Genomic DNA, 57671 nt, shown 5'->3' on the forward strand with positions numbered 1-57671 from the left:
ACTTTGTTCATTGAAAACTGGATACTGAATTAATAAAGCAAAACAAACCGAGAACAACGTGTTGAATGAGTTGAAAGACGAATTCAATTACTTATTTGAATACGAAACACAATCGCTTGTGCGTAGTATTAAACCGTCGACGAAAGTCGATTTGAAGGTTAAGTGAATAAGGGCGCACGGTGGATGCCTTGGCACTAGGAGCCGATGAAGGACGGGACTAACACCGATATGCTTTGGGGAGCTGTAAGTAAGCTGTGATCCAGAGATTTCCGAATGGGGAAACCCAACATTTGTCATAGAATGTTACGTTTATATGAATACATAGTATAAACGAGGTACACGCAGAGAACTGAAACATCTAAGTACCTGCAGGAAGAGAAAGAAAATTCGATTCCCTGAGTAGCGGCGAGCGAAAAGGGAAAAGCCCAAACCAAAGAGCTTGCTCTTTGGGGTTGTAGGACTCCAATATGGTAGTTTGTTAGAATAGTCGAAGGACCTGGAAAGGTCTGTCAAAGAGGGTAAAAACCCCGTAGATGAAATTTTAACAACACCTAGGAGTATCCTGAGTACGGCGGAACACGAGGAATTCCGTCGGAATCCGGGAGGACCATCTCCCAAGGCTAAATACTACCTAGTGACCGATAGTGAACCAGTACCGTGAGGGAAAGGTGAAAAGCACCCCGGAAGGGGAGTGAAATAGAACCTGAAACCGTGTGCCTACAACAAGTCAAAGCCCGTTAATGGGTGATGGCGTGCCTTTTGTAGAATGAACCGGCGAGTTACGATTGCTTGCGAGGTTAAGTTGAAGAGACGGAGCCGTAGCGAAAGCGAGTCTGAATAGGGCGCATCAGTAAGTAGTCGTAGACCCGAAACCATGTGATCTACCCATGTCCAGGTTGAAGGTGTGGTAAAACGCACTGGAGGACCGAACCCACGTACGTTGAAAAGTGCGGGGATGAGGTGTGGGTAGCGGAGAAATTCCAATCGAACTTGGAGATAGCTGGTTCTCTCCGAAATAGCTTTAGGGCTAGCCTCAGAGTAAGAGTCGTGGAGGTAGAGCACTGTTTGGACTAGGGGCCCGTCTCGGGTTACCGAATTCAGATAAACTCCGAATGCCATCGACTTATCTCTGGGAGTCAGACTGCGAGTGATAAGATCCGTAGTCGAAAGGGAAACAGCCCAGACCACCAGCTAAGGTCCCAAAATATGTGTTAAGTGGAAAAGGATGTGGGGTTGCTTAAACAACTAGGATGTTGGCTCAGAAGCAGCCACCATTTAAAGAGTGCGTAATAGCTCACTAGTCGAGTGACCCTGCGCCGAAAATGTACCGGGGCTAAACACATTACCGAAGCTGTGGATAACACGTAAGTGTTATGGTAGGAGAGCGTTCTAAGGGCGTTGAAGGTAGATCGTAAGGACTACTGGAGCGCTTAGAAGTGAGAATGCCGGTATGAGTAGCGAAAGACGGGTGAGAATCCCGTCCACCGAATGACTAAGGTTTCCTGGGGAAGGCTCGTCCGCCCAGGGTTAGTCGGGACCTAAGCTGAGGCCGAAAGGCGTAGGCGATGGATAACAGGTTGATATTCCTGTACTTGTTGTTTTTGTTTGAACAATGGAGGGACGCAGGAGGATAAGAAAAGCAGACGACTGGAAGTGTCTGCCCAAGCAATAAGTCTGAAGAGGAGTCAAATGCTTCTTTTTAAGGATGAGTTGTGATGGGGAGGGAAATTATAGTACCGAAGTTTCTGAGTCCACACTGTCAAGAAAAGCTTCTAGTTAGAAAACAACAACCCGTACCGCAAACCGACACAGGTAGTCGAGGAGAGGATCCTAAGGTGAGCGAGAGAACTCTCGTTAAGGAACTCGGCAAAATGACCCCGTAACTTCGGGAGAAGGGGTGCTGACCGCAAGGTCAGCCGCAGTGAATAGGCCCAAGCGACTGTTTATCAAAAACACAGCTCTCTGCAAAATCGAAAGATGACGTATAGGGGGTGACGCCTGCCCGGTGCTGGAAGGTTAAGAGGAGTGCTTAGCGTAAGCGAAGGTACGAATTGAAGCCCCAGTAAACGGCGGCCGTAACTATAACGGTCCTAAGGTAGCGAAATTCCTTGTCGGGTAAGTTCCGACCCGCACGAAAGGCGTAACGATTTGGGCACTGTCTCAACGAGAGACTCGGTGAAATTTTAGTACCTGTGAAGATGCAGGTTACCCGCGACAGGACGGAAAGACCCCATGGAGCTTTACTGCAATTTGATATTGAGTGTTTGTAACACACGTACAGGATAGGTAGGAGCCAAGGAAGTCGGGACGCTAGTCTCGATGGAGGCGTTGGTGGGATACTACCCTTGTGTTATGACCACTCTAACCCGCATCACTCATCGTGGTGGGAGACAGTGTCAGATGGGCAGTTTGACTGGGGCGGTCGCCTCCTAAAGTGTAACGGAGGCGCCCAAAGGTTCCCTCAGAATGGTTGGAAATCATTCGCAGAGTGTAAAGGCACAAGGGAGCTTGACTGCGAGACCTACAAGTCGAGCAGGGACGAAAGTCGGGCTTAGTGATCCGGTGGTTCCGCATGGAAGGGCCATCGCTCAACGGATAAAAGCTACCCTGGGGATAACAGGCTTATCTCCCCCAAGAGTCCACATCGACGGGGAGGTTTGGCACCTCGATGTCGGCTCGTCGCATCCTGGGGCTGTAGTCGGTCCCAAGGGTTGGGCTGTTCGCCCATTAAAGCGGCACGCGAGCTGGGTTCAGAACGTCGTGAGACAGTTCGGTCCCTATCCGTCGCGGGCGTTGGAAATTTGAGAGGAGCTGTCCTTAGTACGAGAGGACCGGGATGGACTTACCGCTGGTGTACCAGTTGTCTTGCCAAAGGCATCGCTGGGTAGCTATGTAGGGAAGGGATAAACGCTGAAAGCATCTAAGTGTGAAGCCCACCTCAAGATAAGATTTCCCATTTCTTTAAGAAAGTAAGATCCCTGAAAGATGATCAGGTAGATAGGTCAGAAGTGGAAGTATAGTGATATATGGAGCGGACTGATACTAATCGATCGAGGACTTAACCAAAAGGTTTAGGTTTGTCAGCAAGTTAATTCAGATCCAGTTTTGAATGAAGAAAGTTCATTCAAAAAAACACCAAGTGTGGTGGCGATAGCAAGAAGGATACACCTGTTCCCATGCCGAACACAGTAGTTAAGCTTCTTAGCGCCGATTGTAGTGAGGGGTTTCCCCTTGTGAGAGTAGGACGTCGCCACGCTGGATATTCCGGCATAGCTCAGTTGGTAGTAGCGCATGACTGTTAATCATGATGTCGTAGGTTCGAGTCCTACTGCCGGAGTTTTTTATGGAGAGTTGTCCGAGTGGCCGAAGGAGCATGATTGGAAATCATGTAGACGGGTAACCCTGTCTCAAGGGTTCGAATCCCTTACTCTCCGTAGACACTTTATGGCCCGTTGGTCAAGCGGTTAAGACACCGCCCTTTCACGGCGGTATCACGGGTTCGATTCCCGTACGGGTCATTATAAGTATGGGGGCTTAGCTCAGCTGGGAGAGCGTCTGCCTTACAAGCAGAATGTCAGCGGTTCGAGCCCGTTAGCCCCCATATATTTACGGTTCCGTGGTGTAGGGGTTAACATGCCTGCCTGTCACGCAGGAGATCGCGGGTTCGATTCCCGTCGGAACCGCCATTTTTAAATTAATTGAATATTTTTTTGTGGCGTGGTAGCTCAGTTGGTAGAGCAACGGATTGAAGCTCCGTGTGTCGGCAGTTCGATTCTGTCTCGCGCCACCATGGAAGAGTAGCGAAGTGGCTAAACGCGGCGGACTGTAAATCCGCTCCTTCGGGTTCAGTGGTTCGAATCCACTCTCTTCCATTTAGGGGCATAGTTTAAAGGTAGAACCGCGGTCTCCAAAACCGCTAGTGTGGGTTCAATTCCTACTGCCCCTGCCATTTTTTATTTTGTGATGGCGGTTGTGGCGAAGTGGTTAACGCACCGGATTGTGGCTCCGGCATTCGTGGGTTCGATTCCCATCAATCGCCCTTTTATTATTGGGGTATAGCCAAGCGGTAAGGCAAGGGACTTTGACTCCCTCATGCGTTGGTTCGAATCCAGCTACCCCAGTTAGATATTGATGGCGGTATAGCCAAGTGGTAAGGCAGAGGTCTGCAAAACCTTCATCACCGGTTCAAATCCGGTTACCGCCTTTTCACGAAGATATTTAAAATGAAATCATGCCGGCGTGGCGGAATTGGCAGACGCGCTGGACTCAAAATCCAGTGCCTTCACGGGCGTGCCGGTTCGACCCCGGCCGCCGGTATACTAGACATATCAACGTTTAACGACGTGTGATATGTCTTTTTTTGTTGTGAGGACAGAAACGATTGACGGTAAATAGATAAGTGTCTATATTATATATAGAAGTACTTCTATATAAAGGTGGGATGAAAAATGGACTATGAATTAACGGCAAAATTTTTTAAAGCATTGGGAGATCCAAAAAGAGTTCAGATTGTGGATATGTTGTCTTGTGGGGAACAATGTGCTTGTGAGTTATTGCAGTACTTTAATTTTACTCAACCGACGCTCTCACACCATATGAAAGTTTTGATGAACGCTGGAATTGTTGAAATAAGAAAATCTGGGACATGGCACAATTATTCCTTGAATACTGATAACATGGAATTTTTAGCCAAGTTTATTCAAAAACTCATTGAAAATACTGATGATTGCATTTGTCATACAGTCGAAAATGAAAAAAGTTCTAGCTCTGAGAGAGAACTTATAAACGTTGATGAGAAAATAAAAATGAATTAGATTACATCGTTCTAATTTGATGGAGGAAATGAAAATGGCTAAAGAGAAAACAGCAGGTATTGATTTTTTTGAGAAGTATTTAACCGTTTGGGTATTGATTTGTATGGCGCTAGGATTATTGATTGGGAAATTTATTCCAGTTATTCCTAATGTCTTAGGAAAAATGGAGATTGCCCATACATCGATTCCCATTGCGATTTTAATTTGGATTATGATTTACCCCATGATGATGAAAATTGATTTCCAGTCGATTAAAAATGTCGGAAAGCATCCAACCGGGGTCTTTTTATCGTGCGGGATTAGTTGGTTAATTAAACCGTTTTTGATGTTTGGCTTGGCATCTTTCTTCTTTTATATTGTATTTAGTCATTTTATTTCACCGGACCTTGCTAAAGATTATGTAGCAGGAGCTGTTTTGTTAGGAGCGGCACCTTGTACAGCGATGGTTTTTATTTGGAGTAATTTAACAAAAGGAGATCCAGCGTATACTTTAGTTCAAGTTTCGGTAAATGATTTATTGATTGTGGTTCTTTTTGTACCAATCGTGACTTTTTTACTAGGGGTAAATAATATTGCCGTTCCTTGGGAGGTATTAATATTTTCAATTGTGATTTTTGTAGTGGTTCCTTTAATTGCTGGGATGGCGACCAGAACTTACATGATTAAGAAAAAGGGCGGAACTTACTTTAATGAAAAGTTTGTGCCGAAATTTGATAATATTACCACTATTGGATTATTGTTAACGTTAGTCATCATCTTTTCTTTTCAAGGAGATGTTATTTTAAGTAATCCGTTTCATATTTTATTGATTGCTGTGCCATTGATTTTACAAAATTTAATTACTTTTTCATTAGCTTATTTCTCAGCTTGGGGCTTAAAATTGCCTCATAATATTGCGGCACCAGCAGGATTGATCGGTGCTTCTGACTTTTTTGAACTTTCCGTAGCCGTTGCAATTACCTTGTTTGGTGCAAATTCACCAGTTGTTTTAGTGACTGTCGTCGGTGTTTTAACCGAAGTTCCGGTGATGTTAATGCTAGTCAGATTCGTCAATAAAACGAGAAGTAAATTTCCGCGGGGGACACAAGCTATGCAAGAAAATAATGTTAGTCACAACTAAGAAATTGACCTTTGACGAAACTCTAAATTAGAAAGATAAATGAAAAAAGTAAAATACAAAGAAAGAAAAAATCATCTGGATCGTCAATGGAGTCTCGGTTCAAAATGAGTTTGAGACTCCTTATTATCGTGCTATTTCGCAAAGTAAACGACAAATAGTAGTTTATTAACTAAATGGAGCATTAAAGAAAGTGAATTGAATAGGAAGATGGCAATTGTCAAGTTATTTTCTACACAAGAAAATAACTCGACAATTTTTTTTGTAAGCACTATAATTCGCAGTGAAAGCGGATTCAAAAATTGATTTTACAGTTAGGAGTGAATAAGAAGGAAAAGTAGTATTGGTTATTGTCAGTTGGTTATCAGGTGATCGATTAGTAGCGATGGTCCGTTGTTAAATATGTAAGTGAAGAAGAATGAAGTTATGGACCAATCAATCTGTTAGAGCTTGCTGGGTTAAGTCAAAATACGCTTTATGAAACAGAGCAAGGGGCAATATACTCAGGAGAAGAATTGATGACGCTGGGATTTTATATGGATTATTATTTACCAGGAGATTATGCATCGAAAAAAATTTATTTGAAAAAGGTGGGGCGAAAATGAAATATTTAGCGATTGATGTTGGCGGGACTTTTATTAAGCATGCACTAATTACTGAAAATGGGATTCAAAAAGTTAGAAGTGAAAAAACTGTCTCTACCAATATTGAAGATTTTGAACAGCAAATTTTAAAAATAATTGACAACTATCAAAAGGAAAACATCGAAGGAATTGGTTTTTCGGTGCCAGGAAAAGTTGATCCGCAAACAGGGATTCTTTATCATGGTGGCGCGTTACCATTTTTGGATCAGTATCACTTAACAAGTCGCATTTCACAGCAAGTAAATCTACCGGTTAAAGTTGAAAATGATGCCAAAGCAGCATGTCTTGCTGAATGGCATTGGGGAAATTTAAAAAATACTACTTCAAGTCTTGCTTTAGTTTTAGGGACGGCAGTTGGCGCGGGGATTATTTCTCAAGGTCAGCTCTTAACAGGGCCACATTTGCAAGCTGGCGAAGTGAGTTATCTTATTTTAGATCGGGCACTGACTTCTTATGAATCTTTTACTGGAGCTCAAGGTTCGGCGGTTCAATTAGTCAGACGATTACGGGAAGTGTTCCCCCAAGAAAATTTAAGTAATCCTGAACTTTTTTCCTTGATTGAAGGAAATGTTGCAGCCCAGAACATCCTCCAGAGTTACTGTAGTGATATTGCTAAAATTATCTTTAATCTCCATGTTCTTTTTGATTTAGAAAAAATTGTTTTAGGCGGCGGGATTTCACAACAACCGGCTCTTTTAGATTACGTAATTAAGGAAGTTCAGCGGATATATGCTAACGCCGGACCTGTTCAACAAATTTTCGAAATTCCTACGATTGAAAATGCCTATTTTCTTTCGGACGCGAATCTTTTTGGCAGTATTTTGCCATTTTTTTCGGAAAAAGAAATTTTAGAAATGAGCTTTTAAGAGAAATGTTAAAAGGTAAAACAAAATGTGCCAAATGAGGTACAGGTTTCAAGGTTAGAAAAGGCGTTTCAAAGTTTTGAAAAGGCTTTATTTTTGAGTGTGGAGGGTGTTATAGTGCGCAAGAAGGGAGAAAAATGATTAATGAAACAGTTGACGAAAGGTAGCACGAGTTAGTTAATAAAGGAGTGGAGAAGATGAAAACATTACCTGTAGATCAGATATTGAAATTTTCAGGAAAAATCCAACAAAACACATATATTAAAGGGATTTCTAATGGCTTAGCGGCTTTAATGCCTTTGATTATTGGTGGCGCCATGTTTACAATTATTGATGCCCTTGGAATTCTGCGTATCAATCTTTTTTAGTAAATATCGGAATCAAACCTTTTTTGAAATATCCTAATCTTGTAACGAATGGTTTATTGTCTTTATATGCAAGTTTTTCAATTAGTTATGTCTTAGCAAAAGAACATAAAATTGACGGATTTTCCACGGGGATTATTTCGGTGATGGCTTTTGTCTTGCTGTTTCCTTTTGATACCAATGCGGATGGATTAGATATGATTCCATTACATTATTTAGGTGCTGAAGGGATGTTTACTGCCATCATTGTAGCCGTTTTAGTAGAGCGGATTATTTATTTTCTGAATAAACACCAACTCATTATCAAGATGCCAGATAGTGTTCCGGAAATGATTGGGAAATCTTTTGCCGCTTTAATTCCTTCATTTGTAACTATCTTTGTTTTTTTAGGTATTAAAATTCTTTTCGGTGCTACGAATATGGGAACTTTTCCAAATTTTGTCACGCTGGTCATTCAGACACCCATTAAAAGTTTGGGTGGAAGTTGGATCGCGATGATTATTGTTATGTTAATTGTTAATCTTTTGTGGTTTTTTGGGATTCATGGTCATTTAGTCGCCTTAAGTGTAATGACGCCCATTTATATGCAGATGGACTTGGAAAATTTAAGTGCGTTTCAATCAAATACACCTTTGCCAAACATTATTGGTGGTGCTTTTCTGACGATTTATGCTTCTGGAGCAACTGTTTTATTCGGATTAGTTTTTTGGATGTTGCGTGCCCGGTCAAAACGGTATAAAACGCTTGGAAAATTAGCACTCGTTCCCATGTTGCTAGGTATTGGGGAACCATTAGCTTTCGGTGTCCCTTATGTAATGAACTTTGTTTTATTTATTCCCGTTGTTTTTTGTGGCGCTTTAAATAGTTTGCTAGCCTATGTTGCGACTGCTGTAAATATTTTACCGCGTTTAAATGGGGTCAGTGCACCGTTGCCAATTGGCGGAAATGGTTTTCTAGCTGGCGGTTGGCGCGTCATGTTATTTCAAATATTTCTTTGTGCCTTAAATGTGCTGATTTGGATGCCATTTGTTAAAAAACTTGATCATATGGAAGTGGAGGAAGAAGCATGAGTTTACCAAGTAGACAGATTCATCTAGATTTTCATACGCCGCAGTTGGGAAAGCCAATTGCTGAAGAGTTCGTTGGTGAGGAATTTGCGGCCACGCTGCAAGATACATTGGTGCAATCCATTACGCTTTTTGCCAAATGTCACCACGGATTTGCTTATTATGATACGCAACTAGGAAATAAACATCCCGATTTAAAAATTAATCTTTTAAAAGAACAAATTGATGCTTGTCAAAAAGTTAATATTCAAACGCCGGTTTATTTTTCGGTAGGCTATGACGATTTTATTAGCCAACAACATCCAGAATGGTTGCAACGAGACGTCGCTGGCCGGATGCTTTACAGTCGAAATACACCCATTACTGTCCTTGAACCAGGATATAAACGCTTATGTTTAAATTCACCGTATATCACTTATTTAAAAAAACAAGTGGCAGAAGTGCTTGAGTTATTCGGCCAACAAATTCCAGGATTATTTTTTGACATTGTTCGTCAGGAACCTTGTTATTGTGAAAACTGTGTTGGAGAGATGGAAAAACAAGGGATCGATTTACAAAATGAGCAAGCAGTGAACTTGTTTTCTATTGAGGTAACGAAACGTTTTAAAAAAGAAATGAGTGAATTCATTCGCGCCAGAAAATCTGATAGTCATATTTTTTACAATGATGGAAGTATGGGGCCAACCATTCGTGAAAATATCGATGATTATTCTCATTTTGAAGTGGAAGCATTAGCTAGTAGTCAATGGGGCTACGGGTATTTTCCAATCGCGGGGCGTTATGCGAAAAATTTGGGCAAAGATTTTCTAGGAATGACTTCTAAATTTCATATTGGTTGGTCAGATTTTGGGAGCTATAAAAACGAAGCGGCCTTAACGTATGAGACGTTGCAATCCATGGCTTATGGCGGACAAGTTTCCGTGGGAGATCAACTCTATCCAAATGGGAAATTACAACCTTATACGTACCGTCGAATTAAACAAGTCTTTAAAAAATTAAAAGATGTCCAACCATACTGTGAAGAGATGACTACCGTGGCGGATTTCGCCGTGCTCTATACAAAGACCGATGAAAAAGGGCGCTTTACAGAAGAATTGGATGGCGCTTGTAGCATGTTTAGGGAAAGTCATTATCTTTTTGATATTATTGACGGTCAAATGGATTTCTCAAAATATCCTGTGCTGGTTTTGGCTGATGTGGCTGAGCTTGATGATGATTTGATTAAAAAACTTAATAAATATGTCGCTGACGGGGGCCGAATTTTGTGTTCAGGCGAAGCGCCGGTTAAAAATAAACAATTTGTTTTTGAAAATTTTCCAGCTAAATATATTTATAGTCCGCTTTTTCAAATGGACTATTTAAAATTACCGGAAGAAGAATTTGAACATATTATGTATTTAGGTGGCAATCAAATTGAAACGGCAAACGGGGCAAAGGTACTAGCGGATCAATATGGTTCTTTATTTAATCGGACGTATGAACACTATTATGGACACGTGCAAGCGCCGATTAATTGGGATCGCGCCACACCAGGTGTCGTTATGAATGAACAGTATGCTTATTTTTCTCATCGGATATTTAGCCTCTATTATGCCGTGGCGGCCAAATTTTATAAAGATTTGGTGAACACCGTCTTAGATCAATTATTGCCGGCAAAAAGTATTGAAACAAACTTGCCTAGTACAGCTGAAATACTTTTGAACTATCAAGCCCAAGATAAAAGATATATTGTTCATTTGTTCCACTATATTCCGCAACATCGGGGTCATTTTGGTAAAGGAATTGATGTTATTGAAGAAGCTACGCCGCTAGATAACATTCAAATAAAAATACAATTGCCTCAAGCGCCGAAAAAAATTTTTAGAAGTTCTGATTTAAAAGAAATTGAATTTAATTATCAAGCCGGACAAGTATCACTGACCATTGATCATATGCTAGGCCATGAGCTGCTAGTTATTGAAGAAAAGTAAAAGTCTGATACAGATTTAGGAGGGAAAATGGCGATTTTTGATCAGTTAAGTACGAGTGATTTTTCAAGTACTGATTTGGCAATCTATCATTTTTTAATGAGTAATTATGAAGATGCTTCAAAAATGCGAGTAAGAGATATTGCTAAGGCTTCTCATACTTCGGCGGCTTCCGTGATTCGCTTTGTTCGGAAGTTGGGATTTAATAGCTACCCCGAATTTATTGGGTTTTTGAAACAATCGATTCATGAAAAATCCGACACCGGAGAAATAGAATTTCGAGAAGAAGTTATTGAATCCTTGCAGGAAAATCAATTTTCATTTGATATGCAGGAAAAATTATTGGTTTTGGCCGATAAAATTATGGATGCTGATCAAATTGTCTTTATTGGTATTGGCATTTCGGGGATTTTGTGCGAATATGCCGCTAGACGTTTGGCTACATTAGGGATTAATAGTTTTGCGATTACCGATCCGTATTATCCATTAGCTTTGCGATTGCACAATACGACCGATAATTTGCTAATTACGATTTCTAATTCTGGTCAAACGCCGGATTTAATTGAGATGATGGCTTATTATCAACCATTACAAGATTTTCAAATGGTGAGCATTACCGGCAATAGTGATTCTTCACTTGCTCGGATGAGTAATTTAGTTTTTTCTCATCATTATACAAAGCCAAGGAAATACGGCTTTTTTGATAATAGCACCCAGATTCCAACGATGTTTATTATTGAAAGTATCCTAAATATTTTGGAAAAGCATCCAGAAATTACGAATCTGGATCCCGTAGATTTTTAAAACAAGAAGAACTTAAACAATAAAGGGGGAATTGATTTGAGTAAAATGCCCGAGGATTTTTTATGGGGAGCATCCACTAGTGCTTATCAAGTAGAAGGTGCTAGTCTAACGGATGGAAAGGGTCCGTCCGTTCAGGATAAAAAAAAGATACCGGAAAATACAACAGATTTCTCAGTGGCTATTGATCATTATCATCGCTTCAGAGAAGATATTGCTTTGTTTAAAGAGTTGGGTTTGAAAGCTTATCGTTTTTCGATTGCATGGAGTCGAGTTTTACCTACTGGAAAAGGAGAAGTGAATCCAGCCGGCCTAGCTTTTTATCAAGAAGTAATTGATGAATGTTTAAAAGCGGGCATCGAGCCGATTGTTACGATGTATCATTTTGATTTGCCATATGCTTTAGAGCAAACGGGTGGATGGAATAATCGTCAAACAATTGAAGCTTTTGTTGATTATGCGCAGCTTTTATTTGACACTTTTGGCACTCAGATTAAGTATTGGCTAACGATTAACGAACAAAATATGATGGTTTTAGCCAATGAAACAGTTCAATCGGGGAAAAAAAGTTTGAAACAAAGCTTTCAAGAAAATCATCATATGCTCATCGCCCAAGCGAAAGTGATTAAGAAATATCATGAAGGAAAATACGCTGGTCAAATTGGACCAGCTCCTAACATCGCTTATGGCTATCCAGCTTCTAGTGCACCAGAAGATATTTTGGCCGCCCAGTGGTTTAATAGTTTGCGCAATTGGCTTTTTCTAGATATTCCAGTTTATGGTCAATATAATCCGCAAGCGATGAATTTTTTACAGACGTTACACATTCAGCCTGAATTTGCCAAAGGCGACAGTGAAATATTGGCGGAAGGAATTTGTGACTTCATTGCCTTTAATTATTATAATTCCAATACTGTCGCTGAAAATAAGCTCAACCAACAAACTCAATCGGCAAGTCAATCTGCTTTTGAAGTACCGTATTTTTTTAAAGCAGTAGCTAATCCTCATTTGCAAAAGACGGAATTTGGTTGGGAAATTGATCCAATTAGTTTTCGAATTACCCTTCATGAATTATATAATCGTTACCGCAAACCATTATTAATTAATGAAAATGGTATCGGTGGTCGCGATGAACCGACTGAAGATGGGGCAATTCATGATAATTATCGGATTGACTATTTAGCAAAACATATTAAAGAAATGACGCAAGCCATGAATGAAGGGGTGGAAGTTATTGGTTATTGTCCTTGGAGTGCCATTGATTTAATTTCTACGCACGAAGGGATGGAAAAACGTTACGGCTTTATTTATGTGAACCGGGAGGAGTTTGATTTAAAAGATTTCAAACGTTTGAAAAAAGATAGCTTTTATTGGTATCAAAAAGTGATTCAACAAGGTGAAGTTTAGAAAAATTTGCCATTGAAAAAACCAATCAGGTTTGGGATGAGTGACACGCCTGCCATGATTGGTTTTTTTATTAAATAGTAGGAGGAAAACTAAGTGAATGAAGAAGAAATTAAAGATCAGATCTGCGATGTCTGTCATAAGATGTGGCAGCTAGGTTGGGTAGCGGCCAATGATGGTAATGTATCTGTGAAATTAGACGAGCATACATTCCTTTGCACGCCAACTGGAATTAGTAAAAGTTTTATCACCCCAGAAAAGCTAATTAAAATTAACGAGCAAGGGGAAATTTTAGAAGTAACTGGCGATTATCGGCCGTCGAGTGAAATTAAAATGCATTTGCGAGTTTATCAAGATCGGCCAGATGTGCAAGCTGTTGTTCACGCGCATCCACCAGTTGCTACGGCTTTTGCTTTGGCGCAAATGCCACTAGATAGCTATTCTTTAATTGAAAGTGCGATTGTGATTGGTTCAATTCCGATTACACCTTATGGAACACCTTCAACCAATGAAGTTCCGGATGCCATCGCCCCATTTTTACCGGAGCATGATGTTTTGTTATTAGAAAATCACGGCGCTTTAGCGGTGGGAGCTGATTTGGTCACGGCTTACTACCGGATGGAAACATTAGAATTAGTCGCTAAAACTACCTTCCATGTTCGGATGCTCTTAAATATTGGTAACAAAGAAGAAAAAGAAATTCCCCGCGAAAAATTGGAACGACTATTTAAAATGAGAAAAAATTATGGTGTAACTGGGAAACATCCAGGCTATAAAAAGTACCATTAAAAAAGGGGTGCATTATTCTTGAAAAAAAATGTCCTGGCGTTTGATTTTGGTGCTTCATCCGGTCGTGTTATTTTAGGAAAATATGCAGATGGGAAAATCGAACTTGAAGAAATTCATCGTTTCGCAAATACGCCTATCGAAAAAAACGGTACTTTATCTTGGGATTTTCCCTATCTTTTTCAGCAGATTTTAGTCGGGATTAAAAAAGCTACTGCCACTAATTCAGTGGATAGCTTAGGGATAGATACTTGGGGCGTGGATTTTGGTTTATTAGATGAAGGCGGTCAGCTGATTTTAAACCCAGTAAATTATCGCGATCTGCGCACGAAAGGAATTTTAACAGAAGCTGCGAAATATTTAGATTTAGAAACAATTTATCAAAGAACCGGCAATCAAATCATGGAGATAAATACGCTCTTCCAACTGTTAGCCGTCAAATTACAGCAGCCTGAACTTTTTAAAAAAGCGAAAACTTTCTTATTTATGCCCGACTTGATGAATTATTTTTTGACGGGGAAAATGAAAGCGGAAAGAAGTATTGCCTCCACTTCACAGCTAATCAATGCCCAGACTAAAAAATGGGATGAAGATCTAATGAAGACGTTTGGTTTTTCCAAGCTACTTTTTCCTTCTTTAGTTACAGAGGGGAATTTTCTTGGAATGACTAATAGAGAATTAGGCGTTGAACCAATCGCCGTTTTCAACGTTTGCCAACATGACACAGCTAGTGCGGTGGTGAGTGTGCCCAGTAACCAAGAATCTTTATTTGTTTCTTGCGGGACTTGGTCGCTAGTGGGAACAGAGTTAAATCGGCCAATCATCAATGAAAAAGCTTTTCAGTATAATTTGACTAATGAAAGTGGTATGAATGGCACAACTCACTTTTTAAAAAATTGCACCGGCTTGTGGATTATTCAAGAGGTGAAGCGGAATTTAGAAAAGCCCAATCGAAAATATAGTTATGATGAGATAACCGATTTGGCTTATCAAGCGCCAGCTTTTAAAACGCTGATTGATACGGATCATCCAGATTTCATTCGTCCAGGTAATATGATTGCCCGAATTAAAGAATATGCCAGAAAAACCAAGCAAGCTATTCCAGAGACAGATGGCGAAATTTTCCGCTGTATTTATGAAAGTTTGGCTATGAAATATAAATATACGTTTTTAGAAATCAGTGATGCTGTTGGTAAAAATTATCAGACAGTCAATATTGTCGGTGGCGGATCCCAATCAAAAATCCTTTGCCAAATGGTCGCTGATGCAGCGAACTTTCAAGTCAGTGCAGGACCCGTTGAAGCAACAGCCATCGGGAATTTATCTGTCCAACTTTTGGCCCAAAATGTATTTAAAGATTTACAAGAAGTGCGAGGGTGGATCAAAAAAGAATTCGAGATAAAACAATACGTTCCAAGTAAACGCCGGCTAAATTGGGATTTACAATTTGAACGTTATCAACTATTACTGGATCAGGAGGAATAATTTATGAAAAATTATCCGAAAATCGGAATTCGACCAACCATTGATGGCCGTCAAGGTGGCGTTAGAGAATCGCTAGAAGAAAAAACTATGATGATGGCCCAATCAGCAAAAGAACTCATTGAAAAAAGTTTGTTTTATGCCGATGGAACGCCTGTTCAATGCGTCGTTGCCGAAAGGACAATTGGTGGTCAAGGAGATGCTGGAATTGTCGCTAATCAATTTTTAAAAGAAAATATTATTGCTACTCTTTCTGTGACTCCAAGTTGGTGTTACGGCACAGAAACAATGGATTTGCAAAATGAAACCATCAAAGCGGTGTGGGGATTTAATGGCACGGAACGACCAGGAGCGGTATATCTTGCCGCGGCGATGTCTGGTTATGCTCAAAAAGGTTATCCGGCCTTTAAAATTTATGGTTATGATGTGCAAGACCTTGATGACAATTCTATTCCAAAAGATGTGCAATCTAAAATTCTGACTTTTGCTCGAGGCGCGATTGCGGCAGGACAAATGAAAGGAAAGTCTTATGTCAATATTGGTTCATCTTGCATGGGCATTGCCGGATCTCAAATCGATAGTAAATTTTTCACGCAATATTTAGGAATGCCCGTTGAATTTGTCGATATGACCGAAATTCTTCGCCGCATTACTTTAAATATTTATGATCCTAAAGAAGTTCAAAAAGCATTAAGCTGGATTGAGGAAAATTGCCAGGAAGGTATCGATATTAATGAAGGAAAAGATTATCCTGAAATTATTACTCAGTCAAAAATTATTCCGGCCGATCAAGATTGGCAATTTATTGCTAAACAAGCCGTGATCATCCGTGATATCTTATACGGAAATGAAAAATTAAATGAATTAGGCTGGAAGGAAGAAGCTCGGGGCAGAAATGCAATCGCCGGTGGTTTCCAAGGACAAAGACAATGGACAGATTGGCTGCCTAATGGTGATTTCACCGAAGCAATTATGGCGTCAACCTTTGACTGGAACGGTCCTCGTCCAGTGACTGCTTTTGCAACTGAAAATGATACATTAAATGCCGCATCCATGCTTTTTGGAACGTTGTTAACGAATAAAGCGCCAATTTTTTCTGATGTTCGAACTTTTTGGAGTTCAGAATCGGTTGAACGGGTAACTGGGAAAAAATTAAGTGGGAAAGCCGCTAACGGGATTTTACATTTAATTAATTCTGGCGCTTCCGCCCTTGATGGCACAGCGGGAGCTAAAGATGAATTAGACAATGGCGTCATGAAAGAATTTTGGAACATGACCCAAGCAGATATTAAAAATTGTTTGGCGAAAACGGATTGGTGTCGAGCAAATTATGAATATTTCCGTGGCGGCGGTTTTTCTTCACATTTTAGAACGAATGCCGAGATGCCAGTAACGATGATTCGTTTGAATATAGTAGATGGCGTTGGCCCCACCTTACAAATTGCAGAAGGTTATACTTGCGTGTTAGCTGACGATGTTCATAAAATTTTAGATGAACGGACGGATAAAACTTGGCCGACGACTTGGTTTGCTCCAAATTTGGGCATGCCTGGATTTGAAACGGTCTATGAAGTCATGAATCATTGGGGCTCTAATCACGGCGCCACCGTTTATGGACATGTGGGGGATGATTTAATTACTTTGGCCAGCATGTTGCGGATTCCAGTAGCCTTGCACAATATTTCAAATGAACGGATTTTTCGCCCGCATGCTTTTAGTGGATTTGGCACGAAAAACTTAGAAAGCGCAGACTTTGCCGCTTGTAAATATTTCGGACCCCTTTATAAATAAAAAAGTCTAAAACAAGAGCTATCAGCCCCTGCTAAAAGAGTTTTATTTTTATTTCAAGCAGCAAGAGCGGTCTAGTGTGTGCATAAAACAAGAACTTCTTGCAATTTCCCTTAAGTTTCGCTATAATGTATCAGTGCGTAAACGCGCATTTTAAGTTGCGTCATGCAACGCGTGGGAGGAGAAATCTACATCTCCATTAACCACATCACGGATTCAAGGAGGTATGTCTCGTGGCAAAAAAAGTTGAAAAAATCGTTAAATTGCAGATTCCAGCCGGAAAAGCAACTCCAGCTCCCCCAGTCGGCCCTGCATTAGGACAAGCCGGTGTAAATATCATGGGCTTTACAAAAGAATTTAACGCTCGTACAGCTGATCAAGCTGGTTTAATTATCCCAGTTGTGATTTCCGTATACGAAGACCGTTCATTTACTTTTGTAACAAAAACACCACCAGCTGCAGTTTTATTGAAAAAAGCTGCTAACGTGGAAAAAGGTTCTGGCGAACCAAATACGAAAAAAGTTGCTTCTGTAACAAAAGATCAAATTAAAGAAATTGCAACCACTAAATTAGAAGACTTAAACGCTGCAAACGTTGAAGCTGCTATGCGGATGGTTGAAGGAACTGCTAGAAGCATGGGAATCACAGTTACCGAATAATTTCCCTTTGGTACGCTTCTAAAGTTCAGGCATGCGTGCATGCTTGTGGGAGGGTCACCGCTAAAACCACAATCAAGGAGGATTTATCATGGCTAAAAAAAGCAAAAAATTACAAGATGCCCTAAAAAAAGTGGATGCTACTAAAGCATACCCTGTTACTGAAGCAATTGCTTTAGTTAAAGAAACAAATTTCGCGAAATTCGATGCAACTGTTGAAGTTGCTTATCGTTTATCTGTTGATCCTAAAAAAGCTGATCAACAAATTCGTGGCGCTGTCGTTTTACCAAACGGTACCGGCAAAACACAAACTGTTTTGGTTTTTGCAAAAGGCGAAAAAGCTAAAGAAGCTTTGGCTGCTGGTGCAGACTTTGTTGGTGATTCCGACATGGTTCAAAAAATCCAAGGTGGCTGGTTTGATTTCGACGTGATCGTTGCAACACCAGACATGATGGCTGAAGTTGGTCGTTTAGGACGGGTTTTAGGACCTAAAGGCTTAATGCCTAACCCTAAAACTGGTACTGTTACAATGGATGTTACTAAAGCTGTTAATGAAGTTAAAGCAGGTAAAGTAACTTACCGTGTCGACAAAGCTGGTAATATTCATGTGCCAATCGGAAAAGTTTCATTTTCTGATGACAAATTGGTTGAAAACTTTAAAACAATTCATGATACTTTGTTGAAGGTTAAACCTGCAACTGCTAAAGGTCAATACATGAAAAATATTACTGTAACGTCAACCTTTGGACCTGGCGTTCACGTAGATCAAGCAAGCTTCTAAAATTTTTAAAAAAACTTGACCTAGTTTTCTTGGCATGTTAAAGTGAACTAGGTCAGATTTTTGACTATACCTAAGACAGTAGGTGACGCAAGTCTTAATTTCCTACCGAGGCCAACCTAATAAAAAGGTCCCTCTATGTCTAGGTGACATGGAGTTTTTTTGTATAAAAATTCCAAAAAAACCTAGGAGGTGAAATCAAATGAGTGAAGCAGCAATTGCAAAAAAAGCAAGTTTAGTTGATCAAGTTGCTGAAAAATTCTCCCAATCCGCATCTGTAGTGATTGTTGATTACCGTGGTTTAACAGTAGCTGAAGTTACTGAACTTCGGAAACAATTACGTGAAGCTGGCGTCGAAATGAAAGTTATCAAAAATGGTATCTTATCACGTGCCGCTGAACAAGCAGGTTTAAAAGGTTTAGGTGAAGTTTTCACAGGACCAACTGCTGTTGCATTTTCTAATGAAGATGTAGTTGCACCTGCTAAAATCATGGACGAATTTGCAAGTAAAGCCAAAGCCTTAGAAATTAAAGGTGGCGTGATTGAAAACAAAGTCGCTTCTATTGAACAAATTCAAGCCTTGGCAAAATTACCAAGTCGCGAAGGTTTGTTATCCATGCTTTTATCTGTTTTACAAGCACCAGTACGGAACGTGGCTTACGCTGTCCAAGCTGTTGTGGAAAGCAAAGAAGAACCAGCTGCATAAGTCTTGCTAGCTAAAAACAAAAAAAATAAATTTTTCGGAGGAAATCTAAAATGGCATTAAATGTTGAAAATATTGTTGCTGAATTAAAAGACGCAACCATCTTAGAATTAAGCGAATTAGTTAAAGCAATCGAAACTGAATTCGGCGTATCTGCTGCAGCTCCTGTTGCTGCTGCTGGTCCTGCTGCTGCAGCTGCTGAAGAACAAACAGAATTTACTGTTGAAATCTCTGCATCTGGCGATCAAAAAGTGAAAGCAATCAAAGTTGTTCGCGAAATCACTGGTCTTGGTTTGAAAGAAGCTAAAGCTTTAGTTGACGGCGCTCCTGCTGTTGTTAAAGAAGGCGTTTCTAAAGAAGAAGCTGAAGAAATCAAAACTAAACTTGAAGAAGTCGGCGCATCTGCAACTGTTAAATAATAGTTACTAATAAAAAGTAGTTCTGCTTTATTGCAGAGCTGCTTTTTTTGTACTTCAAAATAAAATGGCTCAATGTCAAATCGGACTGATAGGATTATTTAAAACAGTTAAAGCAGAATTTATTTTCTGCTTTGGCTGTTTTTTTATTTAATAGAAATAAGATTGTTAGTTAAGAAGATACGGGCGCGCATGTTGGCGAAATTTCGATAGCCATAGGCGACTCTTTTGAGGACTTTTATATGGGTGTGGATATTTTCTAATTTTGCATTGGAATAGGATTTCTCTAAAGACAGGCGAATGCCTGCTTCGTGTTTACGGAAAGTACGTTTTAATATTTGTAGTTCGGCGGGAATTTCTTCAGGCATCTCACTTAAAAGACGATAAAATTCGCCGCCATCCTTATGATTGAAGGCGTAAATCAAATCTTGGTAGTAGTTGTAGCCCAGGGAAAGATCCTCAGAAATGGTTAAAAGTCGGTCCACGATTTCGGTTTGTGTTAAGTAGCTCCAACTAAAATTGGCTCTTTTTTTAAATGTTTGAAAATCTAATTTATCGTGACTCATTAAAAGAAGACGATTGAGCTTTTTTAATTGCCGGTATTGTTTGGCCTGTTCGGGATCGTTTTGATTGAGGCTTTTCATCACTCTGACCCGCAGGTTATCAAAGCAACGGTTCATGTGCTGGACAATATGAAATCGGTCAATGATAAGCTTAGCGTTAGGGAAACAGATTTTAACAACTTTTAGATACGGGGCATTCATATCCGACACCACGTAACGAACACTGTGCCGGGCCTGGCGATCGAAGCTCATAAAATAATCCACTAGGTCGTTCTTTCTGCGGCTAGGAAGAATATCAAACAGTTTGCCCGTATCACCATCCATACAAGAAAAAGCAAATTTTCCTTTGTAAGTGGTTAAAGAACGAAATTCGTCAAATAGTAAACATTTGGGCAACCAATTCTTTTTAATGTTGATTTCATGAGCTAATAAGTCGATTGATTTTTGTAAAGTAGAACTGGAAACAAAACAATGTTTGGCGATATTTTTAGCCGTATTTTTTTCAGTGAGCTCCTCAAAGGCCTTGTAAAATACTTGTTTAGCAATAAAGCAAAAGCGATCCACTAGGTACGTTTTGGCGGTAAAATAACTATGGCAGTTGCGACAGAGATATCTTTGTTTCTTGAGATTGAGATAAGTCCTCTGGTTGCCCGCAGAATTCAAAAGGATTCGAGACTGTTTTCCGCCATTTTTAACAATCGTTTTTTCATCCGCCTGACCACACTCAGGACAGCGTGAAACCTGATTTATTAAGGAAGCATAGACGACGAGATGCCCACCTTTTTTGTCCCTTTCTTCCTCAACGCTATGAATTTCAATATTTGAGTCTTTTATTCTAAGCAATTTTTTGATATCATTAAATTCGAACATATAAATTTTCCTCCCCAGAATGTGATGATGGTGATTCTATTCTAACGGAAAATTTGTATGTTTTCTTGTTTTTTAATACAAATAGGGACCGATAGAATTTTTATTCTATCAGTCCAATAAATTATAGAGCCAATAAAATAATATCCCAAATACAAACTAACTTCAGACACGCTTAATTAGCGTCTGAGGTTTTTTGAGTTTACAAAAATTTCCGACTCTTTTAAAATAAATAAGTAGCGAGTAAAGTAATGGATGATTAGAGAAAGCAGGTAATCTCATGACCTATCATCAAGAAGTTCAGGATCTAATTAAAATGGCCACGACTTTTTTAGTCTCTACCGTTGATGAACGCGGATTTCCCACGACCATTGTGGTGGCGCCGCCTATTCATCAAATTGGCATTCAACGATTGGAATTTTATGTCAGTGGTTCTAGTGAAACGGTGGAAAATATTTTACGGAACGGACTAGGATCAGTTTGCTGTTACTCCCTCGATAAACACGAGAGCTTACTTTTAAAGGGCACTTTTGGGACGAAAAAATTTTTGCCAGAAGATGAGCCATTACTAAATGATTATCAACATTTTCTCCAATACGAAGATGCTGTACTGATTCGTTTTGAAACAATGATTTGTAAAAGTCATAATCAAGGGGAAAATGTTCAATTTATAATTTAAAGTTCAGCGACTAGCTGAGCTTTTTTATTTTTAGCTGAATTAAAAAACAAAGATTAAAATTAAATAAGAAACGGCCGTTATTTAAAGTCAACAGTGGCATGGATACTCTCTATCGTTTACAATTAAATAGTAGTATAAAATAACTTAAAAAACGAAAGAGGGATTGAATGGAACCAGATCAGAAAAAAGAAATGACCAACATCGAGACGGGTTTGACGCAAGAAGAGGTGAATCAGCGACAAAAAACAGATGGAAAAAATGTTTTTGCTGAGCAAAAAGAAACACCTTATATTATGAAATTTTTGTATTCTTTGACTGATTTTACGACCATTATCTTATTAATTGCTGCCGGGATTTCCTTTTATACGGAGTTTATTACGCAATCGGGACATTATTTTGAAGGGTTATTGATTATCGCCATTGTCTTGATTAATTCTGCTTTGACGATTTTCCAAGAAGGGCGCGCTGAAAAATCCTTGGCCGCACTTAAAAAAATGAATCAAGAAGAAGTCTACGTTTTGCGAGATGGTGAACATCAAGTGATTTCTGCTGAGGAACTCGTAGTAGGCGATCTTGTTTTATTAGAAAATGGGAGCTTGATTCCAGCAGATGCAAAACTTGTTTCAACTACTAGCTTTAGAGTGGATGAATCAGCTTTAACTGGTGAAAGTGAACCTTTAGACAAAAGTGAAGAATATCAAGCTGGAAAAGATGATGTATTATCTGATCGACTAGATTTAGTCTTTAAAGGGACGACAGTTTCTTCCGGTCGAGCGCAAGCGATTGTTACGGCCATCGGGATGCAAACGGAAATGGGTAAAATTGCTTCTTTATTAAACGAAGAAAAAGCTGAGAAAACACCGCTGCAAAACCGTTTAAATAAATTAGGAAAAAATATCAGTATTTTAGCAGTCTTAGCTTCGGCCATCGTATTTGCATTAGGTTTTTATCAAGGAGAAGCACCGTTAGATATTTTCATGATTGCAGTCTCTTTAGCCGTAGCTGCGGTACCAGAAACTTTGACGGTAATTGTTACTTTAACTTTAGCTGATGGCGTACAAAAAATGGCTAAAAAACGGGCAATCGTTCGCCAATTACCAGCGGTAGAAACATTGGGTAGTGCTAGTGTCATTTGTTCCGATAAAACAGGGACGTTAACTGAAAATAAAATGCGCGTCCGCCGGCTTTACATAGAAGGTGGCGAAGTAACTGAAGCTCATGGCGAATTTTCTAATCACAGTTTAGAAGTCTTGAAAATGGCAAGTCTTTGTACAAACGTTGTCGTTGAAAAAGATGGCGATGAGCTAGAAGTGTTAGGAAATCCCACTGAAGCGGCAATTGTTCGCGCCTTAGAAGATTCTTATTATACAATAGATGAAATTACTGATAAATATCCGCGGATTGAAGAAATTCCTTTTGACTCGACGCGTAAAATGATGACAACCTTCCACCAAATGGGCGAACGATTTATTTCCATTACAAAAGGGGCCTTTGATTTATTAAGCGAAAAAATTATTTACGGCGACCTTCCTCACGCTAGCTATGTCAATGAGCGTTTCGGAAAAGAAGCTTTGCGGGTCATTGCGGTTGGGTTTAAAGTATATGATGAAAAACCAGAAAATCTCACGGCTGAAGAATTAGAAAATGATTTACACTTAATGGGTTTAATCGGGATTATTGATCCGCCGCGGGCAGAATCAAAAGTGGCCATTGCGCAAGCTAAAGAAGCTGGCATCAAAACAGTTATGATTACCGGCGACCACGCGGTTACAGCTTCGGCGATTGCTGTGGAGTTGGGGATTATGGATAAAGGAGATTCTGCCATGACTGGTACGGAGTTAAAACAACTCACCGATGACCAGTTAGATGAAAAAATCGAAAAACAAGCAGTATTTGCTCGGGTGACACCAGAAGATAAAATCCGAATCGTTAAATCATGGCAAAGAACTGGCGCTGTGGTAGCCATGACCGGTGATGGCGTGAATGATGCGCCCGCCCTTAAAGCAAGTGATGTAGGTTGTGCCATGGGGATTACCGGAACCGATGTCGCTAAGGGCGCGGCGGATATTATTTTAACAGATGATAATTACGCGACTATTGTAGATGCCGTAGCTATGGGACGAACAGTTTACCAAAATATCAAAAAAACGGTAGCTTTTCTTTTGAGCTGTAATATCTCTGAAGTGTTTGCCGTTTTAATTGCCATGTTACTAGGGTGGGGTTCACCGTTTACCGCAGTCCACTTGTTGTTTATTAATGTGGTAGCTGATGGTTTGCCTGGATTTGCTTTAGGTCGTGAACCTGGCGATGAAGATAATATGCGTCAAAAACCGCTGAAAAAAAATATGAGTATTTTTGGTGGCGGTACTTGGCAACAGATTGCCATTGGAGCGATTAGTTTTACGATTATTTCTTTATGGGCCTTTTACATTGGCAATAACTCCAATACTTTAAGTCATTGGTTAATGGGTTCAGCCGCTGTTGGGCAAACGATGGCTTTTCTAGTCTTGTCGTATTCTTCTATTTTACAAGTTTTTAATGTTAGATCCGAAAAATCTATTTTTAAAGTAAACCTTTTAAGCAATAAAAAATTAGTGCAAATGGCTTTACTGTCGATTGCCATTACGACAGTTATTGCTTTTGTTCCAGTTTTCCAAAATATGTTTGAATTAACGAGCTTAAGTTTGAATCATTGGTTAGTAGTGCTTGGCTTGTCGATTATTCCAACGATTATTTACGAAGGAATTAAGTTTTGGAGAAGCCCAGAAGTTTCTCAAGAAACAACCCAAGACGTTGCGCCGGTTAAATCTTAAGCGGACAAGTTGCAAATCTTTTTTTCCTAAGTTAACATATATCTGAGATAAAAAAATGCTAACTTGGAGGGAAATAGATGGCGTATAATGTTTTTGAGAAACCATTTTCCACCATTTATCCACTCTATGTGGAAAAAGTGACAAAAAAAGGGCGGACAACAGACGAGCTCGACTCGGTCATTGTTTGGCTGACCGGCTACACGTTAGAAGAATTACCGCATAAAATCAAAGAGAAAACCCTGGCTCAATTTTTACAAGAAGCACCAATGAATCCCAACGCCCAGTTAATTACTGGTGTAGTTTGTGGGGTACGGGTGGAAAATATAGTGGACAGCTTAACGCAAAAAATGCGTTATCTCGATAAAGTTGTCGATGAATTAGCAAAAGGGAAAAAGCTCGAAAAGATTATGCGCAGCTAAAAGATTTAAGGAAGTCCAGTTCAACGATTAAGTTAAACAGATTTAAAAAAGTTAGACTAATTTTGACCAAACGCCCTTGGCGTTTGGTCTGATTATTTTGGAGGGAATCGTGATTAAGAAGTTGTTGAAAATTATTTTGGGTATTGTTTTGTTGGTTGTAGTCGTTGCAGGCGGATATATGGCTTATTTATTTTTAAGTTATCATCGGCTGGATGATCATCTGCCACTAGAAGTAAAAAATGTCGGACAAGAAAGTTTAACGAAAGAAAAAAGTTATACAGCGACCACCTTTAATATTGGTTTTGGTGCTTATTCGCAAAACTTTAGCTTTTTTATGGATGATGGCGATTATTCCAGAGCTTACAATCGCCAAGAAGTCATCAAAAATATGACGGGTATCACTGAGACGGTGGCTGAACTTTCTCCGACCATTAGTTTTTATCAAGAAGTAGATGTGGAGGGCGATCGTTCACGCCATGTGAATCAAGTGGCTTTTTTGGCTGAACAGTTTCCGGAATACTCGACGGTTTTTGCTGAAAATTACGATTCCGCCTATCTCTTTTATCCATTTACGCAGCCAATCGGTAAAGCTAAATCAGGATTAATGACTTTAGCGCAAGCAGAAATGATCAGCAGCACGCGTTATTCATTGCCGATTGAAACGAATTTTAATAAATTTTTTGATTTGGATCGCGCCTTTTCGGCTACCCAAGTCGCTGTGGAAAATGACGGCATTTTAACTTTAGTCAATACTCACCTGTCCGCTTTCACCAAAGATCCGACGATTCACGATGCTCAATTACGTAAATTATTTGACTATATCGCCAGTGAATACGCACTAGGACATTATGTGATGGTGGCCGGCGATTACAATCATGATTTATTAGGGAATGCACCTAGCGTCTTTGGCACCAGAGAAGAGCGAGAAACTTGGACGCATCCATTTCCTAAAGAAAAGTTGCCAGAACATTTTTCCGTTCCCACCGGAGAAATCGCTGAAGCAAAAATTCCTTCCGTCCGGGCCTCAAATATCGCCTATGATCCTGAAGTAAGTTACGTCTCTTACGTGGATGGCTTTATTTTATCCGATAATATCGAAGCTGAGGCTGTCGAAGTAGTGGATGCACAATTTATGAACTCAGATCACAATCCGGTCCAATTAACATTTAAATTGAAATAAATGAAAAAACGTTGTGCGCGTGCACAACGTTTTTTTGTTATGTAATACATAATCTTACATAATTATTCATAAAAAATTCGCGGTTCGTTCTAATAAAAAACATTTTTTCAAAATGCAACGGAAAATTTTTTGAAAATTCAAGCGTAGTGGGCATTGTTCAGTTTTTGAATATTTAACAACTGCAACGTCTTGTTTTAATTGCAACGGTCGGTCTAGATAAGTTAAAAAACAAATTTAATTTTTTGTACTCCTTTTCAAAAAAAGCGCAAATCCGCTTAAAAAATTATTTAATTTTAAAGTGATTGAAATGAGAAAATTATGAGATATAATACATTTATATTTATTCAGAAAGTTTCTGAAAGAAAAGGGGTATTTTGTTGGAAAGTAAAAAAAGTCATTTCAAATTTAGACATTTATTTTTATTGTCGACCTTGGCGTTAAATGTCGCCGGCTCACTAGTCGCTCCCAGTACACAAATTTTCGCCAGTGGAGAAGCAACGACCAAAGTTGAAAGTGCTGAAAAGCAAACACTAGAACAACTCGTTAGAGAAAAAAATACTGAAGCACAAAAAGTAATGTCAGATACATTTTTAACACAAGTAAAAACGCAATTAGCAGCTAAAGGTGTTAACACGGCTGATTTAAGTGCTGAAGAACTGGGAAATCAACCGGTGCGGGTCATTGTAAATTTATCTGGACAAGCCGCAGTTGAAAGTCAAACCCAAGCTGATGTCGATTTTGCTAGCGCTGATGCGGCTGAAGAAAAAGTTTTAGCAGCACAAGAAACTGTTCAACAACAAGTAGAAGAAATTACTAGTACAAAAGTTGCCGAGGAATTTGGTTATTTAGTTAATGGATTTTCCATCGACGCCACAGCTAACCAAGTTGAAGCTATTTCAAAATTAGACTCCGTTGAAAGTGTGGAAGTCACCAATGTTGAAGAGGCAATGGACACAACTGCCGGACAGCTTATTCAAGTCCAACAAGCTTGGGAAGAAAATTCTCTAAAAGGTGAAGGCATGGTCATTGCCATTATCGACTCTGGGATTGATTCCACCCATAAAGATTTGCGGTTAAGTGATGAATCCACAGCAAAAATTTCTGAAGCAGATGCTAAAAGCGTGATTTCTGAATTAGGTTATGGAAAATACGAAAGTGCCAAAGTTCCATTTGGTCACAACTATGCAGACGGGAATGATGATGATTTATCCGCAAATGACGGGGTAATGCACGGCATGCACGTTGCCGGGATTGCTGCGGCTAATGGAGAGAATCCAGATAATGCGACGAGCGTGGCTGGTGTTGCACCAGAAGCCCAATTGCTAAATTTGCGGGTATTTCCAGAAACAAATGCTGACGGACCTACCACTGATACAATTATTCAAGCGATTGAAGATTCCGTTAAATTAGGTGCCGATGTGATCAATATGTCATTAGGTTCCGATGACGGCGGATCTTCTGAAGTCAGTGCTGAACTTGATGCAGTAAACAACGCCGCGGCCGCTGGGGTATTACCAGTCATTGCTGCTGGGAACTCAGGACTATCGACTTCTATGGGTGGAGTAGGTAATATTTCTACTTATGAAGCAACCGATGATGGTTTGATGTCTAGTCCTGCTAATGCCAAAGAAGCTTTAACCGTTGCTTCATCAGAAAATACCTCAATGCGTAAGCCTTTTGTATCTTTTTTCCGTGAAAAAGAAGAATTATTTGATGGTGAAAAATTATTGGTCCAAACAGCGGATCTTGCTAATAATTTATTTCCTAGCAGCCGACGTTATATAGTAGCTGGCGATGATGCTACAACTCAAGCAAACAGCACTGATTTACCACTTTTAGGAAAGTATGAAGATTTTTCAGGTCAATCTACAGGGGGGAAAGTTTTAGTTGTTTCTCGTGGTGAAATTTCATTTGCTGAAAAGCAACAAAATGCTATTTCTTTAAATGCTGCAGGTCTGATCATTATTAACAATGTAGCTAACAATAACGATAGTGCAGGAATCGATAATAACTTAGGAATACCAACACTATTTGTTTCTTATGAAGTTGGACAAAAATTATTGGAAAAAATTCGCGAAAATCCGGATGTTACTTATAGTTTTTCTGATGTTGAGGAAATGGTCGTTGACAATCCAGACGCTAAGAAAATGTCGAACTTTAGTACTTGGGGACCAAATACAAACTTAGATATCAAGCCAGATATTACTGCACCGGGTGGTCAAATTTGGTCTTTAGCCAATGACAATCAATATCAGTCTATGAATGGGACGTCAATCGCTTCTCCAATGGCCGCCGGAGCCGAAGCATTAGTATTGCAAGGAATTAAAGAACGGGGATTAAATCTTTCTGGTTTAGAACTCACTCGAACGGCGAAACTTTTGACGATGAATACCGCAGAACCAATTTTAGATGCTGAAGCTGGAAATGTTCCCTATTCACCTCGTTATCAAGGTGCTGGACAAATTCAAATTGCCAATGCCTTACAAAGTTCTGTGACACTTACTTATAATGATCAACCGTCTGCTGCTTTGAAAAATATTGGCAGTAGCACAGAATTTTCTGTGACCTTGACGAACCACGGACAAAATGATGCTTCGTTTTCGTTCAATAACTTTGGCGGCGTTTATACCAAAGCAGTTGAAGAAAATGGCCTAGTTCATGATGCTTTAGTTGACGGAGCAAGTCTCACACCTGACGCTAATGAAATCACTGTCGCTGCTGGCGAAAGTAAAGAAGTAAAAATCAATCTAGAATTGCCAACTGAGTTTGCTAGTGATCAATGGGCAGAAGGATATTTAGGATTTACTAGTTTAACAGAAGATCAAGCGAACTTATCTATGCCTTATTTAGGATACTTTGGAGATTGGAATGAAGTTGAAGTCTTTGATCAACCAGCATGGGAAGAAGATACGCAATTTTACGGAAACTATTTCATGGACTATGATCAAGGAACCGTTCTAGGAGTTGATTTTTCATATGAAGATTATACTGGTTCAATTCAATATGATATTTTACCTGAAGATGTTGCTAGCTATGAAACCTTTGTAAATCCAGACAAAGTTGCTATTTCTCCCAACGGCGACACGTATAAAGATTCAGCTTTAATTTATCAATTGATAAATCGTCACGTAAAAGAAATTTCACAACAAATCTTAAATGAAGATGGGACCGTTGTTCGTGATTTAAACTCTGATTATGATGGTCATAAAGTTTTTGTTAATGGTGAAGGAACGCAATTAAATATTAACTCCTACATTAGCATGACAAATAACCGTTTTGACGGCAAGGCATTTAATCAAAAAACTGGTTTATCTGAAGCACTTCCTGACGGTCAGTATTATTATCAAATCTCGGCAACGCCCGATGTTGATAATGGTACGCCACAAACTTTAACTTTGCCGATGAAAATTGACACAGTAAATCCAGAAATTTCGAATTTAGCTATTCAAAAAGAAGAGGACGGTCTGTTTCATTTGACTGGTCATGTTGATGAAGATTTTTCAGGATTAAGTGACTGGACGACAGTTGGTGTAAGTATTAACGGTTATAGTTATTATTTTTATCTAGGGGATGCATCTTTTGATGCCTATTTAGAAGACGCCCAAGATGGAGATACGATAATTAAAGAAAAAGATTTTAATATTCCGCTAGAAGAGTTTAGTAGTGTTTTTAAAAATGGTGCCAACGAAGTAAAAGTTGGGATTGTCGATAATGCAGATAATTTTGGTGAAGTAAGTACAACAATCGACGTTACTGTTGATGAAAATCATGGCGGAGACTTAATTGTTTACAATGTTTATGATTCAGTAGCTATTACCGATACTAATACATTTTACGATCCAGAAACAAAAACATTTTTAGTTTATGGTTACAATCCACGCGATTTTTATTTAAATGGTCAACTTGTTCAAGTCGATGAACAAGGGCTATTTGAAACAAGGGTTCCCATTGATGAAACAACTAAAAAATTAACTTTTTCATTGGATGCTTCAAATAAACGGATCCTAAAAGAATTAACAATCGGTTTTGCTTATGAACCAACCGCAGAATTTGATAAAGAAAACGGTGAGTGGTTCGACTATGGAACACAAGACGTTTATGTTATCAAAAATAAAACCGATACGATTCGGTTAACTGGGAAAGTTACTAGTGGAACAGCTGATGAAGTTGGCGGAGAACTAACCCCACAAAATGCTGAGGCAGTAGGCTTTAGTTATAAATTCGATCCAATAACTAATATTTTCTCAGCGACAATTCCTTTTTATCAGGATTCAAGCTTCTTTGAAGGAGATAATATTATTTCTGCAACAGCCTACCGACAAGCAGGAGATTTAGGTGCAATTGCTGGTGGTACTGACTTTGTCATTGTTCGCCAATTAGGACAAACTGCATTAAGTTTTGAAAATGTGACTGACGGTGGAATCATTTTTTATCGTGCTGATGAGGCCTTAGCTAATGGTTATAATCCAGATACACAAACTTTCACTGTAACTGGTGATGCTTCAGAAATTGAAGATTTCCGAATTTTAGTTAATCCAACGAATCCTGAAGATCCAGCAAATCAAGTACAGATTAATGAAGATGGTACTTTTAATTTTGATTTAAATATTAACCCTACCGATCAAAAAATTTATAGCTATTCCTTTAGATTTGCTGGACAAGATACTGTTAATTATGGGAGCTTTGGTATTTCATTAGATACAGTCTTCCCACATTTGAATTTAGCACAAGAAAATAGCTGGCAGATTTCTCAACAAGAAGGAATTGATTATGAGGTCTACACGAATAGCGATCAATTTACTCTTGCTGGAACAATGGGCGATGATCTGTCTGGATATACTTTGTATCTTGGAACAGATGAAGAATATAAAGATGCCTTCAACGGATCTTTAAAAACAAAATTCACAACAGAAGATAAAAATTTCGAAAGAATTTTTGATTTGTATGAAACCGATGATGCTCTTGATATCAATCCCAACGATCAAGATAACGATAATTTATTTGTAGCTATTTTGACTGAGGTTATGGGAAATTCTATTGTTAAAACAATTTTGGTTCACCAATCAAGTGCGGAAGTAGAAATGCCAGAAGTTGTTTCTGATAATGAGAGTCTAACAAAAGATCCCGTTCATTTAACAGCTACTCAAACAGAAAGTTTACCAATTTATTACAGTTTAGATGATGGGGAAACTTGGACATTATATTCAGGCGAAATCACTAAAGCATTAAATGGTGAAGTACTGTTTAAAGCTGTTGATCAATATGGAAATGAATCTGATCTAAATGCTTACTCGGTCGAAAATATTGTTTTGGCAGTAGCCAGCTTACCAAAAGCCGATTTAACAGATTTCGGTCCGGAAGTTGAAGGTGTTGAAGTCACTTTAAGTTTCGCTGATGAGTTGACAGAAGAACAGTTAGCTTATACCCATTTGCGCTACAGCATAGATGGTGGAGCAACATGGTTAGAATATACTGAACCATTTTCTGTTTTAGAATCCACTGAAGTTTTAATCCAAAGTTATGATGATGCGGGAAATTCAAGTGAGGCAACGCCGGTTTGGGTAAATGTTCCAGAAAAAACAACTGAAGATGGCAATACACCAGTAGATTCGAATAATTCTGGAGAAGATGAAACGCCAGTAGACTCGAATAATTCTGGAGAAGATGATACAAAATCAGATGATCAAGAATCTGAAGCCAAGTTATTAGGTCAAGGTGGAGATTACTGGAAAGCTTTCACGGATGATTTAAAAGAAAATACTGAAACACCAGAAGATTATTCTGCAGAAAATACAGACTATCTACCAAATACAGGTGAAAAACAATCTAACACATGGTCATTTGTAGGACTTATTTTAGTTGCACTAGGAGCTACAAGTTGGGTTTACGTAAAAAGAAAGAAGGTTAATGTAGGTGAAAAGTAAAAAATTGCAAGTAACTTTGTATAGCAGTCTGGTTTTAGCAGCTTTAACTTTGGGCAGTTTTGTCCAAAGTTCAGCTGTCTATGCAGAAGATTCAGCTGAAGCTCCAACTGAAGAAGTAGTAGAAGCAGTTGCGGACGTGACTTATCCAGACATTGAAATTAATGCCACTAATTTTCCTGATAATACATTGCGGACTTTAATGATTGGATCCGCACAAAATTGGGGTGGGTCCGGAGAAGTATTAACTTCTGAAATGCAAAAACAAATGGGTGAATTATATCTCAACGGCGAAAATGTAGCTGATTTAACAGGACTTGACCTCCTTCCACTTTTAGGAAGTGTTCATCTTGATGGCAGTGCAGTTTCTGATTTGTCACCACTGAACAATTGTGCAAGCTTAGTAAATGTTTATGCTAAAAATACTGCCTTAACTACAGTAGATCAAACTTTTGAAAATTCACATGTGACTTATTTAGATTTGAGTGACAATGGTGATTTGGAAAAGGTGAATACAATTGGCTTGCCAAATTTACAAATATTTCAAATGGGGAAGGTACCAAGTCTAAAATCATTACAGTTTAATAATCCTGTACTGAAAGATGTTAATTTATTTAATCTCCAAGCTGATGCTGCTCAAAAAATTAGTTTGAGACAAGTTAGTCGTGTTGAAAGTTTGACTATAAATAATTCCGGACTGGAAACTTTTGATGTGACGGATATTAAATTTCCAAATTTAAAAGGTCTTAGTCTCCAAGGAAACAAGTTGACCAATTTTGATTCATCTCTTACTGCTTACCCTATTCCAAATCAACAAAATTTTCCTGTTTTACAAGATTTATCTGTCGATAAAAATGAAATCACTGATATAGATTTATCTGGGGCGCCTTCATTAGTAAAAGTGCGAGCTAACCAAAATAAAATTAGCTCTGTTGAATTTAAAGATCCAACGACAGTTAAAGGCTTATTTTTTGCGAATAATCAGTTAGAAAGTTTTGATCCAACGGCTTTTGTCAATCTTCAAAATCTCGATGTTTCATATAATAAAATTAAAGAGTTAAATGTTTCAGGCAATAAATTAGTTAGTCTAGCTGCTGTAGAAAATCAATTAACTGAATTCGATGCCTCCAACCAAGAGTACTTAAATTCATTAATTCTTTCTAAAAATAAATTGACAAAACTAGATATAGCAGTTGATACAAATTTATTTATGTTGATGGTGGATGACAATGAGTTAACTTCCTTGGATGTCCGAAGCTTTAGTAAATTGCAATATGCTAGTTTCAAGAATAATCATCTTCCTTATCTAGGAATTAATTTACCTGCTGATTCTGTCAATACAGTATTTGATTACCGTGGATCCGGTCAAACGGTTGAGTGGACAACTTATGAAGTAGAAGGAAAATGGTATGTAGATTTAGAAGAATTAGTTACCGCTGAAAATGGTGCCTATTTAGCGATTGGCGATGATGTTAATTGGCTATTAAACGATAAAACGGGAGTAGTTCAATATTTAGGCACGGGTCAACCAACCATCTTACCTTACTTCTTGATGATTGAACATGTTGAGGGTGTTAATCCAACTCAAGCTTATGCTGGAAACTTTTCTGCAGTTGCCAATTTAACTGCTTCTGAGGAAAAAGTATTTAATGTAACTTTTGAGTCTGTTGATGATACTCAAGGAATTGTTGGTACAAGTTCTGTTGAGGTACAAGCTAATCAAATCATTCCTGAAGTCGCTGTGCAACCAGCAGCTGGATATAAATTTGACCATTGGGAAGATTTATCCGGAAACACAGTCGATCTAGCAACGTTCAAACCATTTGAAGACGTGACGCTTTATGCAATATTTGTTCCTGTTACTGCTGAAGAAAATGATGACGCAAAAGCCGGTGAAGCAGATGGAACAGCTGATGGTCTTGCTGGTGTAGAAGCACAAGATGTTTCCGCCAAATCTGAATCTTATCAAAAAGCCTATCAAGAAGCATATGAAAAAGCTGCTGCACAATTTAATGAAGATTATCAAGCAGGACTCGCTGCTGGTGCTTTAGATGGTAGTGAAAATGCTGAAGCAGCAGATTTGTCCGAACAATCCGCAGCTTATCAAAAAGGTTACAGCGAAGCATATGAAAAAGCTGTAGCACAATATGAAGCCGATTATGCAGAAGGTTTGGCTGCCGGTGCCGCTGATTTTGCCGCTGACAAAGAAGCACAGGATGTCAGTGATCAAGCAAAAGGCTACCAAGCAGGTTATGCTAAAGGTTATGAAGATGCCAAAGAACAAGCTGGCGAAACTCCAGTAACACCAGTCGAAAATCCTGATGACGGTAATGAACCAGTAGACGGAAGCGAACCTGTTGAACCAGTAGATGGCAGTGAACCTGATAAAGTTACTGATGGTGATGACAATACTAATACTGGCGATACCACCAAAGACGGAACGCAAACGTCTGAGCCCGTAAAAGTTTCTGCTACAGGAGATCAAAAAACAAAAGTGGTGAGTGGAGACCAAACTAGTCAGAAAGTAACTTCTGCTAAAAAAGTTGCCACTGGCACAAAATCAAATGTGGCTAGCAAAAAGAATCTTGCTGATTTCTTGCCACAAACAGGTGAAGCTCATCCATATGCCGCCTTATTTACGGCTGTTGGTTTAGCCCTGATTGGCTTGGCCAGCTGGTTGAGTTTGAAAAAATTTAAACACGTGAAATAAACAAAAAAGTTCTGAGTGATAATTATCACTCAGAACTTTTTTTGCATTTTTATTTTAAAAAATCTTCACAAGCTGCCAGTAAGGTTTCTTGACTGGACACGACTTGCCCATTTAATTTGATTAAGCCGATTGTATATAAGTTAGCGTAAGGAAATTGTGATTCGGCGACTTCAGACAAAGCGGTGAGTTTTTCAGGATTATTGCTTCCTTGTTGGCGGGAGTCAGTGTAAAGACCCACCATGGGAATGCCCGCTTGGTAGGCAACGCCAATTTCTGAAGCGACGCCCACATCAATAACAGGTCCATCTAAAACAGCAATCAACAGATCGGAAGCTAATAAAGCGTTGGTATCGGCCAAAGCGATTTTTTTGGAATCGGCGTACTGGCTTTTGTCATTAATGTCCCCTTGTTCTTGGGGTAAATAAATCGTAACTTCTGGGAATTTTTCTCGGAGCTTTCCGACTAACATTTCGTTATATAATTGTTCACTTTCAGCAAAAAGTGGTGCAGCAAAATAAATATTCATTCTAATCCTTCTTTCTGTTTTCCTTATTGTACTAAAGTTTTCTTCATTCGGCTATCTTATTTAAATCTTAACTTTGTTACCAAATAACTTTAATTTGTTCCTTTTAAGACGTTATAGAAAGCGCTATTCTTTATAAAGAGAGGAAGGGAGCTGTATGAAAAAAAAGAAAAAAGGGTTTTTCTATCAAGCGTGGCGCTATAAGGCTTTGATTTTCATGGCTTTACCGGGGATGATCTGGTTTATTTTTTTCTTCTATATTCCGGTATTAACGAATGTAGTGGCATTTAAAAATTTTCACTATTCACCAAATGGATTTTTAGATAGCTTGATTACGAGTCCTTGGGTTGGTTTTGATAATTTTAAATTTTTATTTGCTTCAAGTGATGCTTGGTTGATTACTAGAAATACCATTTTGTACAATGTGGTCTTTTTGGCGTTTAATTTATTTTTTGCGATTAGTTTTGCCATTGTAATGAGTGAGTTGCGGAATAAAAAAACGGTCAAAGTGTATCATACGTTGACCTTGCTGCCTTACTTTTTATCGTGGGCGGTTATTGATTATTTTGTTTATGCTTTTCTTTCACCTTCAAAAGGGATTGTAAATTCTTGGATTACTGACGGTGGCGGTACGGCGATTAACTGGTTTGCCGATCCGCGATGGTGGCCATTTATTTTCGTTTTCCTAAATGTTTGGAAAGGTTTGGGCTACAATTCGATTATTTATTACGCTTCAGTGATGGGGATTGATCCGACTTACTATGAAGCGGCGATGGTGGATGGCGCTAATAAATGGCAACAAATTAAAAATGTGACCATTCCACAAATTATACCAATGATGACTGTTTTACTTATTTTAAATATCGGGGGGATTTTCCGAGCGGACTTTGGTTTGTTCTATATTATTCCACGAAATTCCGGAGCGCTCTATCAAGTGACCTCGGTGCTAGATACTTATATTTATAATGGTTTGACGACAACAGGGGATATCGGAATGACGGCAGCAGCCGCTTTATATCAATCGGTTGTTGGTGCTACGTTATTATTGATTGCTAATTTTGTTGTCCGACGAATCGAACCAGATTCAGCATTATTTTAGGAGGGGAAAACTAATGAAAAAAAAGCAAATTAATTCAGTTCGTTTCCGCTCCTTCAATCCAGCAGTCAATCTTGTTTTTAATATTGTCATTGCCTTATTTGCAATCTCGTGTGTGTTACCATTTTTCTTTGTAATTGTTATTTCGCTGACTAGTGAAAGTGCGTTAGCAAATTATGGTTATCAATTTTGGCCAAAAGAATTTTCAATAGAAGCTTATCGCTATATTTTTCAAGGGGCGATGTCGGCGCGGATTTTGCGAGCATTAGGAGTGACTGTTTTTATTACTGTTGTCGGAACAGTGGTCAACTCAACAATGACAAGTCTTTATGCTTATGTTATTTCTCGCAGTAATTTTCCATTTCGCCGTTTCTTTACGGTCTTTGCATTGATTACTATGCTTTTTTCACCAGGAATGGTGGCGCAATATTTAGTAGTAACGAACTTGTTGCAATTAAAAGACACTGTCTGGGCATTGATTTTACCTGGTGCGTTAGGGCCATTTAATATTTTAGTCATGCGGACGTTTTTCAAAAAAACAGTTCCCGATAGCATTATTGAATCGGCGCGCATTGATGGCGCCACGGAAATGAAAATTTTCACCAAAATTGTTTTACCACTAGCTGTTCCAGGGATTGCCACAATTAGTTTATTTGCTTCACTTGGCTACTGGAATGATTGGTTTAATGCGCTGTTATATATTCAAAATGCAAATTTAGTTCCATTGCAATTTTTGCTGATGAAAATTCAAAATAATCTCGATTACTTAGCAAAAAATCCTGATATGGCATCCCAAATTTCAGGCAGCATTGCCAATTTACCTAGTGAATCGGCACGAATGGCGATTGTCGTTTTGGCGACTCTGCCGATTGCCTTAACTTATCCATTCTTCCAAAGATTCTTTGTTGGAGGATTAACTATTGGTGGCGTGAAAGAATAAAAAAGAACAAAAAACAAGGAGGAAGTAAAATGAAAAAGTCAAAAAAAGTTTTAGCTATTGCAGCTCTAAGTACTGTAGCCTTAACATTGGCTGCTTGTGGATCAAATAATAATAGCGGCGGGAATTCTGGTGGAAGTGATGGCGATGTTCCAACTTTGACAATGTATCGTCAAGGGGACGCACCGATTAATTATGACGATTTAATTGGTAAAGCGAATGAAATTTTGGAAGAAAAAGTTGGCGCTCATTTGAAAATGGAATTTGTCGGTTGGGGCGACTGGGATCAAAAAATGTCCACTATCGTTGCATCCGGTGAAGCATATGACATTTCCATTGCGCAAAATTATGTAACCAACGCCCAAAAAGGCGCGTATACAGATTTAACTGATATGTTGCCAGATTTAGCTAAAACTGCTTATGAAAATTTACCTGAAAGTTATATTACCGGGAATTTGATTGGTGACAAACTTTATGCATTTCCAATTAACGGCAATGTTTATGGTCAACAAATGATGACGTTCAACCAAGAATTAATTGAAAAATATGGTTTGGATATTTCTAATGTTGGTGATTCTTACGCTTCAGCAACTGACGTTTTGACGAAATTCCATGAACAAGAACCTAACACGCCAGCATTTGCGATTGGTAAAGATTTTAAAGCATCAGGAAATTATGATTATCCACTAGGAAATGGTTATCCATTTGCCGTGAAGAGTGAAGGAACTGGCACGCCAACAATTATTAATCAATATGATGATGACGAATTTGTAGCAAACTTAGTTACTTTGCATGAATGGTACACAGCTGGATTAATTCCAACCGATGCTGCAACAAGTTCTCAACCTTATAATTTAAATGAAAATACTTGGTTCATGCGGGAAGAAACCCAAGGACCATTGGACTATGGCGATAACGCGTTAACCAATGCAGCGGGTAAAGAACTCGTGTCACAACCATTAACAAAACCATTTAAATCAACTGGTCAAGCACAAATGGCAAACTATGTTGTTGGGAATACTTCTAAAAATAAAGAACTTGCCGTTAAATTGCTCGGCGAATTAAACTCCAATCCAGAATTATTGAATCTTTTAGTTTACGGGATTGAAGGCGAACAATGGGAAAAAGTCGATGATGATACGATCAAATTATTAGACGGTTACCAAGCAGACACTCATTTAGGCGCTTGGAATACTGGTGACAACACGATTTTATATACAACTGAAAATATTACTGATGAAATGATTTCTGAACGGGACGAAAGCATCGAAAATTCCGTAGAATCTCCAATTTTAGGATTTAACTTTAATACTGATTCCGTAAAAACAGAAATCACCAACATCGCAAACGTCATGAACCGTTACGTTTCTACTATTAATACTGGTACTTTAGATCCAAAAGATACTTTACCAGAATTATTAGCAGGCCTAGAACAAGCCGGCTGGGCAAAAGTCCAAGAAGAAATGCAAACACAACTAGACGAATTCTACGCGAATAAATAAAGGATGTCGATTGTGCGGTTAATGGTGTAGAGAAATAGGGAAATGATTTGAAATCCCGTTTTTGGATTTTGAATCATTTCATCTTTTCTCCTAACCATTGCACAAGAGACACCGTGAATAAAGGTTGTATTTTGACTGATCAGCAGTGTAGAAAAATAGGAAAACTGAGAACGAATGGAACATTCGTCAGAAGTTTTATCTTTTTTCCTAACTGCTAGTCAAAATACACCGTCAATAAAGGATGTCGAAAAGCCGATTTGCGCTGTAGAAATTTAGGAAAATGGTGAATGAACGCAAAGCGTTCAGTAGGCATTTTGTCTAATTTCCTAAGCGCAGGCTTTAAGACACCGTCAATAAAAAAAATCCCCATCAAAAAAGGAGCTGTGCTAAAAAAGAAATTTTTTTAGCGCAGCCCTTTATTACATAAAAGGTTGAAAAAGCAAGTAATTTTTGCTATGGTGAAAGCGAAGATACGAGAAGGAGAAATTATGGAAAGTAGCGGCATACAACGATTGTTTTACCTCGGTTGGACAATTATTAAACTCAATTCATTTTTTTGGATTTTTGCGATACTCGGTTTAGGAATTTTCGGTATCGGCCCTAGCTTACAAAGTGTGAATGATTTATTTTTCGAATATCGGATGGACTATCAAGAATTGACTTTGGCACGCATGTGGCAGAGGTTTAAAATAAATTTTAAAATGAGTTTGGCAGATTTTTATATTTTCGCCGCTTTTTGGCTAGTTGTGGGCTATAACTTATACTTAGCTCTCCAAATGACCGGAATCATCTGGCTGGCCATTGCCTTTTTATTGATCTTTTTCTTAGTGCTCTCAGTAGTAGCCTATGATTTAGTTATCGTATTTCGCAGCCAATTTCAAATTAGCCGGCCCAATATTTTAAAACTCGCCATCATTAGTTTGTTTATGCATTTAGGAACATTATTGCGCTTGGTATTTGGCTTTGTCTCGTTAATTGTTTTGACTTATTTTTTCAAAGGATTAATTGTTTTTGCCACCGTTTCGCTGTGGCTCATTTGGGGGCAAGTGTCCACCCAAAAAATGCGGGTGATGATTAATGACAGACTGGTGACTGATGAATAAGATTCGTAAATTCCTAAAAAAAGAATATTTAATCAATCAATTGATGCAACTTTACTCCATTTTACTGACTGGGGTAATTTTGTTTTTAGCAGTATCTCTAAGTATTTTAATGAGTTACAGCAATTATCGCTCTTTAAAAGGGCAAATGGACGAGCTATCTTTTCAAATGGAAAATTATGTCAACGCCAAAGGGCAAGCCGTCAGTAATATTTATTTGAATTTGGTGGGCACCCCTGAAAAGTTGGATAATTTCCGGCAGTATTTATTATTGTCTCCAGCGGAATATTTTAATTATACGGATCAAGCGTGGCAAACGTATTATCAGGATTTCCGTTTTTCCAATTTATTGCAGTCTTCTTTTGCCAATTATCCGGATCTGGAAACTTTGTATTTGTATTTAGATGAAGTGTCCGGCTATGTGACGGCCGACCGGACAAATAGTAGCGGGAAAAAAATGGCCGGACAACTCCCAGCCATAACAGGATTAGGCGTGCAACGAGGAATTTTAGAAAATTATTCCAGTAAGCGGATTGGGGAATTTGTGGCGGTTTTTTCTGGCGATGCCGTTTTAGGAAATTTGGTGGATTATGCTAAAGATAAGCAAATTGAAAGTTTGATTTACGATGACCAGGGAACAGAAATGTATTCCTCCAGCCATATCTTAAGTAATGAAGAAAAGCGATTATTGCAAGAAAATATGAGTGAAAATAAACCAATTGCCAAGTCATTAACGGATCGTTATTTTGTAGTTAAAAAAACGCAGCCTGACCAAACGAAGCTGTTGCTGTTAGCAGATAGAAAAACTTTTTGGCGTGAGAGCTTTATTTTTATTGCCGAAATTGGCGCAGCGGCAATGATGCTTGTTTTGATTTTGCTCCTTTCTTTACGTAAGACATTCCATCGTTATTCGAAACAAATCGATCGGATTATTTCGGTGACCCAGCAAGTAGGGGATGGAAATCTGTCGGCGCAAGTCGATACGAATAAAGTGCAAGGGGAACTGAAAGATGTGGCCAACGCCATTAATTTTATGGTGAGCAGTTTGAATCAATATATTGAAGAGATTTATGTGTTGGAAATTAAGCAAAAAGATGCTAACATGCACGCATTGCAGGCGCAAATTAATCCGCATTTTCTCTACAACACGATGGAATATATTCGCATGTACGCACTAGCGCAAGGGCAAGAGGAGCTAGCGGATGTGGTTTTTGCTTTTGCGGCCCTTTTGCGCAACAACACTTCGCAAGAAAAAGTTTCCACCTTGAAAAATGAATTATTGTTTTGCGAAAAATATGTTTACCTCTATCAAATGCGCTATCCCGATCAAATCGCCTATAATTTTTCGGCGACACCGGATTTGCTGAATTTGGAATTGCCGAAATTTACCATCCAACCAATAGTGGAAAATTATTTTGTCCACGGCATCGACTACACCCGGAATAATAATGCGATTTCGGTGCGGGTCAAAAATGTTGCAGGTGAAATTTGGATTGAGGTCATTGACAACGGCAAAGGAATTGCCCCAGAAAAACTCGCTGAATTACGAGCCAAAATTCAAGAATCGGCCGGCACTTTGCCCCATTCCATTGGCTTAAAAAATGTCGCCGAACGTTTGGAAAATTATTTTCCTAGTGCGCGCATGGAAATTGATTCCATTCAAGGAAAAGGAACAACGGTCACTTTGAAAATTATTCCCGAGTAAAGTGATAGAGATGATTTGCCATAAGAAAAACATGATAAAATAGAAGAATAAAAAGAATAAGAAAAGCAAAAAATGTAAGCCGATCTGGAGTGGAGGGTTAAAATGTATAAAGTGTTGCTAGTTGATGATGAATATATGATTTTAGCCGGCCTAAAAGTGTTGGTGAACTGGGAAGAATTCGGCTTTGAAGTGGTACACACTAGTCGCAATGCCAAAGATGCCCTCACTTTTTTGACCGAACAAGAGGTGGATCTCTTGATGACCGACATTACCATGCCTGAAATGAGTGGCTTGGAAATGATCGAAATCGCCCAACGCGTCAATCAGCACTTCAAGACGTTGATTTTGTCGGGCTATCAAGAATTTGATTATGTGCGCCGCAGTTTGACATTAGGGGTGAAAAATTATTTAGTGAAGCCCGTGGATAAAGAAGAACTCAAAAAATGTCTGCGCCAAATTAAAGAAGAATTGGATGAAGAGCAAGCGCAAGCACGGATTACCCAGCAATATTTTAAAAATAGTTTGATCCGTTGGTTAAAAGATGAGCTAAATGAGAAGGAATTTTTCCAGTTAATAGAGCAGCACCATTTAGAAGAAGGGCATTATTATACCGCGCTTAAAATTACTGCACCAGTAGAACAAATGGCCGAAATTTCAGCGGCATTTGCCGGCAATAGTTTGCTAATTGAAGGATTTGAAACAGAAAATGTCCTGTTAGTTATTTTCTTAGGACCGCGGAAAGATTTATTTTGGCAGTTGTATCAATTGCAAAAAAGAGTGCCCTTTAGCAAGTCGGTGATTGTGGGGGAAACGGTGAGCGAGTGGGATAATTTATATGAAAGCTATGAAAAAATCCAACAGTTGGAAACTCTAGCTCATTTTTATCCAGATTTAATGCCTGAAAAAGTTTGGAGCAAACAAGTTACCGGAACAGAAACGCCGGTTTCGATGTTGTCGTTTAATAAAGCGTTAATGATTGGTGATCGCCAGACGATTATCGCAGCCTTTGCCGAGCTCTTTTTGCAACTACGGCAAGGTCATTATCCGCCTGAGTATGTGCGCTACGTCAGCTTTTTGATTTATTCAGATATTATTCGCCAATATCCTCAAGCCTTGGTGGAGTCTTCAGAAGAAATGGTAGAAAAAATTCGCCAAGCAACCCAGATTATTGAAGTCGAAGAATTATTAACTCGCCGATTAGCAACAATTGGGAAAGAAAAAGTTCGTCAACAATTTGCCCCTCAAGTAGAGGAAAGCTTGCAAAAAATTACTAAAGATTATCAAACCGAGTGGACTTTAAAAATGATGGGCGACCAACTTCATTTAAATCCAGTTTATTTCGGCCAACTTTTTAAAAAAGAAACCGGGAAAAGTTTTTTACAGTACGTGAATCAACTGCGGGTCAAAAAAGCCCAACAGCTATTGTTAAATAGTCCGCAAAATATTAATGAAATTTCTGAAGCGCTAGGCTACAACAACACCAATTACTTTTCTAAAATTTTTAAAAAATTGAACGGCTTAACGCCAAAAGAATTCCGGGAAAAATATGCGCAAGGCTACACCCCGATTGAATCGGAAGAATTATTAGAGTGAAAATAATGACAAAAAAGCTGACGAGAAAGTGGTCAGCTTTTTTGTGTGGGGGTGGGGTTTGACAGCCTTTTTTACGGTGTCTCAGGCGCAGCGACTAGGAAAAAAGATAATTCTTCCGGCAAATGTCCCATTTGCGTTCAGAATTTCTATTTTTCTACGTCACTGTTCGCGCCTTCGACAGCCTTTTTTACGGTGTCCCAGTCGCAGCGACTAGGAAAAAAAATAATTCTTCTGGCAAATGTGCCATTTGCGTTCAGAATTTCTATTTTTCTACGTCACTGTTCGCGCCTTCGACAGCCTTTTTTACGGTGTCTCAGGTGCAGCGACTGGGAAAAAAGATAATTCTTCTGGCAAATGTGCCATTTGCGTTCAGAATTTCTATTTTTCTACGTCACTGTTCGCGCCTTCGACAACCTTTTTTTACGGTGTCTCAAAGCCTGCGCTTAGGAAATTAGACAAAATGCCTACTGACCGCTTTGCGTTCATTCACCATTTTCCTAAATTTCTACAGCGCAAAACGGCTTTTCGACAGCCTTCATTTCAATTGCGTTACATTTTTAGGGGAATGTGCTTCATGTTTGTAACAAAATGTAATTTGATTGCAAAGTTTGGGGGGATTTTTATGAGTATAATGGGTAAAGATTAAAGACGAAGAAAGGTGTGTTACACGCGTGAAAGGGAAAAAACTGGTCATTTTAGCTTTATGCGGAATTTTTCTAGCCGGAAATTTTCCAGTATTACTTTCAGCCGACGATCTTGATGATGTTAAAACACAAGAAGCGCAAGTCCAACAAAGCAACGCGAACTTGAGTCAAGAAATTCAAAATGCGCTGACAGCTGTCGACACGAAAACCAACGAAATTAATGAATTATCAGCAACAATTGACGAAACCAATGGAAACATCGCCACGATGGAAGAACAAATTCAACAATCAAAATTAACCATTGAAAAACGTCGTCAAGTAGCTGAGGAACGTTTGCAAGCAATGCAAATGGAAGGCAGCAACTCGAATAGTTTTGAACTTCTATTGGAAGCAACAAGTTTTTCTGATTTCATTTCTCGGGCGATTGTTTTAAGCCAAATGCAACAAGCTGAAAATGATAAAATGACTGCTTTAAATGAAGAAACAGAAAAAATTTCTGGATTGCTAAGTGATTTAGAAACTGAACAAGCTAATTTAGAAACGCAAAAAGCTGATTTAGAAAGTGCGAAACAAAACTTGGATGTCCAAGTTGGCTCTTTACAAGATAAATATTCTGCTAATGAAGAAGTGTTACAACAATTAGCTGAAAAGAAACAAACTATTGAAGATCAACGCGCTAAAGAAGCTGCCGAGGCTGCTGCCAAAGCCGCTGCTGAAAAAGAAGCGCAACGTCAAGCAGAACTAGCACAAGCTGCTGCTGATAAAGCTGCCCAACAAGCCGCCGACAAAGCTGCTCAACAAGCTGCTCAAGCGGCCGCTGATAAAGAAAATGAAGCGAACAACGCTACACCAGCACCAAGTACGCCAGAAGTTTCCGTACCAGAAACACCAAGTACTGGTGGTGGTTCAAGTTCTAGTGCGCAAATTTCATTGGGACAATTTTTGACGCAAGGTGTTGTCTATGCGAATGGCTATAAATTTACTTACTACTCTCAATCTGTTTTACCAGGGGGCGGCTTAAGTATTCCTGGACGCCACGTTTCTTCTGATGGTTATGTCTGCGATGGCGATGGTTATATCGTTGCTGCCGGTTCAGATGCTAAAGGAACAGTTATTCCAACACCATTTGGCGCCAGCGCTAAAATTTATGATCGCGGGACAACTGGAAATCATATTGATATTTACATTCGTTAGTTGTAAAACTTTTTGAAATTTAAAATGTAGAAACAAGGCCCTGTGCCTTGTTTTTTTTTCGTTTCTTTACTAGACTGGATAGTAGAGGACCAAAAAGAAAGGAGTGTTTTTTTGATTAGAAACGCCCAAAAAAAAGATTTGCCTGAAATTGCCCAATTGATTTTAGTTATCTTAAAAGATATGGAATTGCCTTTTTTAGATCAGGTGCCAGAAGATGAAGTTTTAGAAATTTTGCAAGAAGCCGCCTTAGAGCCTGAGTATCGCTACAGTTTGACTCGCGGTGTAGTTTATGAAGAAAATGGTCAAGTGGCAGGAGTTGCTTTCGGTTATCCAGACACGGACGAAGAGGTGATTGACCGTCCGTTAAATAAAATTTTATTGAATTATGGCATTTCTCAAGTGACTTTATTTGAAGATCCGGAAACATTTCCTGATGAATGGTATTTAGATTCGATTTCAGTTGCAAAAAATTTCCGCGGACAAGGCATTGGGACGAAATTGTTAAACGCCTTACCAGAGATTGCTCACAAGGAACATCGTCAAAAAATTGGCTTAGCTTGTGATTTGCATAATCCAAATGCCAAACGACTTTATGAGAAAATGGGTTTTACTTCAGTCGGACAATATAAAATTGCCGGTCATATGTATGATCATATGCAAAAGAAAATTTAATCTAGCAAAAAAACGTCGAGGAATTTTTCCTCGACGTTTTTTAGTGGATAGATATTTTTTATTCTAAACCGTAAACGCCCATTTCATAAATACGGACAGCAGAGTCGGAACCTTGTGTTGGTTTGTCGACAATAATTTTTACGTAGCGCGCTTCAACAGCAGCAAAAGTATGAACGGATTCAGCGGCGGTATTATTAATTACGCGAGATACGCGGGTGAAGTTGACACCATCACTTGAAACTTCAATTGCAAAAGCTCTGGTGTTCATATCAGGACTTTCGCCACCAGCTTCAGCGTGTGCGAGATGAACTTCGCTAATTGTTTTATCAGCGCCTAGATCCATTGTTAATTCATGAGGCGGCGTTCCAACTGCACACCATTTTGTATCGATGATGCCGTCGTTGGCCATTTCTGGAGCTTCGCCATCATTCGTAAATCCAGAAGCTTCAGTCGGTACATTTGCAGAAAGTAAGGCTAAATCTCCAGCAGCATCTTCAGTAACGGTAATTAAACCTTTCACTTCTAATGGCGTTTCGCCTTTGTCGTTGATGGCCGTCATGGTCACTGCATAAACACCAGCTTTGTCATAAGTGACTACAGGAGCATCGTTAGTACTTTCGGTAATGTCTCCACCTTCAAATGCCCACTTAACTGATTCAGTATTTGTGGAAGAAGTGTTGGTGAAAGTAACTTTTTCACCTGGTGCTAATAAAGTACGTGAAGCAGTGAAATCAGCTTTCGGTACAGAATTATCTGGCCAGTCCATCGTAATTTCAGCAGAAGCATTTCCCCGGACGCCGAAATAATCCACCGGCACAATTTCAAAGTTTGTTTTATTTGTATCGTCATTACGTTCTAGCGCATTAATATAATGATTCAAGGCAGGAGTCACGCCGATAAATGAACGCGTGTCATCTTCATTAATACGATAAATTTCAAAATAATTTGTTTTATCTGGTTGGTCTACCGCCCAAGTTAAACGAACACCAGCATAATTACTTTCTTCTTCATCAAATATAGCATCTTCGATTGAGACATCAGTCACTTTTAAATCAACTTTTTCAGGTTTAGCATTAGCGGATAACTGACCTAAATTAAAATCATAAACAGTGCTGTCTGCCTCAGAACTAATAGAATAAGAAATCGAAGTGATTACTTTGCCAACCGCTTTGCTAACATCAAATGTAGTTGTAGTCCAATCGGCAGCGATTTTTTTGTCGCCAGCAAAAGTGGCGCTCGTTCCATCTTCATATTCTAAAACAAGTTCCAATGTTGTATTTTCAGTTGCTTTAGCGGTAGTAGTAAAGACAGTATCTTTTTCTAAAGTTAATTGAGTGGCGTATAATTTCAAGATACTTGCTTGATCTTTTTCCATTGTTCCCCGGAATTTCAAGGAATTCCCGCCGATATAAGCTTGGGTATAATCATAAGAAGCTTTCAGATCATTTTTGGAATCTTGATGATCCATCAACCAACGATAAGTCGGCAAAATATCTTGCATGGAACGATTATTCCAGTCCATATTAGAAACTTTTGTCCCATCGATAAAATAATTATAACCATTACCTAAATTAAAATTAGTTACAAATGGTAATTGCGTAATCGCCGTTTGTTCCACTGCAAAAGTAGAAATCCCCGGCCATTTGTCGCCATTAGGTTTAACAGAAAGAGTCGGATTACTTAAATCATTTACCCAAAAAGCATCTTCTTTAGCTTGGAAATCTTCAAGAGATCCGGCTGAAGAGAAAGTCCAACTTGGTGCGTACAAGCCAAGAGAAGTATAAGGTTTGCCATTCTCATCCATAAATAAATTCCAATCCACTGGCGTCATATAACCATTTTCTTGGACGTCAATGCCGGCGTATAAATCATAAGGATTGATCTTCAAAGATTCAGCTTTTTCTTTAGAAGCTTTCAATAATTCTTGATCTTTGCGGGATTCACTGTTCCACCAAAAATTAAGAAACATCGAATCGGCTAGTGGATTTAAGTCTGCATCCACGAGATAATCTGAATTTTTATCCGTTAAAGCATTTTGCCAATCCATTTTTCCTTCATTAGTCATGGAATCGTACCACATCAGTTCAAGTTCATCGTTGGTTTCTTTAAATTGCGCGATAAATTCTTTCATTAAATCAGCATGCTCTTTGTTCAATCCGCCAGCAGCATCAGTGGTGACACCTTGTTCGGCATTTTCAAAACTAGCATCTTCTGTGTCGGTTTCTTGATTGACAAACCAACCATCGAAGCCGTAAACATTAGCGACTTCAATTAATTTTTCAATGATGGGGAAGTTACCGTCCGCATCTTTTTCTAAAAATGTATTTAGCCACTCGATTTTCCCGCCGTGAGCTACTTGTGGGAAGAAAATTGTGCCAAGGACTGGCGTACCATTTTTATGAGCGGCATCGATTACGTCGGCTGATGGAGGAACAATAATTCCTTCACCAGATGATCCGCCCCAATAAATGAGTTGATCAATATATTGCCAATAAGAAAAAACATTGGAATTTACATCATTGATACCGTGCGGAGCGTTACCGGAAGTAGAACTATTCATAATTGATAAGGCAACGACTTTCATATCAGGGTCTTGCGTTTCATTGCTCGTTGGTAGATCTTCTTTGGCAACCCGCTCGGCCAATGGAATTTTGCTGACATTGTATTTAGCATCTGGATCACTGGCAAAATCCCATTGCAATAAATCTTCAGGGAACCAATAGGAAGCTTCCGGCAAATTATCCATGCCTTTATTGATTTTACTTTCTTCAGTTTCTGTCAAATGGCTAAGGGTATTGTCGTCATTAGCCTCTGCTTTGGAATCCTCTGTTTTCGGGGTACACGCAGCTAGCATGGCAATACTTGCTGAAAAAAGCAGCAGTGCGGAAAATTTTCTAACACTTTTCTTGTTCATAAGAGCCTCCTACAAAATTTTTTTGGACACTACTCCGATAGAGTCTCCCTTACGTTTATATGATAACGCTTTACATCTTGGCTAAAAATGAACAAATTAAAGAGGAATCGCAACAAATTAAAGAAAAAAAGTCTGCACCAGAAAAATTTCTTTTTCAGTGCAGACTTTTTTGGGGATTTTACGCCCTTGATTACTGGTGTAAAAAAGTTGTGGCTAGGAAAAAAGATAAAACCTTATCCGAATGGAGCATTCGCAACGATTTCCCTATTTTTCTACGCCCCAGAACACTTTTTTTACAACCTTATGTCAGACTAAAAGGATAATCAGATTTTACAAAAGTTTTAGGGTGAGGGACGATGCCTAGTTGAAATTCTAATTTTCCGCCGGCTAAAATTGTTTCGTGAGTAATGAAAAGTGGTGTGTGGATTTTTTCATTGACGATAATTTTTTCGACAAATTGTTGTTGAGGGTGATTTGGTGTGGCGGTAATTACAAAGTCGTTTCCATTTGGCAAATGCAAAGTCACTTGATCAAAAAGTGGAATGCCCAAAACATATTCACCGCTACCTGGTGTGACTGGATAAAATCCTAGCGCATTTAAAATATACCAGCCGGCCATGCTGCCGTTATCTTCATCGCCAGGATAACCTGTGGGACTGGCGTTAAAAATTTTCATCAGTGAACGCAATAAAACTTGAGCATATTCAGGGTGTCCAACATAGCTAAAAAGATAAGGAAGATGAAAACTTGGTTGATTTGAAATCGCCAGTTGACCCAATTCCAGAGCGGCCATTTCGCTCATTTCGTGAATTTCAAAACCGTACGCGCCGACTGTAAAGCGCGGGGCTTGATTACATAGTTCGATTAATTTATTTAAAAATGATTCTTCGCTGCCAAATTGTTTGATTAAGCCGCCAAAATCTTGGTAAACGGCAAAACTAGATTGCCAAGCTGAACCTTCCGCATAATCGCCACCCCAAGAAATATCTGTGAAATCTGGCGAAAAATGACCCGCTACATCTTTACTGCGCATCAGTTGGGATTTTTTATCAAAGAGGGCGCGATAATTTAGCGCTTGTTTTTGATAAAATGCGGCACTTTCATTTTCACCAAGGGCGCGAGCGACGACACTCAGACAATAATCGCTGTAACTGTAGTCCAGCGTGTGGTTGACTGATTCGTGATGGGTGTTTGGCACATAACCATATTTTAAATAATCATCCGTCCCGCGCCGTCCATAATTTTCTTTGGCACTTTGGATGGTGGCTGATTTTTTCATGGCCGTAAATAATTCTGGCCACAAATCTGGACGAATATTTTTGGCCACGGCATCGGCAATCACCGCGTCAATTAACGTACCCGGCATTAATCCACGTTCGTCAGGGGATATCCATTTTGGCAAAAATCCTGATTCTCGGTAACTATTTAAAAATCCTTCTAACATATCGCCGTACAAATCAGGAATCAACAAAGAAAAAAGCGGGTAAACTGTTTTATACGTATCCCAAAACCCATTATTTGTATAAAGGATGCCCGGAGCAGATTTTTTTTCGATAGTATTGTAATGAATCGGCTGATTGTCGGCATCTAATTCATAAAAGCGTTGTGGAAAAAGAAACAAGCGATATAAATTATGGGCAAAAGTCGAAATTTCATTTTGATTATGATGTTGAATCTCAATTTTTTCAAAAAGTTCCTGCCACTGTTGGCGGCTATTTTTTAAGTAATCGGCTAAAGATAAATCTTCTTCTCGGTGCAAATTAAGTGCTGCTTGCTCATTGGAAATAAATGAAGTACCAAAACGTAAATTAACTTGCGTGCTTGAAAATGTAATTAGCGCCGTATTTTCGCTGTTTTCATTAGGAGCGGAAAGTTCTAGCGGGCTATCAGATTGCAAAACAAAATAAAAGCGCAAGTCGGCATCTTCACTGCCAGCAAAATTAATTACCCAACCGGAAATTGTTGTAGCATTAATTTGTTCGATAAAATAACGGCCGGATAACTGCAACAAGACACCGGGATTTTCACTAGCGCGACTATAATCCAGATTCAAAATGCCGCCGTAACAACTAGGAACGAGCTTGCTTTTAATTTGATAACGATTCGAAAAAATTTGCAGCTGGCTTGGCTCAAAAATACTTTCCTCAGGCCGATAAGAAGACTGTGCTTCAGCTAATTTGACAGGCGCAGAAAAGCCAGTGACTGGTTGGATTTCCAGATGACTAAAATCGCCCATCCAAGGACTTGGCTGATGAGTGAGCCGAAAACCTTGCCAAGTTCGGTGGTCAGGATGAAACCACCAACTCCCATTTTCGCCTGCTGTTTGAACGGAAAAATAATTCATGGCAAAAGGGACGCCAGTCAGTGGCAGACAATTCCCGTGAGAAAATTGCGGCGCGTTAGCCGTCCCAATTCTTGTATCAATCGAATACATAAAAAACCTCCTGCAAAAATTAGTAGTGAAACATTAGTAGTTGAAACATTTTAAAGCAAAGCTGATTTTCTTAAACTTTACTGCTTAAAAATTATTTATAAGTAGTGCAAGGGTTACTTTTGAAGAGCTATTGACTGGCGGACAACTAAGGAAACGGGGATTTTTTTTAAAGCTAGCGGATGTCCTTGGTGAATAATTTCTAATAAAGTTTCCCCGGCTGTTTCCCCTAGGCGAGAAAAATCTTGTTGAATGGTGGTCAGAGGCGGATCTAAGTAGCGACTCGCTTGAATATCGTCAAACCCTACCACTGAAAAATCTTCCGGCAAACGGGCGCCCTCATTTTTTAATTGTTGAGAAATCCGCATCGCCAATAAATCATTTTCGCAAACTAAACCGGTAATCTGTTCATTTCTTAAAGTCGATAACAGATTTTCAGGTTCTACATACCAATCAATGCCCGTCTGGAAAAAATTTTTGCGATGGGTCAAAGCCGATAAGTAACCTAAGTAACGATTGCGCGCTGTTTGACCATGTTTTTGACTGCCAAAAAGGTACGCAATTTTTTCGTGACCAGCATCTAACAAAGCCTGACAAGCCAAAAATCCGCCGGAAAAATTATCCGAGACAATCGTTGGCAGATTTAATTCGTGAATTTCTTTATCTAAAATCACCACCGGAAAAGATATATTTTGTAAAGCAAATAAAAGAGCCAAATGGGTTTGAGTTTGATCCGGATAATAAATGAGTCCGGCAAATTCGTGGGTCATTTTTTCGATATTTTGTTGTTCTAATAAATCATAAGTCCCGAGCAATAAAGTGTAGCCTTGCTCTTGCAATACGGGTTCCAGTCCGAGATTGAAATTGCCCAAAGACAAATCATTAGCAAATGGTAAAATAAATAATATTTTTTTAGCTGGGGAAAAAATTTTCTCAGGCGCTTTAACAAAGCTGCCTCTTCCTTGCACCCGCTCGATTAAACCGAGTGTTTCTAATTCATTTAAAGCGCGCTTAGAAGTAATGCGGCTGACTTGATATTGCTGGGATAATTCTTTTTCGGTAGGAACTTGGGTGGCCACAGGGCGTTTGCCGCTTAAAATATCAGCTTCTAGGTCCCCCATGATTTTTTTGTAAAGTGGGATCATAAGTCCTCCTTAAATTGATATATCATATGTCGAGCATAGCACAAAAAAAAAATTTGTAAATAAAAATTAAATGTAACAAAAAAGACATAGACAACTGCAAAGCAATCGCTTATACTCAAGTCATAAAAATGATATATCAAATTCGACTGAAGAGGTGCGTCATGGAAAAAATTCCTACAAGTGTCCAAACATTAATGGACGAAATCGTTGAAAAATGTGGAGAGGACCACAAGCGTTGGGGTGAAAATTTTAAAAATGCTTTTGCCAATACGTCAGAAACCACCGTCAAGCGTTTAGCGGACGGTTCAACTTTTGTCTTAACCGGCGATATTCCCGCCATGTGGTTGCGCGACTCCACCGCCCAAGTGCGTCCTTATTTAATTTTAGCTAAAAACGATCCGGACATTTTAGCAATGATCGCCGGCCTTTCTCAAAAACAATTTTTTTATGTCAATCTAGATCCTTATGCCAATGCCTTTAACGAAACGGACAATTTTGCTGGCCATCAAAAGGATAAAACGGCGATGAATGGTTGGATTTGGGAACGAAAATACGAGATTGATTCTCTTTGTTATCCGTTGCAATTGGCTTATTTACTCTATAAAAATACGGGAAGTACGAAACATTTTGATGATCAATTTGTCGCCGGCGTCAAAAAAATTCTCACAGTTTTTACTACCGAACAACATCACGCCACTTCCCCGTATACTTTTGAACGGGAAACTACCCGGCTAGAAGATACATTGCCTCATGATGGGCGCGGCAATCCAGTGGGTGACACCGGTTTGACTTGGTCAGGGTTCCGCCCAAGTGATGACGCTTGTCAATATGGTTATTTAATTCCTAGTAATATGTTTGCTGCAGTCGTGTTGCAATATGTCACAGAAATTTTTACAGAAATTTTACCAAATGCAGACATCACCGCTCAAGCTCAAGTGTTACGCCAAGAAATTTTAGACGGCTTAAAAAAATTCGGCACAACAAAAAATAATGCCGGTGAAACGATTTATGCTTACGAGGTCGACGGTTTAGGCCAAGCGAGTTTGATGGATGATGCCAATGTTCCCAATTTAATGGCCGCCCCATACTTAGGATTTGGCAGCGCAGACGATGCTATTTATCAAAAAACGAGAAAAACATTGCTCAGTAAAGAAAATCCTTTCTATTATGAAGGAAGTCGGGCAGCAGGGATTGGTTCAAGTCACACCCCAGAAAATTATATTTGGCCAATTAGTTTAGCGATGGAAGGATTAACGACAGACGATCGCCATCAAAAAGAACGAATTTTAAATTTACTCGTGGAAAATGACGCCAACACGAAACATATGCATGAAAGTTTTCACGTTGACGACGATTCATTGTATACGCGGGAATGGTTTTCGTGGGCCAATATGATGTTTTGCGAACTTTTGCTAGATTATTATGGTTTGAAAGTAGCTATTTAGGAGGATACAAAAACAATGAAAAAAACGGTACACATTATTTCTCACAGCCATTGGGATCGCGAATGGTATATGCCTTATGAACAACATCATATGCGCTTAATTCATTTAATGGATGACTTGCTAGATTTATTTGCCCATGACAAAAATTTTAAAAGTTTTCACTTAGACGGCCAAACAATTATTCTTGACGATTATCTAGAGGTTCGCCCACAAAGAAAAGCGGAAGTCAAAGCAGCGATTCAAGCAGGAAAATTAAAAATTGGACCGTTTTATATTTTGCAAGATGATTTCCTTATTAGTAGCGAATCTAACGTCCGCAATATGTTAATCGGCGCCCAAGAGTCAGCCAAATGGGGCCAACCCGTTAAGCTTGGTTATTTTCCAGATACGTTTGGTAATATGGGCCAAACACCGCAACTGATGAAAAAAGCCGGACTAGATGCAGCAGCTTTTGGTCGGGGGGTAAAACCAATTGGCTTTGACAATCAAGTGTTGCCTGATGAAAATTACACTTCCAATTATTCAGAAATGAAATGGGTTGGACCAGATAATACCGAAATTTTTGGTTTACTTTTTGCCAACTGGTATTCTAATGGTAATGAAATTCCAGTCGATGAAGAAGAAGCATTTGCTTATTGGACTAGAAAATTAGCCGAAGTGACGCGTTATGCTTCGACTGATCAACTGTTAATGATGAATGGCGTCGACCATCAACCTGTGCAAAAAGATATTGGTCAAGCCATTGAAGTCGCCAATCGACTTTTTCCTGAGTATGAATTTATTCATTCGAACTTTGACGATTATTTAGATGCTGTAAAAGCGCAAGCCCCAGAAGATTTAGCGACAGTTAAAGGGGAACTCACTAGCCAAGAAACTGATGGTTGGTATACATTAGCAAACACGGCATCTACCCGGGTTTATTTGAAACAGGAAAATACGCGCGTGGAGCGCCTTTTAGAAAATCAAGCGGAAGTTTTAGCCAGCATCGCTTCTGAAATTTCTGGCGATTATCCTCATGACCAACTGACTTATGCTTGGAAAACTTTACTACAAAATCATCCCCACGATAGTATTTGCGGTTGTTCCGTTGATGCCGTCCATCGGGAAATGATGACGCGTTTTGCCAAAGCTTCTGAAGTTGGAGAATTTGTCGCTCAAGAAAGCTTAGAAAAAATCGGTAAAGCCGTCGATACGACGAAATTTCCTCAAGATAGTTGGCCATTTATTTTTTATAATACGACTGGTCAAACGAAAAGTGATTTAGCTGAAGTAATTGTCCAACTGGAAAACAGAACCTTTAGTCAAGGCCGTCCACCAGCTTTGTATCAAGAACTTTTAGCTGAAGCAGAAGATGTTTTTATGGTGATTGATGAAAATGGCAATGAAATTCCTGCTGAAATTTCACAAGCAAAAGTCGGATTTAATTATCTTTTACCGCAAGATCGATTCCGGATTCCAATGATGGAAAAAACCATTCAAGTTAAATTACTTGTCAAAGATGTGGCACCATTTTCCTTTAAGACATACGCTTTAGTATTGAAAAAGAATGTTGACGAAAGTGAAATTCCTGAAGTGATTAAAAAATCCTTCATTAAAGAAGACGGCCACGTTTTAGAAAATGAATTAGTAAAAGTCACCATTGCCGAAAATGGCTCCGTCACTTATCAAGATAAAGCAACTGGCCGGACTTTAAAAGATTTGGCTGTTTACGAAGATTATGGCGATGTTGGTAATGAATATATTTTCAGACATTTACCAGATGAAGAACCGATTTTATCAAGCAGCGAAAAAGCTAAAGTAGAAATTATTTCTGACGAAGACTTTTTAGCGGAAGTGATGGTCACCCAAACACTTTTGATTCCGATTAGTGCGGTGGAAAGCTTGGCCACCGAACAACAAATGGTTCTTGATTTTAACCAACGGACAGATGGTCGTAGCCCGCAAGTGATGGCTTTAGATATTCACACAAAAATTTCTCTACCAGAAAATTCACGGCGCCTCAGCTTTACTACTACTTTAAATAATCAAATGAAAGATCATCGCCTGCGTGTTTTATTTCCCACAGAATTCCAAACGGAAACGCATGAAGCCGATAGTATTTTTGAAGTAGTCACTCGTCCCAATAAGGTGAGCAAGTCTTGGCTTAATCCGGCCAATCCTCAACATCAACAAGTTTTTTGTAATATTCATGATCAAAGTGGCGGACTGACGATGAGCAATTTTGGCTTAAATGAATATGAAATCCTTAACAGCAACACTATCGCTTTAACTTTATTGCGTTGTGTAGGCGAAATGGGCGATTGGGGTTATTTCCCAACACCAGAAGCTCAATGTCTCGGTGAACATATTTTTCATTTTGCTGTTGAATTTCATGAAACACCAACGGATCGTTACGCCACTTATTTAAATAGTTACGCCAGTCAAGTACCATTTTCAACGCAACAAGTGAAACCGCAACAAGACGGAATCTTAAAAAGTGAGCAGTCATTTATTAATGTTAAAGGTGATATGACCGCAGTTACAGCCGTCAAACGTCGGGCAGATGACAACACTTTAGTAGTGCGGGCCTTTAATTTAGCCCCAGATATGGCCGACTTTACCCTAGAAAAAGGGCAAGACTCTGGTGTATTATTAAACTTATTAGAAGAATCCACTGATCAAGTGGTGCCTAAAAAAATGGCGCCTTATGAAATTTTGACGGTGGGCTTTGAAGGAGGAAAATAAATGTACGGAGCAATTGAAGCCGGGGGGACGAAATTTAATTTGGCCGTCTGCGATGAATCGTTAAACATTATCCACCAAAAACAAATTCCCACCACCACACCAGAGGAAACCATGGCCGGCGTTTTTGAATTTTTCGAAAAATATCCAGTGGAAAAAATGGGCATTGGCTCATTTGGTCCGATTGGAGTAGTGAAAGGCAGTGACGAGTATGGGCATATTTTAAACACACCAAAAACTGCCTGGAAAAATTTTCCGTTTTTACAAGCGATGGAAGAAAAATTTCCAGTACCGACTGCTTGGACTACTGACGTCAATGCGGCAGCGTACGGTGAATTAAAAAAAGGCGCTGCTCAAGGGAAGAAATCTTGCCTGTATTTAACAATTGGCACAGGAATTGGCGGTGGCTTAGTGTTAGATGAGCAAGTTTTTCACGGCGCCAGTCATCCTGAGATGGGCCACATTTTTATTAAACGCGATCCGGCTGATACTTATAAAGGAACTTGTCCGTATCACCATGATTGTCTGGAAGGCTTAGCGGCTGGACCAAGTATCGAAGCTCGGACGCATATTAAAGGGCAAAATTTGCCAGCTGATCATCCGGTTTGGGATTTGCAAGCATATTATTTGGCCCAAGCCTTGGTCAACTACACTTTAATGGTTCCGGTGGAAAAAATTGTCCTGGGCGGTGGGGTTATGAATCAAGACCACTTGTTAGGAAAAATTCGCCAATCATTTCTTAAGCAAATGAATCATTATGTAGAAATTGAAAATATTGACGACTATATTGTTCGTTGGGGCTTGCCAAATCAATCCGGAATTATCGGCGCCCTATTATTAGCTGCAGATTTATAAACAAATAAAAAAATGCCTCCAGTAGACAAACGAACTGGGGACATTTTTTTTGTTACCATAATTCAGGAGAAAAATTAAAATTTTTCTGCTTTTGATTTTCATAGACCCAATAATCGAGGACAGAAGCAATGCAGATAGCCAACGGTGCCTCGTTATCTTGGGGAATATCTAGTTGATAATAATCTCCCCGGACATCAATTCCGGTAGTCATAGTCATCACAGGCCGAGTAAAAGTGCGAATAGTATACTGATGATCAAAAACATTTCCGGTAACATGCCAGCCAAGTTGGGCAATATAATAAAAATCAAAACGCCACGAAAAAATTTTATTCATAGTGCCAGCTTTTTCATATCCTTGATATAAATCAAATCGTGAACCAAATGACCAAGG

40 protein-coding genes, 12 tRNA genes, 2 rRNA genes and 1 other annotated feature (1 of these 55 running past the window's edge) are annotated in these 57671 nt (G+C 39.1%); of the genes, 48 read left to right on the top strand and 6 right to left on the bottom strand.

Annotated elements, in window-relative coordinates; all coding sequences use genetic code 11:
• The first annotated feature begins 156 nt into the window (after window positions 1–156).
• The 30 genes from BQ5341_RS04535 (at window position 157) to rplL (ending at window position 19654) form a co-directional block, all read left to right on the top strand.
• Window positions 157–3066, top strand: a 23S ribosomal RNA gene (locus tag BQ5341_RS04535).
• A 74-nt stretch (window positions 3067–3140) separates the two neighbouring features.
• A 5S ribosomal RNA gene (gene rrf, locus BQ5341_RS04540) occupies window positions 3141–3256 on the top strand.
• Between the two features lie 7 nt (window positions 3257–3263).
• Window positions 3264–3337 (top strand) — tRNA-Asn (locus BQ5341_RS04545).
• Between the two features lie 8 nt (window positions 3338–3345).
• Window positions 3346–3434, top strand: a tRNA-Ser gene (locus BQ5341_RS04550).
• A gap of 12 nt (window positions 3435–3446) precedes the next feature.
• Window positions 3447–3518, top strand: a tRNA-Glu gene (locus BQ5341_RS04555).
• Window positions 3519–3528: 10 nt separating this feature from the next.
• A tRNA-Val gene (locus BQ5341_RS04560) sits at window positions 3529–3601 on the top strand.
• A gap of 9 nt (window positions 3602–3610) precedes the next feature.
• Window positions 3611–3686 (top strand) — tRNA-Asp (locus tag BQ5341_RS04565).
• A 28-nt stretch (window positions 3687–3714) separates the two neighbouring features.
• A tRNA-Phe gene (locus BQ5341_RS04570) sits at window positions 3715–3790 on the top strand.
• Between the two features lies 1 nt (window position 3791).
• Window positions 3792–3872: transfer RNA gene (locus BQ5341_RS04575), tRNA-Tyr, on the top strand.
• Window positions 3873–3875: 3 nt separating this feature from the next.
• A tRNA-Trp gene (locus BQ5341_RS04580) sits at window positions 3876–3949 on the top strand.
• A 17-nt stretch (window positions 3950–3966) separates the two neighbouring features.
• Window positions 3967–4039: transfer RNA gene (locus BQ5341_RS04585), tRNA-His, on the top strand.
• Between the two features lie 10 nt (window positions 4040–4049).
• Window positions 4050–4121, top strand: a tRNA-Gln gene (locus tag BQ5341_RS04590).
• A gap of 12 nt (window positions 4122–4133) precedes the next feature.
• Window positions 4134–4204: transfer RNA gene (locus tag BQ5341_RS04595), tRNA-Cys, on the top strand.
• Window positions 4205–4233: 29 nt separating this feature from the next.
• Window positions 4234–4317 (top strand) — tRNA-Leu (locus BQ5341_RS04600).
• 131 nt (window positions 4318–4448) lie between these two features.
• Window positions 4449–4814 carry an ArsR/SmtB family transcription factor gene (locus BQ5341_RS04605; protein ID WP_071130874.1) on the top strand — a complete coding sequence of 122 codons (366 nt, stop codon included), beginning with the start codon at window positions 4449–4451 and terminating at the stop codon, window positions 4812–4814.
• A 34-nt stretch (window positions 4815–4848) separates the two neighbouring features.
• On the top strand, window positions 4849–5934 hold the full coding sequence (arsB, locus tag BQ5341_RS04610) for an ACR3 family arsenite efflux transporter (RefSeq protein WP_071130875.1): 1086 nt from the start codon (window positions 4849–4851) through the stop codon (window positions 5932–5934).
• A 437-nt stretch (window positions 5935–6371) separates the two neighbouring features.
• A complete protein-coding gene (locus BQ5341_RS10750) occupies window positions 6372–6536 on the top strand; it encodes a GH36 C-terminal domain-containing protein (RefSeq protein WP_407920131.1) in 165 nt (54 codons plus the stop codon).
• A complete protein-coding gene (locus BQ5341_RS04615; RefSeq protein ID WP_071130876.1) occupies window positions 6533–7441 on the top strand; it encodes an ROK family protein in 909 nt (302 codons plus the stop codon). The genes BQ5341_RS10750 and BQ5341_RS04615 overlap by 4 nt, the downstream gene beginning before the upstream one ends.
• 194 nt (window positions 7442–7635) lie before the next feature.
• On the top strand, window positions 7636–7806 hold the full coding sequence (locus BQ5341_RS10485) for a hypothetical protein (RefSeq protein ID WP_158661738.1): 171 nt from the start codon (window positions 7636–7638) through the stop codon (window positions 7804–7806).
• Window positions 7807–7829: 23 nt separating this feature from the next.
• Entirely contained in the window at window positions 7830–8873 is a 1044-nt protein-coding gene (locus BQ5341_RS04620) for a PTS sugar transporter subunit IIC (protein ID WP_158661739.1), read from the top strand.
• Window positions 8870–10840 carry an alpha-amylase family protein gene (locus tag BQ5341_RS04625; RefSeq protein ID WP_071130877.1) on the top strand — a complete coding sequence of 657 codons (1971 nt, stop codon included), beginning with the start codon at window positions 8870–8872 and terminating at the stop codon, window positions 10838–10840. Before BQ5341_RS04620 ends, BQ5341_RS04625 begins: the two co-directional genes overlap by 4 nt.
• Before the next feature lie 27 nt (window positions 10841–10867).
• Window positions 10868–11641, top strand: coding sequence for a MurR/RpiR family transcriptional regulator (locus BQ5341_RS04630; protein WP_071130878.1), 774 nt, complete (start codon window positions 10868–10870; stop codon window positions 11639–11641).
• A gap of 45 nt (window positions 11642–11686) precedes the next feature.
• Window positions 11687–13045 (top strand): glycoside hydrolase family 1 protein, encoded by a 1359-nt coding sequence (locus BQ5341_RS04635; RefSeq protein WP_071131871.1) that lies wholly within the window; start codon window positions 11687–11689, stop codon window positions 13043–13045.
• 93 nt (window positions 13046–13138) lie between these two features.
• On the top strand, window positions 13139–13831 hold the full coding sequence (locus tag BQ5341_RS04640) for a class II aldolase/adducin family protein (protein ID WP_071130879.1): 693 nt from the start codon (window positions 13139–13141) through the stop codon (window positions 13829–13831).
• An 18-nt stretch (window positions 13832–13849) separates the two neighbouring features.
• The gene (locus BQ5341_RS04645) at window positions 13850–15313 is read left to right on the top strand and encodes a rhamnulokinase (RefSeq protein WP_071130880.1); all 1464 of its coding nucleotides are present in this window, start codon (window positions 13850–13852) and stop codon (window positions 15311–15313) included.
• Window positions 15314–15316: 3 nt separating this feature from the next.
• Window positions 15317–17101, top strand: coding sequence for an L-fucose isomerase (locus BQ5341_RS04650; RefSeq protein WP_071130881.1), 1785 nt, complete (start codon window positions 15317–15319; stop codon window positions 17099–17101).
• Window positions 17102–17331: 230 nt separating this feature from the next.
• Entirely contained in the window at window positions 17332–17757 is a 426-nt protein-coding gene (gene rplK / locus BQ5341_RS04655; protein ID WP_071130882.1) for a 50S ribosomal protein L11, read from the top strand.
• Window positions 17758–17845: 88 nt separating this feature from the next.
• Window positions 17846–18535, top strand: a complete 690-nt coding sequence (gene rplA, locus BQ5341_RS04660; protein WP_071130883.1) for a 50S ribosomal protein L1 — start codon at window positions 17846–17848, stop codon at window positions 18533–18535.
• A 51-nt stretch (window positions 18536–18586) separates the two neighbouring features.
• Window positions 18587–18705: a sequence feature (ribosomal protein L10 leader region), on the top strand.
• Between the two features lie 29 nt (window positions 18706–18734).
• Window positions 18735–19238: a 50S ribosomal protein L10 gene (gene rplJ, locus BQ5341_RS04665; RefSeq protein ID WP_071130884.1), complete on the top strand. Its 504-nt coding sequence runs from the start codon at window positions 18735–18737 to the stop codon at window positions 19236–19238.
• A gap of 50 nt (window positions 19239–19288) precedes the next feature.
• Window positions 19289–19654: a 50S ribosomal protein L7/L12 gene (rplL, locus tag BQ5341_RS04670; protein WP_071130885.1), complete on the top strand. Its 366-nt coding sequence runs from the start codon at window positions 19289–19291 to the stop codon at window positions 19652–19654.
• Window positions 19655–19797: 143 nt separating this feature from the next.
• Here rplL and BQ5341_RS04675 read toward each other — a convergent pair whose 3' ends face one another.
• The gene (locus tag BQ5341_RS04675) at window positions 19798–21084 is read right to left on the bottom strand and encodes an ISL3 family transposase (protein WP_071130886.1); all 1287 of its coding nucleotides are present in this window, start codon (window positions 21082–21084) and stop codon (window positions 19798–19800) included.
• Window positions 21085–21361: 277 nt separating this feature from the next.
• On the opposite strand from BQ5341_RS04675, the gene BQ5341_RS04680 reads away from it, so the two are divergent.
• The 6 genes from BQ5341_RS04680 (at window position 21362) to BQ5341_RS04705 (ending at window position 34803) form a co-directional block, all read left to right on the top strand.
• Complete coding sequence (locus BQ5341_RS04680) at window positions 21362–21760, top strand: pyridoxamine 5'-phosphate oxidase family protein (protein WP_071130887.1); 399 nt, start codon at window positions 21362–21364, stop codon at window positions 21758–21760.
• Between the two features lie 167 nt (window positions 21761–21927).
• A complete protein-coding gene (locus BQ5341_RS04685; protein ID WP_071130888.1) occupies window positions 21928–24573 on the top strand; it encodes a cation-translocating P-type ATPase in 2646 nt (881 codons plus the stop codon).
• A gap of 77 nt (window positions 24574–24650) precedes the next feature.
• On the top strand, window positions 24651–24992 hold the full coding sequence (locus tag BQ5341_RS04690; protein ID WP_071130889.1) for a DUF2200 domain-containing protein: 342 nt from the start codon (window positions 24651–24653) through the stop codon (window positions 24990–24992).
• 112 nt (window positions 24993–25104) lie between these two features.
• Complete coding sequence (locus BQ5341_RS04695) at window positions 25105–26172, top strand: hydrolase (protein ID WP_071131872.1); 1068 nt, start codon at window positions 25105–25107, stop codon at window positions 26170–26172.
• A 377-nt stretch (window positions 26173–26549) separates the two neighbouring features.
• Entirely contained in the window at window positions 26550–32096 is a 5547-nt protein-coding gene (locus tag BQ5341_RS04700; protein ID WP_071130890.1) for a S8 family serine peptidase, read from the top strand.
• Window positions 32086–34803, top strand: a complete 2718-nt coding sequence (locus BQ5341_RS04705; protein WP_071130891.1) for an LPXTG cell wall anchor domain-containing protein — start codon at window positions 32086–32088, stop codon at window positions 34801–34803. The genes BQ5341_RS04700 and BQ5341_RS04705 overlap by 11 nt, the downstream gene beginning before the upstream one ends.
• 49 nt (window positions 34804–34852) lie before the next feature.
• On the opposite strand, the gene BQ5341_RS04710 is transcribed toward BQ5341_RS04705, so the two are convergent.
• Window positions 34853–35329: a nucleoside 2-deoxyribosyltransferase gene (locus BQ5341_RS04710; RefSeq protein WP_071130892.1), complete on the bottom strand. Its 477-nt coding sequence runs from the start codon at window positions 35327–35329 to the stop codon at window positions 34853–34855.
• A 154-nt stretch (window positions 35330–35483) separates the two neighbouring features.
• Here BQ5341_RS04710 and BQ5341_RS04715 point away from each other — a divergent pair, with 154 nt between their 5' ends.
• The 8 genes from BQ5341_RS04715 (at window position 35484) to BQ5341_RS04755 (ending at window position 45769) form a co-directional block, all read left to right on the top strand.
• The gene (locus BQ5341_RS04715; RefSeq protein ID WP_071130893.1) at window positions 35484–36425 is read left to right on the top strand and encodes an ABC transporter permease; all 942 of its coding nucleotides are present in this window, start codon (window positions 35484–35486) and stop codon (window positions 36423–36425) included.
• 13 nt (window positions 36426–36438) lie between these two features.
• A complete protein-coding gene (locus BQ5341_RS04720) occupies window positions 36439–37362 on the top strand; it encodes a carbohydrate ABC transporter permease (protein WP_071130894.1) in 924 nt (307 codons plus the stop codon).
• A 29-nt stretch (window positions 37363–37391) separates the two neighbouring features.
• Window positions 37392–38861, top strand: coding sequence for an ABC transporter substrate-binding protein (locus BQ5341_RS04725; protein WP_071130895.1), 1470 nt, complete (start codon window positions 37392–37394; stop codon window positions 38859–38861).
• A 488-nt stretch (window positions 38862–39349) separates the two neighbouring features.
• On the top strand, window positions 39350–39964 hold the full coding sequence (locus tag BQ5341_RS04730) for a YesL family protein (protein WP_071130896.1): 615 nt from the start codon (window positions 39350–39352) through the stop codon (window positions 39962–39964).
• Window positions 39957–41666, top strand: coding sequence for a sensor histidine kinase (locus BQ5341_RS04735; RefSeq protein ID WP_071130897.1), 1710 nt, complete (start codon window positions 39957–39959; stop codon window positions 41664–41666). Before BQ5341_RS04730 ends, BQ5341_RS04735 begins: the two co-directional genes overlap by 8 nt.
• Window positions 41667–41768: 102 nt before the next feature.
• The gene (locus tag BQ5341_RS04740; RefSeq protein WP_071130898.1) at window positions 41769–43259 is read left to right on the top strand and encodes a response regulator transcription factor; all 1491 of its coding nucleotides are present in this window, start codon (window positions 41769–41771) and stop codon (window positions 43257–43259) included.
• 671 nt (window positions 43260–43930) lie between these two features.
• Window positions 43931–45097: a coiled-coil domain-containing protein gene (locus tag BQ5341_RS04750; RefSeq protein WP_071130900.1), complete on the top strand. Its 1167-nt coding sequence runs from the start codon at window positions 43931–43933 to the stop codon at window positions 45095–45097.
• A gap of 111 nt (window positions 45098–45208) precedes the next feature.
• Window positions 45209–45769 carry a GNAT family N-acetyltransferase gene (locus BQ5341_RS04755; protein WP_071130901.1) on the top strand — a complete coding sequence of 187 codons (561 nt, stop codon included), beginning with the start codon at window positions 45209–45211 and terminating at the stop codon, window positions 45767–45769.
• A gap of 58 nt (window positions 45770–45827) precedes the next feature.
• On the opposite strand, the gene BQ5341_RS04760 is transcribed toward BQ5341_RS04755, so the two are convergent.
• Entirely contained in the window at window positions 45828–48683 is a 2856-nt protein-coding gene (locus BQ5341_RS04760) for an endo-beta-N-acetylglucosaminidase (protein WP_071130902.1), read from the bottom strand.
• A gap of 77 nt (window positions 48684–48760) precedes the next feature.
• Between BQ5341_RS04760 and BQ5341_RS04765 the strand changes: the two genes are divergently transcribed.
• Window positions 48761–49006, top strand: a complete 246-nt coding sequence (locus BQ5341_RS04765) for a hypothetical protein (RefSeq protein ID WP_158661740.1) — start codon at window positions 48761–48763, stop codon at window positions 49004–49006.
• Here the strand turns inward: BQ5341_RS04765 and BQ5341_RS04770 are convergent.
• A complete protein-coding gene (locus BQ5341_RS04770) occupies window positions 48985–51117 on the bottom strand; it encodes a GH92 family glycosyl hydrolase (RefSeq protein ID WP_071130904.1) in 2133 nt (710 codons plus the stop codon). The two genes, BQ5341_RS04765 and BQ5341_RS04770, sit on opposite strands and share 22 nt — an antisense overlap.
• A 113-nt stretch (window positions 51118–51230) precedes the next feature.
• Complete coding sequence (locus tag BQ5341_RS04775; RefSeq protein ID WP_071130905.1) at window positions 51231–52259, bottom strand: GntR family transcriptional regulator; 1029 nt, start codon at window positions 52257–52259, stop codon at window positions 51231–51233.
• A 161-nt stretch (window positions 52260–52420) separates the two neighbouring features.
• Here BQ5341_RS04775 and BQ5341_RS04780 point away from each other — a divergent pair, with 161 nt between their 5' ends.
• From BQ5341_RS04780 to BQ5341_RS04790, 3 genes are read left to right on the top strand one after another with little or no spacing between them, the layout of a single operon-like run.
• On the top strand, window positions 52421–53704 hold the full coding sequence (locus BQ5341_RS04780; RefSeq protein WP_071130906.1) for a glycoside hydrolase family 125 protein: 1284 nt from the start codon (window positions 52421–52423) through the stop codon (window positions 53702–53704).
• 15 nt (window positions 53705–53719) lie between these two features.
• Complete coding sequence (locus BQ5341_RS04785; protein ID WP_071130907.1) at window positions 53720–56428, top strand: alpha-mannosidase; 2709 nt, start codon at window positions 53720–53722, stop codon at window positions 56426–56428.
• Entirely contained in the window at window positions 56429–57280 is an 852-nt protein-coding gene (locus tag BQ5341_RS04790; protein ID WP_071130908.1) for an ROK family protein, read from the top strand.
• 52 nt (window positions 57281–57332) lie between these two features.
• Here BQ5341_RS04790 and BQ5341_RS04795 read toward each other — a convergent pair whose 3' ends face one another.
• A protein-coding gene (locus BQ5341_RS04795; protein WP_071130909.1) for an LURP-one-related/scramblase family protein crosses the window boundary here: on the bottom strand, window positions 57333–57671 show its 3' portion. 171 nt of this gene lie beyond the right edge of the window; only the last 339 of its 510 coding nucleotides appear in the window; its start codon lies off the right edge, out of view; its stop codon occupies window positions 57333–57335.

The sequence above is a fragment of the Enterococcus timonensis genome, from assembly GCF_900104595.1.
GTDB lineage: Bacteria > Bacillota > Bacilli > Lactobacillales > Enterococcaceae > Enterococcus_J > Enterococcus_J timonensis.

Excerpts from the sequence above, each read along its gene's own strand:
- BQ5341_RS04605 (WP_071130874.1), top strand. The coding sequence starts at position 4,449 with ATGGACTATGAATTAACGGCAAAATTTTTTAAAGCATTGGGAGATCCA.
- arsB (WP_071130875.1), top strand. The coding sequence starts at position 4,849 with ATGGCTAAAGAGAAAACAGCAGGTATTGATTTTTTTGAGAAGTATTTA.
- BQ5341_RS04615 (WP_071130876.1), top strand. The coding sequence starts at position 6,533 with ATGAAATATTTAGCGATTGATGTTGGCGGGACTTTTATTAAGCATGCA.
- BQ5341_RS10485 (WP_158661738.1), top strand. The coding sequence starts at position 7,636 with ATGAAAACATTACCTGTAGATCAGATATTGAAATTTTCAGGAAAAATC.
- BQ5341_RS04625 (WP_071130877.1), top strand. The coding sequence starts at position 8,870 with ATGAGTTTACCAAGTAGACAGATTCATCTAGATTTTCATACGCCGCAG.
- BQ5341_RS04630 (WP_071130878.1), top strand. The coding sequence starts at position 10,868 with ATGGCGATTTTTGATCAGTTAAGTACGAGTGATTTTTCAAGTACTGAT.
- BQ5341_RS04635 (WP_071131871.1), top strand. The coding sequence starts at position 11,687 with ATGCCCGAGGATTTTTTATGGGGAGCATCCACTAGTGCTTATCAAGTA.
- BQ5341_RS04650 (WP_071130881.1), top strand. The coding sequence starts at position 15,317 with ATGAAAAATTATCCGAAAATCGGAATTCGACCAACCATTGATGGCCGT.
- rplA (WP_071130883.1), top strand. The coding sequence starts at position 17,846 with ATGGCTAAAAAAAGCAAAAAATTACAAGATGCCCTAAAAAAAGTGGAT.
- rplJ (WP_071130884.1), top strand. The coding sequence starts at position 18,735 with ATGAGTGAAGCAGCAATTGCAAAAAAAGCAAGTTTAGTTGATCAAGTT.
- rplL (WP_071130885.1), top strand. The coding sequence starts at position 19,289 with ATGGCATTAAATGTTGAAAATATTGTTGCTGAATTAAAAGACGCAACC.
- BQ5341_RS04675 (WP_071130886.1), bottom strand. The coding sequence starts at position 21,084 with ATGTTCGAATTTAATGATATCAAAAAATTGCTTAGAATAAAAGACTCA.
- BQ5341_RS04680 (WP_071130887.1), top strand. The coding sequence starts at position 21,362 with ATGACCTATCATCAAGAAGTTCAGGATCTAATTAAAATGGCCACGACT.
- BQ5341_RS04685 (WP_071130888.1), top strand. The coding sequence starts at position 21,928 with ATGGAACCAGATCAGAAAAAAGAAATGACCAACATCGAGACGGGTTTG.
- BQ5341_RS04690 (WP_071130889.1), top strand. The coding sequence starts at position 24,651 with ATGGCGTATAATGTTTTTGAGAAACCATTTTCCACCATTTATCCACTC.
- BQ5341_RS04710 (WP_071130892.1), bottom strand. The coding sequence starts at position 35,329 with ATGAATATTTATTTTGCTGCACCACTTTTTGCTGAAAGTGAACAATTA.
- BQ5341_RS04715 (WP_071130893.1), top strand. The coding sequence starts at position 35,484 with ATGAAAAAAAAGAAAAAAGGGTTTTTCTATCAAGCGTGGCGCTATAAG.
- BQ5341_RS04720 (WP_071130894.1), top strand. The coding sequence starts at position 36,439 with ATGAAAAAAAAGCAAATTAATTCAGTTCGTTTCCGCTCCTTCAATCCA.
- BQ5341_RS04725 (WP_071130895.1), top strand. The coding sequence starts at position 37,392 with ATGAAAAAGTCAAAAAAAGTTTTAGCTATTGCAGCTCTAAGTACTGTA.
- BQ5341_RS04730 (WP_071130896.1), top strand. The coding sequence starts at position 39,350 with ATGGAAAGTAGCGGCATACAACGATTGTTTTACCTCGGTTGGACAATT.
- BQ5341_RS04735 (WP_071130897.1), top strand. The coding sequence starts at position 39,957 with ATGAATAAGATTCGTAAATTCCTAAAAAAAGAATATTTAATCAATCAA.
- BQ5341_RS04740 (WP_071130898.1), top strand. The coding sequence starts at position 41,769 with ATGTATAAAGTGTTGCTAGTTGATGATGAATATATGATTTTAGCCGGC.
- BQ5341_RS04760 (WP_071130902.1), bottom strand. The coding sequence starts at position 48,683 with ATGAACAAGAAAAGTGTTAGAAAATTTTCCGCACTGCTGCTTTTTTCA.
- BQ5341_RS04770 (WP_071130904.1), bottom strand. The coding sequence starts at position 51,117 with ATGTATTCGATTGATACAAGAATTGGGACGGCTAACGCGCCGCAATTT.
- BQ5341_RS04775 (WP_071130905.1), bottom strand. The coding sequence starts at position 52,259 with ATGATCCCACTTTACAAAAAAATCATGGGGGACCTAGAAGCTGATATT.
- BQ5341_RS04780 (WP_071130906.1), top strand. The coding sequence starts at position 52,421 with ATGGAAAAAATTCCTACAAGTGTCCAAACATTAATGGACGAAATCGTT.
- BQ5341_RS04785 (WP_071130907.1), top strand. The coding sequence starts at position 53,720 with ATGAAAAAAACGGTACACATTATTTCTCACAGCCATTGGGATCGCGAA.
- BQ5341_RS04790 (WP_071130908.1), top strand. The coding sequence starts at position 56,429 with ATGTACGGAGCAATTGAAGCCGGGGGGACGAAATTTAATTTGGCCGTC.